Origin of the sequence: Pseudomonas sp. Larv2_ips (genome assembly GCF_963879675.1) — a bacterium.
GTDB lineage: Bacteria > Pseudomonadota > Gammaproteobacteria > Pseudomonadales > Pseudomonadaceae > Aquipseudomonas.
This window is the reverse complement of record NZ_CAWOAW010000014.1, coordinates 895,823-950,721: the sequence shown is the minus strand read 5'-3', so window position 1 is coordinate 950,721 and position 54,899 is coordinate 895,823. Positions and strand designations below refer to the sequence as shown.

At 60.8% G+C, this 54,899-nt stretch carries 59 protein-coding genes (1 of these 59 cut by a window edge); 31 read left to right on the top strand and 28 right to left on the bottom strand.

What is annotated here, in order from left to right; genetic code table 11:
- Both fliK and AACV02_RS10880 read left to right on the top strand, forming a co-directional pair.
- Nucleotides 1-225: the 3' end of a flagellar hook-length control protein FliK gene (gene fliK, locus AACV02_RS10885; RefSeq protein WP_106577282.1), read on the top strand. It extends 1,353 nt beyond the left edge of the window; the window shows 225 of its 1,578 coding nt (coding positions 1,354-1,578); its start codon lies beyond the left edge, outside the window; it ends in the stop codon at nt 223-225.
- A complete protein-coding gene (locus AACV02_RS10880) occupies nt 222-551 on the top strand; it encodes an EscU/YscU/HrcU family type III secretion system export apparatus switch protein (protein ID WP_053255183.1) in 330 nt (109 codons plus the stop codon). Before fliK ends, AACV02_RS10880 begins: the two co-directional genes overlap by 4 nt.
- Nucleotides 552-680: 129 nt before the next feature.
- Here AACV02_RS10880 and AACV02_RS10875 read toward each other — a convergent pair whose 3' ends face one another.
- Nucleotides 681-1,868 (bottom strand): molybdopterin molybdotransferase MoeA, encoded by a 1,188-nt coding sequence (locus tag AACV02_RS10875; protein WP_119740797.1) that lies wholly within the window; start codon nt 1,866-1,868, stop codon nt 681-683.
- Between the two features lie 22 nt (nt 1,869-1,890).
- Complete coding sequence (moaB, locus tag AACV02_RS10870; RefSeq protein WP_119739504.1) at nt 1,891-2,430, bottom strand: molybdenum cofactor biosynthesis protein B; 540 nt, start codon at nt 2,428-2,430, stop codon at nt 1,891-1,893.
- Nucleotides 2,431-2,506: 76 nt separating this feature from the next.
- Here moaB and mobA point away from each other — a divergent pair, with 76 nt between their 5' ends.
- Entirely contained in the window at nt 2,507-3,109 is a 603-nt protein-coding gene (gene mobA / locus AACV02_RS10865; protein WP_119739502.1) for a molybdenum cofactor guanylyltransferase MobA, read from the top strand.
- A gap of 79 nt (nt 3,110-3,188) precedes the next feature.
- The gene (locus AACV02_RS10860; protein WP_065901933.1) at nt 3,189-3,410 is read left to right on the top strand and encodes a YgdI/YgdR family lipoprotein; all 222 of its coding nucleotides are present in this window, start codon (nt 3,189-3,191) and stop codon (nt 3,408-3,410) included.
- A gap of 56 nt (nt 3,411-3,466) precedes the next feature.
- On the opposite strand, the gene AACV02_RS10855 is transcribed toward AACV02_RS10860, so the two are convergent.
- The 3 genes from AACV02_RS10855 to AACV02_RS10845 all read right to left on the bottom strand — a co-directional run bounded on the left by AACV02_RS10855 (nt 3,467) and on the right by AACV02_RS10845 (nt 5,076).
- Nucleotides 3,467-4,357: a pseudouridine synthase gene (locus tag AACV02_RS10855; RefSeq protein ID WP_119740795.1), complete on the bottom strand. Its 891-nt coding sequence runs from the start codon at nt 4,355-4,357 to the stop codon at nt 3,467-3,469.
- Nucleotides 4,358-4,429: 72 nt separating this feature from the next.
- Nucleotides 4,430-4,765, bottom strand: coding sequence for a hypothetical protein (locus AACV02_RS10850; protein ID WP_017529348.1), 336 nt, complete (start codon nt 4,763-4,765; stop codon nt 4,430-4,432).
- Between the two features lie 74 nt (nt 4,766-4,839).
- On the bottom strand, nt 4,840-5,076 hold the full coding sequence (locus tag AACV02_RS10845; protein WP_106576797.1) for a glutaredoxin family protein: 237 nt from the start codon (nt 5,074-5,076) through the stop codon (nt 4,840-4,842).
- Between the two features lie 326 nt (nt 5,077-5,402).
- Between AACV02_RS10845 and AACV02_RS10840 the strand changes: the two genes are divergently transcribed.
- Nucleotides 5,403-7,121: a cation:proton antiporter gene (locus tag AACV02_RS10840; protein ID WP_119739500.1), complete on the top strand. Its 1,719-nt coding sequence runs from the start codon at nt 5,403-5,405 to the stop codon at nt 7,119-7,121.
- Here AACV02_RS10840 and AACV02_RS10835 read toward each other — a convergent pair.
- Complete coding sequence (locus AACV02_RS10835; protein ID WP_119740793.1) at nt 7,108-8,316, bottom strand: ammonium transporter; 1,209 nt, start codon at nt 8,314-8,316, stop codon at nt 7,108-7,110. The two genes, AACV02_RS10840 and AACV02_RS10835, sit on opposite strands and share 14 nt — an antisense overlap.
- Before the next feature lie 361 nt (nt 8,317-8,677).
- Between AACV02_RS10835 and AACV02_RS10830 the strand changes: the two genes are divergently transcribed.
- The 8 genes from AACV02_RS10830 to AACV02_RS10795 all read left to right on the top strand — a co-directional run bounded on the left by AACV02_RS10830 (nt 8,678) and on the right by AACV02_RS10795 (nt 17,468).
- Complete coding sequence (locus AACV02_RS10830) at nt 8,678-8,992, top strand: DUF883 family protein (RefSeq protein WP_106576799.1); 315 nt, start codon at nt 8,678-8,680, stop codon at nt 8,990-8,992.
- A gap of 4 nt (nt 8,993-8,996) precedes the next feature.
- Entirely contained in the window at nt 8,997-9,383 is a 387-nt protein-coding gene (locus AACV02_RS10825; RefSeq protein ID WP_064451560.1) for a phage holin family protein, read from the top strand.
- Nucleotides 9,380-9,715, top strand: a complete 336-nt coding sequence (locus tag AACV02_RS10820) for a hypothetical protein (protein ID WP_106576800.1) — start codon at nt 9,380-9,382, stop codon at nt 9,713-9,715. The genes AACV02_RS10825 and AACV02_RS10820 overlap by 4 nt, the downstream gene beginning before the upstream one ends.
- A gap of 92 nt (nt 9,716-9,807) precedes the next feature.
- Nucleotides 9,808-10,971 carry an EAL domain-containing protein gene (locus AACV02_RS10815; RefSeq protein ID WP_119739498.1) on the top strand — a complete coding sequence of 388 codons (1,164 nt, stop codon included), beginning with the start codon at nt 9,808-9,810 and terminating at the stop codon, nt 10,969-10,971.
- Nucleotides 10,972-11,042: 71 nt separating this feature from the next.
- A complete protein-coding gene (locus AACV02_RS10810; RefSeq protein ID WP_106576802.1) occupies nt 11,043-12,374 on the top strand; it encodes a deoxyguanosinetriphosphate triphosphohydrolase in 1,332 nt (443 codons plus the stop codon).
- Nucleotides 12,375-12,546: 172 nt separating this feature from the next.
- Nucleotides 12,547-12,942 carry a response regulator gene (locus tag AACV02_RS10805; RefSeq protein WP_119739496.1) on the top strand — a complete coding sequence of 132 codons (396 nt, stop codon included), beginning with the start codon at nt 12,547-12,549 and terminating at the stop codon, nt 12,940-12,942.
- A gap of 255 nt (nt 12,943-13,197) precedes the next feature.
- Entirely contained in the window at nt 13,198-13,821 is a 624-nt protein-coding gene (locus AACV02_RS10800; protein WP_106576804.1) for a response regulator transcription factor, read from the top strand.
- An 8-nt stretch (nt 13,822-13,829) separates the two neighbouring features.
- Nucleotides 13,830-17,468, top strand: coding sequence for a transporter substrate-binding domain-containing protein (locus AACV02_RS10795; protein WP_119739493.1), 3,639 nt, complete (start codon nt 13,830-13,832; stop codon nt 17,466-17,468).
- 38 nt (nt 17,469-17,506) lie between these two features.
- Here AACV02_RS10795 and AACV02_RS10790 read toward each other — a convergent pair whose 3' ends face one another.
- A complete protein-coding gene (locus AACV02_RS10790) occupies nt 17,507-17,989 on the bottom strand; it encodes a GAF domain-containing protein (protein ID WP_106576806.1) in 483 nt (160 codons plus the stop codon).
- The gene (locus tag AACV02_RS10785; protein ID WP_106576807.1) at nt 17,986-18,876 is read right to left on the bottom strand and encodes an ATP-binding protein; all 891 of its coding nucleotides are present in this window, start codon (nt 18,874-18,876) and stop codon (nt 17,986-17,988) included. Before AACV02_RS10785 ends, AACV02_RS10790 begins: the two co-directional genes overlap by 4 nt.
- Nucleotides 18,877-19,048: 172 nt before the next feature.
- On the opposite strand from AACV02_RS10785, the gene AACV02_RS10780 reads away from it, so the two are divergent.
- Nucleotides 19,049-21,358 (top strand): hybrid sensor histidine kinase/response regulator, encoded by a 2,310-nt coding sequence (locus AACV02_RS10780; protein ID WP_106577286.1) that lies wholly within the window; start codon nt 19,049-19,051, stop codon nt 21,356-21,358.
- On the opposite strand, the gene AACV02_RS10775 is transcribed toward AACV02_RS10780, so the two are convergent.
- The 3 genes from AACV02_RS10775 to msrB form a co-directional block, all read right to left on the bottom strand.
- On the bottom strand, nt 21,312-21,803 hold the full coding sequence (locus AACV02_RS10775; RefSeq protein ID WP_119739491.1) for a MarR family winged helix-turn-helix transcriptional regulator: 492 nt from the start codon (nt 21,801-21,803) through the stop codon (nt 21,312-21,314). The two genes, AACV02_RS10780 and AACV02_RS10775, sit on opposite strands and share 47 nt — an antisense overlap.
- Nucleotides 21,800-22,285, bottom strand: coding sequence for a glutathione peroxidase (locus AACV02_RS10770; RefSeq protein ID WP_106576809.1), 486 nt, complete (start codon nt 22,283-22,285; stop codon nt 21,800-21,802). The genes AACV02_RS10775 and AACV02_RS10770 overlap by 4 nt, the downstream gene beginning before the upstream one ends.
- Nucleotides 22,286-22,520: 235 nt before the next feature.
- Nucleotides 22,521-22,913 carry a peptide-methionine (R)-S-oxide reductase MsrB gene (gene msrB / locus AACV02_RS10765; protein ID WP_106576810.1) on the bottom strand — a complete coding sequence of 131 codons (393 nt, stop codon included), beginning with the start codon at nt 22,911-22,913 and terminating at the stop codon, nt 22,521-22,523.
- A 202-nt stretch (nt 22,914-23,115) separates the two neighbouring features.
- Here msrB and AACV02_RS10760 point away from each other — a divergent pair, with 202 nt between their 5' ends.
- Complete coding sequence (locus AACV02_RS10760) at nt 23,116-24,327, top strand: pyridoxal phosphate-dependent aminotransferase (protein WP_017136168.1); 1,212 nt, start codon at nt 23,116-23,118, stop codon at nt 24,325-24,327.
- A 304-nt stretch (nt 24,328-24,631) separates the two neighbouring features.
- Nucleotides 24,632-25,519 (top strand): protease HtpX, encoded by an 888-nt coding sequence (gene htpX / locus AACV02_RS10755; RefSeq protein ID WP_106576811.1) that lies wholly within the window; start codon nt 24,632-24,634, stop codon nt 25,517-25,519.
- A gap of 762 nt (nt 25,520-26,281) precedes the next feature.
- On the opposite strand, the gene AACV02_RS10750 is transcribed toward htpX, so the two are convergent.
- Nucleotides 26,282-26,938: a thiopurine S-methyltransferase gene (locus AACV02_RS10750; protein WP_119739489.1), complete on the bottom strand. Its 657-nt coding sequence runs from the start codon at nt 26,936-26,938 to the stop codon at nt 26,282-26,284.
- A 104-nt stretch (nt 26,939-27,042) separates the two neighbouring features.
- Here AACV02_RS10750 and AACV02_RS10745 point away from each other — a divergent pair, with 104 nt between their 5' ends.
- A complete protein-coding gene (locus AACV02_RS10745; protein ID WP_119739487.1) occupies nt 27,043-27,810 on the top strand; it encodes a DODA-type extradiol aromatic ring-opening family dioxygenase in 768 nt (255 codons plus the stop codon).
- A 198-nt stretch (nt 27,811-28,008) separates the two neighbouring features.
- Here AACV02_RS10745 and AACV02_RS10740 read toward each other — a convergent pair whose 3' ends face one another.
- Complete coding sequence (locus tag AACV02_RS10740) at nt 28,009-29,682, bottom strand: DEAD/DEAH box helicase (RefSeq protein WP_017136163.1); 1,674 nt, start codon at nt 29,680-29,682, stop codon at nt 28,009-28,011.
- Between the two features lie 421 nt (nt 29,683-30,103).
- Here AACV02_RS10740 and AACV02_RS10735 point away from each other — a divergent pair, with 421 nt between their 5' ends.
- Nucleotides 30,104-30,895: a crotonase/enoyl-CoA hydratase family protein gene (locus AACV02_RS10735; RefSeq protein ID WP_106576814.1), complete on the top strand. Its 792-nt coding sequence runs from the start codon at nt 30,104-30,106 to the stop codon at nt 30,893-30,895.
- Between the two features lie 117 nt (nt 30,896-31,012).
- On the opposite strand, the gene AACV02_RS10730 is transcribed toward AACV02_RS10735, so the two are convergent.
- Entirely contained in the window at nt 31,013-31,768 is a 756-nt protein-coding gene (locus AACV02_RS10730) for a spermidine synthase (RefSeq protein ID WP_106576816.1), read from the bottom strand.
- Nucleotides 31,769-31,892: 124 nt separating this feature from the next.
- Here AACV02_RS10730 and AACV02_RS10725 point away from each other — a divergent pair, with 124 nt between their 5' ends.
- Nucleotides 31,893-33,239 carry a class II 3-deoxy-7-phosphoheptulonate synthase gene (locus AACV02_RS10725; protein WP_078047560.1) on the top strand — a complete coding sequence of 449 codons (1,347 nt, stop codon included), beginning with the start codon at nt 31,893-31,895 and terminating at the stop codon, nt 33,237-33,239.
- 189 nt (nt 33,240-33,428) lie between these two features.
- Here the strand turns inward: AACV02_RS10725 and AACV02_RS10720 are convergent, their stop codons facing one another.
- Nucleotides 33,429-34,646, bottom strand: coding sequence for a winged helix-turn-helix domain-containing protein (locus AACV02_RS10720; protein ID WP_106576817.1), 1,218 nt, complete (start codon nt 34,644-34,646; stop codon nt 33,429-33,431).
- Nucleotides 34,647-34,691: 45 nt separating this feature from the next.
- Nucleotides 34,692-34,898 (bottom strand): DUF1127 domain-containing protein, encoded by a 207-nt coding sequence (locus AACV02_RS10715; RefSeq protein WP_234452476.1) that lies wholly within the window; start codon nt 34,896-34,898, stop codon nt 34,692-34,694.
- 97 nt (nt 34,899-34,995) lie between these two features.
- Between AACV02_RS10715 and AACV02_RS10710 the strand changes: the two genes are divergently transcribed.
- Nucleotides 34,996-35,850: a LysR family transcriptional regulator gene (locus tag AACV02_RS10710; protein WP_106576819.1), complete on the top strand. Its 855-nt coding sequence runs from the start codon at nt 34,996-34,998 to the stop codon at nt 35,848-35,850.
- Here the strand turns inward: AACV02_RS10710 and AACV02_RS10705 are convergent.
- Nucleotides 35,840-36,589: a sulfite exporter TauE/SafE family protein gene (locus AACV02_RS10705; protein ID WP_106576820.1), complete on the bottom strand. Its 750-nt coding sequence runs from the start codon at nt 36,587-36,589 to the stop codon at nt 35,840-35,842. The two genes, AACV02_RS10710 and AACV02_RS10705, sit on opposite strands and share 11 nt — an antisense overlap.
- A 109-nt stretch (nt 36,590-36,698) precedes the next feature.
- On the opposite strand from AACV02_RS10705, the gene AACV02_RS10700 reads away from it, so the two are divergent.
- From AACV02_RS10700 to AACV02_RS10685, 4 genes are all read left to right on the top strand, one after another.
- On the top strand, nt 36,699-37,649 hold the full coding sequence (locus AACV02_RS10700) for a LysR family transcriptional regulator (protein ID WP_119740791.1): 951 nt from the start codon (nt 36,699-36,701) through the stop codon (nt 37,647-37,649).
- An 80-nt stretch (nt 37,650-37,729) separates the two neighbouring features.
- Nucleotides 37,730-38,182, top strand: coding sequence for a MarR family winged helix-turn-helix transcriptional regulator (locus tag AACV02_RS10695; RefSeq protein ID WP_119739485.1), 453 nt, complete (start codon nt 37,730-37,732; stop codon nt 38,180-38,182).
- Nucleotides 38,183-38,436: 254 nt separating this feature from the next.
- Nucleotides 38,437-38,856, top strand: coding sequence for an organic hydroperoxide resistance protein (locus AACV02_RS10690; protein WP_034126737.1), 420 nt, complete (start codon nt 38,437-38,439; stop codon nt 38,854-38,856).
- Nucleotides 38,857-38,883: 27 nt separating this feature from the next.
- On the top strand, nt 38,884-39,900 hold the full coding sequence (locus AACV02_RS10685) for an alpha/beta hydrolase (RefSeq protein WP_119739483.1): 1,017 nt from the start codon (nt 38,884-38,886) through the stop codon (nt 39,898-39,900).
- Between the two features lie 63 nt (nt 39,901-39,963).
- On the opposite strand, the gene AACV02_RS10680 is transcribed toward AACV02_RS10685, so the two are convergent.
- The gene (locus AACV02_RS10680) at nt 39,964-40,536 is read right to left on the bottom strand and encodes an elongation factor P (RefSeq protein WP_003218698.1); all 573 of its coding nucleotides are present in this window, start codon (nt 40,534-40,536) and stop codon (nt 39,964-39,966) included.
- A 49-nt stretch (nt 40,537-40,585) separates the two neighbouring features.
- Nucleotides 40,586-41,719, bottom strand: a complete 1,134-nt coding sequence (gene earP / locus AACV02_RS10675; protein ID WP_119739481.1) for an elongation factor P maturation arginine rhamnosyltransferase EarP — start codon at nt 41,717-41,719, stop codon at nt 40,586-40,588.
- 132 nt (nt 41,720-41,851) lie between these two features.
- On the opposite strand from earP, the gene AACV02_RS10670 reads away from it, so the two are divergent.
- Nucleotides 41,852-42,223 (top strand): hypothetical protein, encoded by a 372-nt coding sequence (locus tag AACV02_RS10670; RefSeq protein ID WP_119739479.1) that lies wholly within the window; start codon nt 41,852-41,854, stop codon nt 42,221-42,223.
- A gap of 5 nt (nt 42,224-42,228) precedes the next feature.
- A complete protein-coding gene (locus AACV02_RS10665) occupies nt 42,229-42,711 on the top strand; it encodes a GreA/GreB family elongation factor (RefSeq protein WP_119740788.1) in 483 nt (160 codons plus the stop codon).
- Nucleotides 42,712-42,716: 5 nt separating this feature from the next.
- On the opposite strand, the gene cysB is transcribed toward AACV02_RS10665, so the two are convergent.
- The 5 genes from cysB to AACV02_RS10640 all read right to left on the bottom strand — a co-directional run bounded on the left by cysB (nt 42,717) and on the right by AACV02_RS10640 (nt 46,640).
- Complete coding sequence (gene cysB / locus AACV02_RS10660; RefSeq protein ID WP_003189876.1) at nt 42,717-43,691, bottom strand: HTH-type transcriptional regulator CysB; 975 nt, start codon at nt 43,689-43,691, stop codon at nt 42,717-42,719.
- Between the two features lie 103 nt (nt 43,692-43,794).
- Nucleotides 43,795-44,295, bottom strand: a complete 501-nt coding sequence (locus AACV02_RS10655; RefSeq protein WP_106576826.1) for a universal stress protein — start codon at nt 44,293-44,295, stop codon at nt 43,795-43,797.
- Nucleotides 44,296-44,361: 66 nt separating this feature from the next.
- Nucleotides 44,362-45,279 carry a 5'-nucleotidase gene (locus AACV02_RS10650; RefSeq protein WP_106576827.1) on the bottom strand — a complete coding sequence of 306 codons (918 nt, stop codon included), beginning with the start codon at nt 45,277-45,279 and terminating at the stop codon, nt 44,362-44,364.
- A 15-nt stretch (nt 45,280-45,294) separates the two neighbouring features.
- A complete protein-coding gene (locus AACV02_RS10645; protein WP_106576828.1) occupies nt 45,295-46,257 on the bottom strand; it encodes a putative 2-dehydropantoate 2-reductase in 963 nt (320 codons plus the stop codon).
- On the bottom strand, nt 46,254-46,640 hold the full coding sequence (locus AACV02_RS10640; protein ID WP_119739477.1) for a thioredoxin: 387 nt from the start codon (nt 46,638-46,640) through the stop codon (nt 46,254-46,256). Before AACV02_RS10640 ends, AACV02_RS10645 begins: the two co-directional genes overlap by 4 nt.
- On the opposite strand from AACV02_RS10640, the gene AACV02_RS10635 reads away from it, so the two are divergent.
- Complete coding sequence (locus AACV02_RS10635; RefSeq protein ID WP_106576830.1) at nt 46,639-47,073, top strand: PilZ domain-containing protein; 435 nt, start codon at nt 46,639-46,641, stop codon at nt 47,071-47,073. The genes AACV02_RS10640 and AACV02_RS10635 overlap by 2 nt on opposite strands.
- Nucleotides 47,074-47,204: 131 nt before the next feature.
- Nucleotides 47,205-48,281 carry a 3-deoxy-7-phosphoheptulonate synthase gene (locus AACV02_RS10630; RefSeq protein WP_060753323.1) on the top strand — a complete coding sequence of 359 codons (1,077 nt, stop codon included), beginning with the start codon at nt 47,205-47,207 and terminating at the stop codon, nt 48,279-48,281.
- 66 nt (nt 48,282-48,347) lie between these two features.
- On the opposite strand, the gene AACV02_RS10625 is transcribed toward AACV02_RS10630, so the two are convergent.
- Nucleotides 48,348-48,629, bottom strand: coding sequence for a GNAT family N-acetyltransferase (locus tag AACV02_RS10625; protein WP_003189869.1), 282 nt, complete (start codon nt 48,627-48,629; stop codon nt 48,348-48,350).
- 612 nt (nt 48,630-49,241) lie between these two features.
- Between AACV02_RS10625 and oprI the strand changes: the two genes are divergently transcribed.
- Nucleotides 49,242-49,493, top strand: coding sequence for an outer membrane lipoprotei OprI (gene oprI, locus AACV02_RS10620; protein WP_003172710.1), 252 nt, complete (start codon nt 49,242-49,244; stop codon nt 49,491-49,493).
- 135 nt (nt 49,494-49,628) lie between these two features.
- Here the strand turns inward: oprI and AACV02_RS10615 are convergent, their stop codons facing one another.
- The 3 genes from AACV02_RS10615 to AACV02_RS10605 form a co-directional block, all read right to left on the bottom strand.
- Entirely contained in the window at nt 49,629-50,600 is a 972-nt protein-coding gene (locus tag AACV02_RS10615; RefSeq protein WP_106576831.1) for a L,D-transpeptidase family protein, read from the bottom strand.
- Between the two features lie 95 nt (nt 50,601-50,695).
- Nucleotides 50,696-50,989 carry a hypothetical protein gene (locus AACV02_RS10610; RefSeq protein WP_016972348.1) on the bottom strand — a complete coding sequence of 98 codons (294 nt, stop codon included), beginning with the start codon at nt 50,987-50,989 and terminating at the stop codon, nt 50,696-50,698.
- Between the two features lie 58 nt (nt 50,990-51,047).
- Nucleotides 51,048-51,653 (bottom strand): arylesterase, encoded by a 606-nt coding sequence (locus AACV02_RS10605; RefSeq protein WP_164487917.1) that lies wholly within the window; start codon nt 51,651-51,653, stop codon nt 51,048-51,050.
- Between the two features lie 10 nt (nt 51,654-51,663).
- On the opposite strand from AACV02_RS10605, the gene AACV02_RS10600 reads away from it, so the two are divergent.
- Nucleotides 51,664-52,347, top strand: coding sequence for an ABC transporter ATP-binding protein (locus AACV02_RS10600; protein ID WP_005786391.1), 684 nt, complete (start codon nt 51,664-51,666; stop codon nt 52,345-52,347).
- Entirely contained in the window at nt 52,347-54,857 is a 2,511-nt protein-coding gene (locus AACV02_RS10595) for an ABC transporter permease (protein WP_119739475.1), read from the top strand. The genes AACV02_RS10600 and AACV02_RS10595 overlap by 1 nt, the downstream gene beginning before the upstream one ends.
- Nucleotides 54,858-54,899 lie beyond the last annotated feature (42 nt).

Sequence of the window (54,899 nt, the reverse complement as noted above, 5' to 3'; positions counted from 1 at the left end):
GGGCCATTGCAGGTTCAGGCGCAACTGACCCAGGGCAAACTGTCCAGCCAGCTGTGGGCAACCCGGCCCTTTACCGCCAGTTTGATCGAAAGCCATTTGGGCCATTTGCGCGAGCGCCTGGTGACCTCGGGCCTCAACGTCGGCGACCTGGATTGCCACCTCGGCACCCCACCGCGCGGACCAAGAACCGGCCTGGAACAACGCTGGGTGGATGAAACCGCATGAAAAATCCAACCCCACCACGCCAGGCGATTGCCCTCAAGTACGACGGCCAGCAAGCGCCGACCCTGACGGCCAAGGGCGACGATGCATTGGCCGAAGCTATTTTGAAGCTGGCGCGGGAAAATGAAGTGCCGATCTATGAGAACGCCGAGCTGGTCAAGCTGCTGGCGCGCATGGAGCTGGGCGACAGCATCCCCGAAGAGTTGTACCGCACGGTGGCAGAAATTATCGCGTTTGCGTGGACGCTGAAGGGCAAGTTCCCGGTAGGCTACGACCCGAATGCCGAGCCGGTGGAGCGGGATGTGACTGAGCGTGGGGATGATTACTGAGCAACTCAGACATTCACGCATACACATGTGGGAGCTGGCTTGCCTGCGATAGCGATGTGTCAGCTTGCTTATCTGGAACAGGCAGACCGCTATCGCAGGCAAGCCAGCTCCCACAGTAATTCTCTATTGTCAGTTCAGGACTTCACTCAGGGGAATGAAATTGACGCGATCCCCAATAGCCAGCGTCGTCCCCTCCAACACCTCCACAAACCCTTCTGCCCACGCCGCGCTGCGCAGCACGCCGGAGCTCTGGTTGCGGTAGATGATCGCCCTGCCTTGCTCGATACGCCCGCGCAGGTACTCGCGGCGGTTGCCCGGCTTGGGCCAGGTGAAACCCACCGGCACTTCGAAACGCAATGGCTCGACATCTTGCACGCCTTGGCGGCGCAGCAGATAAGGCCGCGCCAGCAGCGCAAAGGTCACCAGGGTCGAGGCCGGGTTGCCGGGCAGGCCGATCACCGGCACACCGCGAAAATGCCCGAAGGTCAGCGGTTTGCCTGGTTTGATCGCCAGCTTCCACAGGGCCAACTCGCCCTCCTCACGCAGGGCGATGCCGAGAAAGTCAGCCTCGCCCACCGACACACCACCGGTCGACAGAATCAGGTCGACAGTGCCCAGGTCCGACAGGCGTTTGCGGGTTTTCTCCAGGTCATCCGGCAGAATCCCGGCGTCGATCACCTCGCAGCCCATGCGCGCCAGCCAGCTGCACAGCACGCGTCGGTTGCTGTTGTAGATCTGCCCCGGGCCGAGCGGCAAACCGGGCTCGATCAACTCGTCGCCGGTGGACAACACGGCCACGCGCACGCGGCGCACCACGTTCAAGCGGTCGTGCCCCAGTGAGGCGGCCAGGCCCAGCTCGATCGGGCCCAGGCGAGTGCCGGCGCTCAACACCAACTCGCCGACGGTGGTTTCCTGGCCTTGCGGGCGGATGTTCTGATGCGCGTGCAACGGCTCGGTAAAGCTCACGCGTTCGTCGGGGTGGACCACGGCGTTTTCCTGCATCTCTACGCAATCGGCGCCTTCGGGCACCGGCGCACCGGTAAAGATGCGCGCACAGGTGCCAGCCGCCAACGGCTGCGGCGCCTGACCGGCGAAGATGCGCTGGCTGACGGGCAACGGCTCGCCGTTCCAGTCCTCCAGGCGCAGGGCGTAACCGTCCATGGCGCTGTTGGGCCAGGGCGGTAAGTCGAGCGTAGAGATCAGGTCTTGCGCGAGCACGCGGCCGTCGCAGTCGGCCAGCGGCACCACGTGCGGATCACGGATCGGCGCGGCTTCGGCCATGTCCAGCAGTTGGCGCAGCGCGTCTTCCACTGGCATCAGGGCGCCGGTTTTGCCGGGCTTATCCACGGGATTCGCAGGGTTGGGCCTGCTTCAAGTGAGGAACGAAGTTGCACGGGCGATGACGGTTGTCCAGTTGCTCGGCGAGGATGCCGTCCCAGCCGGTACGCACCGCGTTGGTCGAACCCGGCAGGCAGCACACCAGCGTGCCATTGGCCAGGCCGGCCAGGGCGCGCGATTGCACGGTAGAGGTGCCGATATCGGCCACGGAGATCTGGCGGAACAGTTCGCCAAAGCCGTCGACGTGTTTGTCGAGCAGGCAGCTCACCGCTTCGGGCGTGCTGTCGCGGCCGGTGAAGCCGGTGCCGCCGGTGATCAGCACCACTTGCACCACGTCTTCGGCGATCCAGTGGGCGACTTTCGCGCGGATTTTGTAGAGGTCGTCCTTGAGCAGCACGCGCTCGGCCAGGGTGTGGCCGGCGGCGGTCAGCCGGTCGACGAAGACCTGGCCCGAGGTGTCGGTGTCCAGGGTGCGGGTGTCGCTGACAGTCAGTACAGCAATATTCAGGGGTACGAAGGGCGCATCAGCCTTGGCGTTCATGGCTCGGTCCGGTTGTCGAAGGAACAGCCCGATGTTATATCACAGGGCCCTATTTACCTGCCGCTGCGGAACCGCCATGTCTCTCGATTCTTCGCCCCTGCCCTGTTCGATTCTGCTATTGGCCGGTGGCCGTGGCCAACGCATGGGTGGTCAGGACAAGGGCCTGCTGGCGTGGCACGGCCAGCCGTTGATTGCCCACCTGCAACGCCTGACCCGGGCGCTGACGGATGACCTGATCATCTCGTGCAATCGCAACCATGACCTGTATGCGCCCTACGCCGACCAGTTGGTGAGCGACGACAGCCCGGACTTTCCCGGCCCGCTGGCAGGCATCCGCGCCGGGCTCGCCGCCGCGCGCCATGCGCATCTGCTGATACTGCCCTGCGATGTGCCAAACATCGACGCGGCGCTGCTTGCCGATCTGCGTGAAACTGCACGCCGCACGCCGCAGGTGCCGGTGATGGTGCGCCAGGGCGAATTCTGGGAACCCTTGATTTGCATCATCCCAACCCACCTTAAAACTGAGGTAGAACGGGCCTGGGACGCCGGTGAACGCAGCCCGCGCAAGATTCTGCTGCAACTGGGCGGCGTGGGCCTGGAGTGCCCGGCCAATGACCCGCGCCTGGCCAACCTGAATACACCTGAACTGTTGCACGCAGCCTGCGGCGTGTCAGAATGAACCTCGCACAAGGAACTTTGTCGACGCGCCGCGCGTCACAAGGTCAGCAATTTAAAAGCATTCTCTCGGAGACACACTCATGACTCAACGGACCATCGCCGCTCTCATGCTTGCACTGGGCCTCGCTACTCTCGCCGGTTGCGCCTCGCCTACAGTGATCACCCTGAATGACGGTCGCGAAATCCAGGCCGTCGACACCCCTAAATTCGATAAGGCTTCGGGCTTCTACGAGTTCGAACAACTTGACGGCAAGCAGACTCGCATCAACAAGGATCAGGTTCGTACCGTTAAAGACCTGTAAGTCTTAACGCTGGACCCACAAGGCCCGCCTCGCGCGGGCCTTGTCGTTTCCGGGATTTACCAGTCGAGGGTGATCAGGCTGCGGAAATCGCGTTGCTCACCGGTGACCGGGTCGATAAACCGCACGCCCTGGGCCAGCAGTTTGAGCGGGTTGGCGTAATCGTCCTCGGCGTCCTTGATGACGTCGGGGTAGAACGGGTCATTGCAGATACTCGCCCCCAGCGCGGTCATGTGTACGCGCAACTGGTGCTTCTTGCCGGTAACGGGGAACAGGCCGTAACGCCACAGGTCGGCGTTTTTCTCACGGACTTCTACCACCGTCTCGGTGTTGCTGACGCCGGGGCCTTCCTGCATGCGAAAGAACGGTTCGCCCTCCACCAGACGGCTTTTGTGAACCATGGGGAAGGTCAAATCAGGCAACGCGGGAGCGATGGCTTCGTAGAATTTGTCGATGCGCCGCGTTGGAAACAGCTGTTGATAGGCTGAACGGCTGTGCGGGTTGGCCGAAAACAGCACCAGCCCTGCGGTGTGCCGGTCGATGCGGTGCAAGGGCACCAGAGCAGGGTTATCCAGGCGCCGGATCAAGCGGCGCAACAGGGTCTGTTCAACGTACTCGCCCGCCGGGGTCACCGGGAGAAAATGCGGTTTGTCGGCGACCACCAGGTGCTCGTCGGCATACAGGATGGTTTCCTCAACCGGAATGACTTTCTCATTCGGCACTTCACGGAAGTAGTAAATGCACAGGCCTTCCTTGTAGGCCAAATCCATTTGGATCGGCGTGCCGTTGATGTCGAGTACACGGCCACGGGCGATGCGGTCCAGCCAGCGTTCACGGCCAATCGCAGGGAAATGCTCACACAGACACTCCAGCACCGTCGTCCACGGGCCAGGTGGCAAATACAACGTGCTGGCTTGGTGTTGCGACGCGGAAAAACCGGAAGATGACATGACAATGCTCGAGGCCTGGAAAATCAGGCGGGCATTATCCCGCATGGAGCGCGATGGAGCCTAGGGCGGATCTCAGGCCTTGGCCAATTGCGCGCGCAGGATCGGCGAAGCGCTGGCCGCTTCGGTGAACTCCTTGAGCCAACGCAGCACGTCCACCGCTTCCCAGCGACCGGGATCGTAAAGCGCGTACAACAACCCTTGGTAACCCACTACATCCAACTGTTTGTGATAACCGGCGCGCTGGAACAACGCTTCGATTTCGGCAAAGCAGGTATTGAAATGCACTTTGTTAAACGGCGTCTTGCCTTCCGTGACCAGGCCGTCGAGGCGCAGCTCGTTCACCGCGTCGCGCACGACGTCGGCGGACATGCGATTGACGCTGCTTTTCAATTGTTCAACATTCACCACGGGCGTTCCCTCTATTCAATCGCTGTACAAACATACAGTAACGTAATATTTGGAAACTCGCCATCGGAGAACGCCTAGGACAGGAAGGCAACCACCTGTGCTGTGTCGAATGGCCAGTCCAGCTCGGCCCCGGTATCCACCCGGCGAAGCACCGGAATCCGCAGGCTGTAGGCGTCTGTAAGGTCATCGGGGTCGGTGATATCCACCAGTTCCACCAGCAACCCGTGTTCGACGAGCGGCATGATTTCGACTTCGGCAATCTCACAAAGATGGCAACCCAGGGTGCCGAACAACTGGCATTCAGGAAGCATGGCGAATAGGCCTGATCAGGAAACGGGCAACCATTCTAAGCCTGCCAAATACCGGTGGCGAGCGGGCTTGATCTGCGTTGATTGGCGAAACGGCTCAGGCGGCTGGTGTGTTTGTTCTGGATGGACTCGTAGGCAGGCTTCAGGGGCGCTTCGCGCCCCAACGCGGGGCAAGCCCGCTCGCCACAGCAAGCCCGCTCACCACGACGGGCCCGCTGGCCACAACTAGCCCGCTTGGAATGGAAAGCCTGACCCAGATCACCATGGCCTATAACTGATTCAGCGATTCTCGCGCCTTTTTGTCCGCTCAACCTGCAAGGAAGCCGCCTGTGTTTGCCAATCTGCTGATCATTCTGGCCTCATCCCTGGTGGTGATAGCGCTGTTTCGCCGCCTGCAATTGCCGCCCGTGCTGGGTTACCTGTGCGTGGGCCTGGCGTTGGGGCCCACCGCTCTGGATTGGGTGAATGACAGCGAAGAGCTGCCCGACCTTGCCGAATTGGGGGTGGTGTTCCTGCTGTTTTCTTTGGGGTTGGAGTTTTCCCTGACCAAGATGCTTGCCCTGCGCAGCGTGGTGTTTGGCTTGGGCAGTTTGCAGGTGCTGGGGTGTGCAGCCTTGCTGGGAGGGCTGTTAATGGGCTTCGGTCTGTCGCCAAGCGTCGCGCTGATGCTCGGCGCGGGGCTGGCATTGTCCTCCACCGCGATTGTCAGCAAGGAGCTGAGCAGCCTGGGGGAAATCTTCAGCAGCCACGGCCAGAACGCAATTGGCGTATTGCTGTTCCAGGATGTGGTGGCGGTGTTGCTGCTCACGTTGGTGCCGGTGTTTGCCGGCGGCAGCGAACACGCCTGGTATTGGGCACTGCCGCTGACGCTGGGCAAAACCGTGCTGTTGTTCGTCGGATTGCTGTTCGCCAGTCGTTGGTTGCTGCCCCGCCTGTTCCACGAAGTTGCCGCGTCCCATTCGGCTGAACTGTTTGTGCTGTTGGCGCTGGTGATCGTCTTGCTCACCGCCTGGCTCACGCATTTGCTCGGCCTCTCCCCTGCCCTCGGGGCTTTTCTGGCGGGCATGCTGTTGGGGGAAAGCCATTACCGGCATCAGATTGAAGCGGACATACGGCCATTTCGCGACATTCTGCTTGGGCTGTTTTTCGTCAGCATCGGCATGCTTATCGACCTGCAGCTGTTCGTCAGCCACAGCCTGCTGATCCTCGGCCTGACCCTCGCGCTGATGCTGATCAAGGGCTGTGTGGTGGCAGCCCTGGTCAAGCTGCGCGGCAGCGACGGTGAAACCGCATGGCGCAGCGGCCTTGCCCTGGCGCAAGGCGGCGAATTCTGCTTCGCGTTGATGGCGCAGATGCAGCAGAGCCGGCTGATTCCGGACGAATTCAACGGTTTGCTGCTGGCCGCCACCTTTTGCTCGATGCTGCTGACCCCGCTGTTGCTGCGCGCCGCACCGGGCATCGCCCTGCGCCTGCACCGCAAGCCCAACCAGCAGGTGCAACTGGAGGAAATCACCGCGCTCAATGCCGACTTACATGGCCACGCGGTGATTTGCGGGTATGGCCGCGTCGGGCAATCCATCGGGCGCTTTTTGCGCCGGGAACATCAGGCGTTCATCGCCCTGGATGACGACCCCGAGCGCGTGAAAGAGGCCGCTACCGAAGACAGCAGCGTGCATTACGGCGACTGCCGCCGTGGGGCCTTGCTCAGTGCGGTCGGCCTGGAGCGCGCGCGGCTGGTGGTGATTGCCGTGGATAACAGCGATGTGGCCCTGACCGTCCTGAAAGAAGCCAGGAGGATCAACCCGCACGTCCCCGTGCTGGTGCGCACGCGCGATGACAGCCAACTGGCCGAGTTGAAAGCTGCGGGCGCCAGCGAAGTGGTGCCCGAGTTACTGGAATCGAGCCTGATGCTCGCCTCCCACGCCTTGATCCTGCTGGGCCTGCCGGACCACCAGGTGCAGGCGCGGGTGGATGAGGTGCGCCATGACCGTTATCGCCTATTGCACGGCTTTGATGCGCAGACCGAAAAACCGCTCAATCCTGACTGACCGCCCCAATCTTGTGGATCGACAGGTCCGCGCCGTAGTACTCCTGCTCCTGGCTCAGGCGCAGCCCGTGCACGCGCTTGATCACGCCGTACACCAACAGCCCGCCGACCAGCGCCACCGCCACGCCCAATGCCGTGCCGATCAACTGGCTGATCAGGCTCACACCGCCCAGGCCGCCAAGGGCCGTCTGGCCAAAGATGCCGCATGCTATGCCGCCCCACACGCCGCACAAGCCATGCAGCGGCCATACACCCAGCACATCGTCGATCTTCCAGCGATCCTGGGCCGCGATAAAGAACCACACAAACAATCCACCGGCCACCGCACCGGTGACCAGCGCGCCCACCGGGTGCATCAGGTCGGAACCGGCGCAGATCGCCACCAGCCCGGCCAACGGACCGTTATGCAGGAAGCCTGGGTCATTGCGGCCAATCACCAACGCGGCAACGGTGCCGCCGACCATGGCCATCAACGAGTTCACGGCGACCAGGCCGCTGACGCCATTAAGAGTCTGCGCGCTCATCACGTTAAAGCCGAACCAGCCGACAATCAGGATCCACGAGCCCAGCGCCAGGAACGGAATGCTCGACGGCGCAAAGGCCACCAAGCGCCCTTCCCGGTATCGACCATTGCGCGGTCCCAGCAGCAGCACCGCCGCCAGCGCCAGCCAGCCGCCCATGGCATGCACCACCACGGAACCGGCAAAATCGTGAAAGCTGGCACCAAAGGTTGCCAGCAGCCAGGCTTGCAGGCCGAAGTTGCCGTTCCACACCATGCCTTCGAAAAACGGATAGATAAACGCCACGATCAGCGCGGTGGCACACAGCTGCGGAGCGAACCTGGCGCGCTCGGCAATACCCCCGGAAATAATCGCCGGAATCGCCGCTGCAAACGTCAGCAGGAAGAAAAACTTCACCAGGCCGTAGCCATGATCGGCGCTGATCACCGCCGCCGGTTGCATGAAGGTCACGCCGTAGGAGATCCAATAGCCTATAAAGAAATAGGCCAGGGTAGAGATAGCGAAATCGCTGAGGATCTTCGACAGGGCATTCACCTGGTTTTTCTGGCGCACGGTACCGACTTCCAGGAACGCGAAGCCGGCATGCATGGCCAAAACCATGACCGCACCGATCAGGATGAACAGGGTGTTGGAGCTGTGAACAAGCGTGTCCACCGCACTTTGCATATTTTCCATGGAGGTTGGCAGGCCTGCATTAAAGGCAAAAAGCACCAAAGCGGTTCAAGCCGGGGTGTCGCGCACTAAATTGGCACCACCGATCCCACCTCTGTGCAGAAGGTGTGAACCGCTTTAGCGCAGCGATCAACACAACAGGCCGTTGCCGACAGGGTTTTTCCGCGGGTTTTATTGATTTAGGGTAAGGTTTTTCAAGGCATTAGCCTCGGGTCGCCCGGATTCAGCGCATACCCTGGGGCAGGCGCACCAAGGCAAAGCAAAAGCTGTACCAGACAATTGCAGTGAACCTTCACCGTTACCGGTGACTCGAAAACAAACGTAACGCACCAGACGCACAGATCAGCCAATCACGGAGATAACCATGGCCCGAAGAACTGCAAAGACTGCTCAAGAAATACTGATGGCGGATTTTCAAACCTTGGTCAGTGACACTGAAAGGTTGCTGGACGACACCGCGGTATTGGCCGGCGACCAGGCCGACGAGCTGCGCACAAAAATCCACGACAGCCTGCTCAAGGCCCGCGAAACCCTGCAACTGACCGAAGATTCCCTGCGTGAACGCGGCCAGGCGGCTGTCACCGCCACCGAAGATTACGTGCAAGCCAACCCTTGGCAGTCAGTCGGCATTGCCGCCGGCGTTGGCTTTCTGATCGGTCTGCTGGCTACAAGGCGCTAATACCATGTCTATCGGCGAATCCGGCTCGTCCACGAGCTCAAGCTCCACTTCCCGACGCCTGGGCGCGGCCGTTCTGGGCTTGCTGCACAGCCACGTCGAATTGTTTGGCATCGAGTTGCAGGAGCAGAAATCCCGCACGGTCAGCTTGCTGCTGTTTGCAGGCCTGGCGCTGGTGTTTGCCCTATTGTTGCTGGTGGGGTTATCGGCGCTGGTGATGATTCTGGTCTGGGACACTTACCGTCTCACCGGGATTATCAGCCTTTGCGTGTTCTACAGCCTGGCCGCAGCGTTTTGCGGAGTGCGCTTGAAAGCGGCGATATTCGATGAATCCACGCCCTTCCACGCCACCCTCGAAGAGCTGGCCAATGATCGGGAGCGCCTGCTGCCATGAGCATGACTGAAATCCCGCAAAACACCTCCCGCCGGGAAATGCGCAAGGCGTTGATCCGCCTGCGCATGGAAATGCACCGTCAGGAAATCCGCCATGAGTCTCAGCAACTGATGGTCCCGCTGAACAAAGTGCGTGACCTGCGCCATAACTGGCAGGACAGCCTGGGCATCAAGCATGCGCCGCTGTGGGGCGTGGCTGCAGTGACGCTGATGGGCTTTTTTACCGGCAAGGGCGCCAAGGCCGGCAGTATCAGCAGCGTGACGCGCCTGGTGCGGCTGGGCGCCGGTTTGATCCCGTTGATCAAATTGGCCATGGCAGGGCGCAAGGGTTAATCGCGACTGGCTGCATTCTTGCAAACAGAATCGGCCCGGCCCTCGTTACTGAGGGCCGGGCCTTTTTTCGCCAGCTCTCTTAAGGAGGCCCCGTGATCGACGGGCAACCGCTCGCCTGTTTCCAGCCATTCATCGACACTGCCACCGGGCGCATCGCCGGCGTCGAGGCACTCGGCCGTCTGCGCCAGGCTGATGGCCGCTTGCTGTCAGTCGGCCCGCTGTTTGCCGACCCGCGCACGCCAGGCGTGGCCTTGCGCCGCCTCGACCGGCAGATCCGCGACAATGCCTTGAGCCGCCTGCATGAAGCGCCTGCAGACTGGTTTCTGAGCCTGAACATCTCGCCCCGCTGGATCAACCGTCTGCGCGCCGGCCAAGCCTTGCCCAGCCTGAAGCAGGTGCATGCGCATGGCGTCGATCCGCAGCGCATTGTGTTCGAGATCACCGAACTGGGCGGTGACATCCAGCGTCTGGCCGAGGTGGTGGCGCGCTATCGTGAGGCCGGTGCACGCATTGCCATCGATGACTTCGGTGCCGGCTACTCCCAGCTTGACCGGGTGCTCGCGCTGCAGCCGGATATCCTCAAGCTGGACATGCGCCTGTTCCAGGAAGCCGCCAAGGGCGGACCAAGCAGTGAGGTCGTGCGCGCGCTGGCGCAAATGGCCGAAAAGACGGGCTGCTGGATCATCGCCGAGGGCGTGGAAACCGAGGCGCAGCTGAGCTTCGCCCTGGAATGCGGCGCGCGGTACGTACAGGGTTACCTGTTTGCCCAAGCGCAACTCGACTGGTTTGCCACCGATGCCTTCGTGCCGCAGTTTGCCCGGCTGCGCACGGTTTACGTGCAGCAAAAACTGGCTGAACGCGGCCGCATCATGCAGTTGCGCCTGCAACTGGCCCAGCTGATGCTGATCCTGCAGAACTGGGCACAGGGCCAGGCACCGCTGGAACAGTTACCTCAATTGCCGGATTTCCCCTGGCTGCTGCGCTTTTATCAGTGCGACCGGCATGGCACCCAGCTGACGCCCAACTTCGAATGGCGCCAGGACGCCTGGCAGGCCGACAGCCGCTACCTGGGGCATAACTGGTCGTGGCGCCCCTACTTCTATCACCTGCTGGCCGAAGGCTGGGAGGAGCGACGCCTGACCCTCTCCCAGACTTACCGCGACGCCACCACCAATCAGTATTGCCTGACCGCCGGACAATTCTTCGATAACGGTCAGCGTTTGCTGTTAATCGATATAGACGCGGCCGGCTTGTAGATTTTCGCTTGCCCCGGTGCAGCTGAACCGGGAAGCTGGGAGGGTCATTCACCGCACGGAGAGTACCCGCCTTGGATTGGCCCACCCTGCTTACCCGCGAACGTCTTGGAAAGCCTCTGCACAGCCCGGAAGAACTCGGCCGCAGCCCGTTTCACAAAGACCATGACCGTATTATTTTCTCCGGCGCCTTCCGCCGCCTGGGCCGCAAGACCCAAGTGCACCCGGTGTCCAGCAACGATCATATTCATACGCGCCTGACCCACTCCCTGGAAGTCAGCTGCGTCGGCCGTTCCCTCGGCATGCGCGTGGGCGAAACCCTGCGCAGCGCCCTGCCCGACTGGTGCGACCCCAGCGATCTGGGCATGGTCGTGCAATCGGCTTGCCTGGCCCATGACATCGGCAACCCGCCATTCGGGCATTCCGGCGAAGATGCCATCCGCCACTGGTTCCAACAGGCGGCCGGCCGCGGCTGGCTGGACGACATGAGCAGCGCCGAGCGCAATGACTTTCTCAATTTCGAAGGCAACGCCCAGGGTTTTCGGGTGCTTACCCAGCTTGAGTACCACCAGTTCGACGGCGGCACTCGCCTGACCTATGCCACCCTGGGCACCTACCTGAAATACCCCTGGACCGCCCGCCACGCGGACTCGCTGGGCTACAAGAAGCATAAGTTCGGCTGTTACCAGAGCGAGCTGCCGATTCTTGAGCAGATCGCCCACAGGCTGGGCCTGCCGCAGCTGGAAGAACAACGCTGGGCCCGTCATCCACTGGTGTACCTGATGGAGGCGGCAGACGATATCTGCTACGCCTTGATCGATCTCGAAGACGGCCTGGAAATGGAGTTGCTCGAATACGCCGAGGTCGAGTCGTTGTTGCTCGACCTGGTCGGTGACGACCTGCCCCAGACTTATCGACAACTGGGCGCGCAAGACTCGCGCCGGCGCAAGCTAGCGATTTTGCGCGGCAAGGCCATCGAGCACCTGACCAATGCCGCTGCCCGGGCTTTCGTGGAACAGCAGGATGCGTTGCTGGCCGGCACACTGCCGGGCGATCTGGTGGAGCACATGCATGGCCCCGCCAAGCGTTGCGTGCTGGATGCCAAGGACATGGCCCGCAAGAAAATCTTCCAGGACAAGCGCAAGACCCTGCATGAAATCGGTGCCTACACCACCCTCGAAATCCTCTTGAATGCGTTTTGCGGTGCCGCGCTGGAGCAACACGGCGGGCGCACGCCGTCGTTCAAGAACCGGCGCATCCTCGACCTGCTCGGCAACAGCGCACCGGACCCGGCGTGGCCGTTGCACGCCTCGTTCATGCGCATGATCGACTTTATTGCCGGCATGACCGACAGCTACGCCACCGAGATGGCACGGGAGATGACCGGGCGTTCGAGCCCACAATGACGCTTTCGATCACGCCGCCTGTTCCCCGAACAGAATCTGCCTACGAAGGGAACAGAGCTGCCTGATCGAATTCGTACACTCATTCAAGGAATAATCACGCCCGCTTCTGGCGGACCTGGCGAGCAATTCCTACGCGCCACCCCATCGACGCTTGACTGACCCGTGTGCCCCTATGCCCAGACACCCTCTTCGAATCCTATTGGTGGAGGATCACCCCTTTCAGCTTCTGGCCACCCAGTGCCTGCTTAACACCTTCGGCTTCGACCACCTGACTCTGGCAGAAAATGCCGAACAGGCGATCCGCGCGATGTCTGAGTCCAAAAGGCCATTTGACCTGATGCTGTGCGACCAGTGCCTGCCTGATTTACTCGGCCTGGAGCTGGTGGAAATCGCCAGTCGCCAACACTTTATAACCGGCGCCATTCTGCTGAGCGGGCTGCCTTCCTCGGAACTGTTCAACCTGACCACCCAAGCCCTGCAGCGTGGTTTGCCGCTGCTTGGTTATTTATCCAAACCGCTGAATAAAGACGAATTCGAAAAGTTGATTGCCCCTCTGGTCCGATTATAAATGTAGGACTTTAAACTCTGCCCCCCTACGAAAACATACCTGAACCAAGCGCTGAATCGCTGGCACTGCCAATGACCGCACTGATTTAAAACCTGCTTACATCCAGCGTCACAAAGCCTTAACAACTGGTAGGCAACTACCTTTTTTCATGTAGGAATTCTCCTGTTTTATACCTGTTCCCACCATGGTTCATGCTCCTCCCTCTTCTTCTGAGCTAATGTGCCCGCTTTATTTGCACTTGCATGGAATGTGATTATGAACACGGTTTTTATCATTGATGACCACCCCGTTATCAGGCTGGCGATCCGCATGTTGCTGGAACATGAGGGTTATAAAGTCGTCGGTGAAACGGACAACGGTTGTGATGCGATACAAATGGTTCGCGAATGCCTGCCGGACTTGATCATTCTGGATATCAGCATTCCCAAACTTGACGGCCTCGAAGTGCTGTGCCGATTCAACGCCATGAACACATCGATGAAAACCCTGATTCTGACCGCCCAGAGCCCGACGCTGTTTGCCACGCGCTGCATGCGCTCGGGCGCGGATGGCTATGTGTGCAAGGAAGGCGACCTGAGCGAACTGCTGAGTGCGATCCGCGCCGTATTGTCGGGCTACAACTATTTTCCCAGCCAGGCGCTCAATGGTAATGCAGACGGCACAGACACGCTGGAACTTGAACTGTTTAAAACAGTGAACGATCGGGAACTGATGGTCTTACAACTTTTCGCACAAGGCCGTACCAATAAGGAAATCGCCAAAGGCATGTTTTTAAGTAACAAAACAGTAAGCACTTACAAAAAAAGGCTGATGCAAAAACTTAAAGCCAAGTCCTTGGTAGAACTTATCGAGATGGCAAAACGAAACGCGCTAGTGTGAGAAAGCGGATGCCCAGCCGTATAAAGGACTATTTGATTATATTAATCGCCGGTGTGTGTTTCAGCACGACGGTGCCTGCGGACCCCGCTCCCGGCCCGGAACACTTCACGCTGTTGAGCCGTGCAAGTGCGGTACAACTGGATGTTCAACTGGACAAGGCCCAGCGCCAGTGGTTACAGAACAAACGCGAGTTGGTGCTCGGCACTTCGGCTCCGGACTACCCGCCCTTCGACCTGACCTCCAGCGGCCGCGACTACGAGGGCCTGACCGCCGATTACGCAGGGCTGTTGGCCCAAGCCCTGGCATTGCCCGTGAAGGTGGTGCGCTACCCCACCCGAGAAGCCTCGATCCACGCGCTTGAAACGGGCGAAATTGACTTGTTGGGCTCCTCCAACGGCTTTGAAGCCGCCAACCCGAATCTCATCCTGTCGCAGCCATACGCGGTGGACCAACCCGTGCTGGTGACCCGTGAGGGTGAAACCTACAACCTGGGCAATGGGCTGGCCGGACTGCGCTTGAGCCTGGTCTACCACTACCTGCCGTTGAGCGAAGTGCAGAAGCTGTATCCAAAGGCCAACATCCGCGCCTACCCCTCGTACCAAAACGCGTTGAATGCGGTGGCGTTCGATCAGGCCGACGTGTTTTTGGGCGACACCATTTCCACCCATTACATGATCAACAAGGGCTACCTGAAAAACATCCGCATGGCCAACTTCGGCAAGCATGAAGCCTACGGCTTCAGCTTTGCGCTGCGCCAGGATCAGCGCACTTTGCTGAGCATCGTCGATTCGGTGCTGGCCGCCATCCCCATCAATGAACGCGACAGTATTGCCAAGCGCTGGAGCGCCGGCAGCGATATCTTGCTGACCGACAAGAAACTACAGCTGACCCAGCGCGAAGAGCGTTGGCTCAAAGACCATCCGGTGGTGACAGTCGTCGTCAATGAGACCTTCGCACCGCTGACGTTTTTCGACGCCGAAGGCAATTTTCGCGGCATCACCGCAGACTTGCTGGAACTGATACGCCTGCGCACCGGGTTACGTTTCAAGATCCTGCGCAGTCGCGAAGTCAACGCGATGATCGAGCAGGTCACCACCGGTAAAGCCGATATCATCGGGGCCATTGTCCCCAGCGTTGAAAGGGAGGCTTCGCTGAGCTTCAGTCGCCCTTACCTGGAAAACTCCTACGTCCTGCTGACCCGCAAAGAGCCCGGCGCGCCCTCGAACCTGGAGCAGATGGCAGGCAAGCGCCTGGCGATCACCGTGGGCAACCCCTTGGAAAAAATCCTCACGCAGGACTTCCCGCAGATTCGCCTGGTGGAGGTCAGCGACACCTTCAAGGCATCCGAAATGCTGGCCCAAGGCAATGTGGAAGGTGCCGTCAACTCGCTGGTGATCGCCAACTACTTCCTGTCCTCCCAGGTTTTCCAGGACAAACTGCAGATCAGCACCAGTATCGGCACCCTACCCGCCACGTTCGCCCTGGCAACACCTCGCCGCGCCGTCGAATTGAGTTCAATCCTGGACAAGGCCCTGCTGAGCATTGCTCCAGACGAAATGGGCGTGATCAACAGTCGCTGGCGAGGCTATACCGCCGCCCCCGACAGTTACTGGCGCAATTACCACCAGTTGATCGCGCAAATCATCGTCGGCACCGGGCTGTTGCTGCTGATTTCACTGACCTGGAACGCCCACATGCGCCGCCAGATCAAACATCGAAAAATGGCCGAGCGCGCCCTTAACGATCAGTTTGAGTTCATGCGCGCATTGGTCAACGAAACCCCGCACCCGATCTATGTGCGTGATCGAAACGGCCTGTTGCAAACCTGTAATGACAGTTACTTGCAGGTCTTCGACGTCAAGCGTGAAGACGTGATCGGCAAGAGCGTGATCCAGATGGACATGGCCCGGGAATCGGAAGCCGCGCAATACCACGCGGACTACCAGCAAGTCGTGGCGCAAGGCAACCCACTGATTCTCGACCGCACCCTGCACCTGCACGGAAAAAAACTGACGATCTATCACTGGATTCTTCCTTACCGTGACTCCGTCGGTGAAGTCCAGGGCATCATCGGGGGCTGGATCGACATCAGTGAGCGGCGCCAGCTGTTCGACGAGTTGCGCGCCGCCAAGGAACGCGCCGATGAAGCGAACCGGGCCAAAAGCACCTTCCTTGCCACCATGAGCCATGAAATCCGCACGCCGATGAATGCCGTGATCGGCATGCTGGAGTTGACCCTCAAGCGGGCTGACCAGGGCCATCTCGACCGCCCGGCGATCGAAGTGGCCTACAACTCGGCCAAAGACCTGCTGGAATTGATCGGCGATATTCTGGACATCGCGCGCATCGAGTCCGGCCGTTTGAGCCTGGCGCCGGAACGCGTGAACCTGCGGGAAGTCATCGAATCGGTGGTGCGCGTGTTCGACGGCCTGGCACGGCAGAAAACCCTCAGCCTGCTGCTGGAGTTCAAGCCCGAGCAGGATGACACCGAGGTGCTGATCGACCCGTTACGCTTTAAACAGGTGCTGTCCAACCTGGTGAGCAATGCGATCAAGTTCACCGAGCGCGGGCGGGTGCACATCAAGGTGGACGTGCAACCCACCGATCAACCGCAGCAGGTCGAAATGAAACTGGTGGTCGAGGACACCGGCATCGGTATCAGTCGCGACGACCAACTGCGCCTGTTCGAGCCGTTTGCCCAGGCCGACAACTCCGGGCACCTGGCCAGAAGCGGCGCCGGCCTGGGGCTGGTGATCTGCCGAAGCCTGTGCGCGATGATGGGCGGGCAACTGAGCCTGAGCAGTGTGCCGATGGTGGGCACCCAAGTGCATGTCAACTTGACAATGCCGCGCCTGCAGCCGGTCCAGCCCGTGGGTGAACTCAAACCCGCGCCCCCGGCGCTTGCGCCGGTGCTCAACGTGTTGGTGGTGGATGACCATCCCGCGAACCGCCTGCTGATGTGCCAACAACTGGGTTACCTGGGACATCAGTTCACCGCAGCCCAGCACGGTGCCGCCGGCTTCAAGGCATGGCGTCAGGAACGCTTCGACCTGGTCATCGCCGACTGCAACATGCCGATCATGAACGGCTACGAATTGACCCGCTCGATCCGTGAGTATGAACAGCGCGAACAGCTGCCGGCCTGCGTCGTGCTGGGCTTCACCGCCAATGCTCAGCCGGAAGAGAAACTGCGCTGCGCGCAAGCGGGCATGAACGACTGCCTGTTCAAACCAATCAGCCTGACAGTGCTGGAGCGGCAACTGGCGCAGATCGGCCAGCAACCCGGCGGTGTGAGGCTCGACCTCAGCAGCCTGGAGGCGCTGACGGGCGGCGACCCACAGCTGAGTCGCCGCCTGCTCGAGGAATTGCTTAACAGCAGCCGGCATGACCGTCAGGAACTGACCGCCATGTTGGCGCAACAGGCATCGCCCCAGGCCATCATTGACCAGGCCCACAAGATCAAGGGAGCTGCGCGCATCGTGCAGGCCGCTGCGCTGGCCGGCGAATGTGAAGCGCTGGAGCACGCCTGCGCGCAAGGTGAAGATCGGCCGAGGATCGAAACCGGCATCAAGACCCTGGAAAAATGCATGCTTGAATTGGAGAGGATGCTGCAGATGCGCCTTAATGAACTGGACGCCTTGCAATAGGCAGGGCGAGTGTTTTGCACTCTCCCTGCCGCCACCGGTCAGCAGTCGGTCAGACGCAGGAAAATCGCTGCCAGCTGTTCGATGCCCGCCTGGTCCTGCGCGGTAAAACGCGAGAGCGACGGGCTGTCCAGATCAAGGACGCCAATCAGTTGGCCGTCCTTGACCAGGGGCACCACCAGTTCGCTGTTGGAAGCGCTGTCACAGGCGATATGCCCAGGGAACGCGTGAACGTCCTCCACCCGCTGGGTTTGCCGCGAAGCCGCCGCCGCGCCGCACACCCCACGACCGAACGGAATGCGCACGCAGGCAATCTGGCCCTGGAACGGGCCAAGCACCAGCTCTTCGTTGCGGTTGAGGTAGAAGCCGGCCCAGTTCAGGTCATCCAGCTGGTTGAACAGAAACGCAGAGAACTGCGCGCTGTTGGCGATGAAGTCGCGTTCATCGGCCAACAGCGACTCCAGTTGCGCACACAGCATTGCATAGCCATCCAGGCCCGTGCCGGCCTGTTGCAAATCGATCATGGTTGACGCTCCAACAACTTGAGACCCACCCAGTAACGGGCGAATTGATACGCGCACCGGCCATTGCGGTTGCCGCGCCCGGTGGCCCAACGTACGGCCAAAATATCCAGCGCTTCATCGCGCTGCCATTGCAAACCGGCCTTGCTGGCCAGTTCGCCAATCCAGTGCTCGACCACGTTCAGGAAATGTTCCTGAGAGAACGGGTAGAAAGACAACCACAGGCCGAACCGGTCGGACAGGGCGATTTTGTCTTCAACGGCCTCGCTGGGGTGCAACTCGCCGTCCACGCGTTTCCAGTTGTCATTGTCGCTCTGATTTTCCGGCACCAGGTGACGACGGTTGGACGTGGCATACAACAGCACGTTTTCCGGCGCCTGCTCCAGCGAGCCATCCAGCACACTCTTGAGCACGCGGTAGTCGCCCTCGCCGGCCTCGAACGACAAGTCGTCGCAGAACAGGATGAACCGCTGCGGCAGCTTGAGCAGTTGCTCGACCACGCGCGGCAAGTCGGCCAGGTGATCGCGCTCGATTTCAATCAGGCGCAAGCCTGCCTTGGCGTGCTGGGCGAGCAAGGCGCGCACCATTGACGATTTACCCGTGCCGCGCGAACCCCACAGCAGCGCGTGGTTGGCGGGCAGGCCTTCGAGAAACTGCTGGGTGTTGCGAGCCAGTTGTTCGCGTTGCTTGTCCACACCGATCAGGTCGCTAAGGCGCATGTCCAGGCTGACTTCCAGGGGCAGCAAAAAGCCGCTGCGGCCTTCGCGCTGCCAACGGGCGGCGAGGCACTGGTCCCAGTCGATGGCTTGACGGGGCGCCGGCAACAACGGTTCCAGGCGTGCAAGTACCGCATCGGCACGCTCAAGAAAGGCATTCAATCGATTATCCACGACTATTCCTCTGGCAAGTTCTTGCAAAAGATGGCGTATTGGCAACCCTGCGGCACACCGCGACAGGGCTGCACCTGTAAAAAAATCAACGATTATGCCGAGCAAGCCAAAGCCGGTGGATGTTCAGCTATGCTTGCCGGGCGAAGGGAAACGTGAAGTGGTTCAACACCCGATGGATATCAAGTTCGCCCACCGCTTGTCTTATAAACAAGCTCGATTGACTGTGCTGGTCGGTTTCGTCTTGGGAACCTTGCTCAGTCTGATCCAAATCGGCATTGATTATGCCAGCGAAGACGCATCCATCAACCGTGAAATACGCTCGCTGATCGAAATCAGCCATAACCCCGCCTCCCGTATCGCCTACAACATCGACGCCGAACTCGCCCAGGAACTGACGCTGGGCCTGCTGCACTCCCCGGCGATCACCCGTGCGCAATTGGTCGACAACAATGGCGTGGTACTGGCCGACGTCGATCGCCCGCGCAAGGAAAGCACCTACCGGCCCATCAGCGATTTTCTGTTTGGCGCCAACCGCCAGTTTGAGGACCGGTTGTTCCTGAGCCACATGCCTAATGATTCCTTGGGCGTGTTGCGCCTGGACGTCGACACTTACGCCTTCGGCAGCCGCTTCCTGCACCGCGCCGAGATCACACTGCTTAACGGTTTTGCCCGCAGCCTGCTGCTGACCGGCATCCTGTTGGGCCTGTTTTACGTGATGCTGACCCAACCGCTGGTGCGCATTATTCGCGCGCTGAGCACCAGCAAACAGGCACACCTGGATTGCCCGCCAGGGCACGAAAACGACGAAATCGGCGTGCTGGTCAGTGTCGCCAACCAGCAATTCGAAAACATGGAGACCGAAATCCAGCAGCGCCGCCACGCCGAGGACCGACTCACCGAGTACCTGGGCCAGCTGGAAGATATCGTCTCCGCACGCACACTGGAGCTCAAGGCCAGCAACCAACGCCTGAGCCAGTCCAATGATGAGTTGGAGGCTGCGAAGATGACGGCGCTGGGCATGGCCCAGGCACGGGCGGCGTTCCTGGCCAACATGAGCCACGAGATTCGCACGCCGCTCAACGGCCTGCTGGGCATGATCGCCCTCTCGCTGGACAGCCCGTTGAATGCCGAGCAGCGTCAGCAACTGTCGATTGCCCATGACTCCGGCAAAGTGCTGGTGGAGTTGCTCAACGATATCCTCGACCTGTCCAAGTTTGATGCCGGCCAGCTGGAGCTGGAGCGTATCCCGTTCGATCTCAGCTCGCTGGTGGAAGACACCGCCAACCTGCTGTCGCAGAACGCAGCACCGAGCGTTGAACTGACGTGCTTGATCGACCCGCTGTTTCCCGCCCAAGTGATTGGCGACCCGACACGCGTGCGGCAAATCGTCAGCAACTTGCTCTCCAACGCCTTGAAGTTCACGCGCTTTGGCCGCGTCGACGTGCGCCTGAGCGCCAGTGAGGGCCGGGTGAAGATTGAAGTGTGCGATACCGGTATCGGCATCGCTCAGGATGCGCAGGTGAAGATATTCCAGCCGTTTACCCAGGCCGGCGCAGGCATCACCCGCCAGTTTGGTGGCACGGGGCTGGGGCTGGCGTTGACGCATAATCTGTGTGAAGCGATGAAGGGCCGGCTGAGCATCAGCTCGGAAGTCGGGTTTGGCAGCCAGTTCTGCGCCGACCTGCCACTGCCCACGCATTTGCCCGCCACTCGTTACGCGCCACTGGCAGGCGAAGTCATCGCCATCACCAGCGCGGGTAGCGGCCTGACAGAATTGCTCAGCACCCTGTTGCCTCACTGGGGGCTGGCACCGCGCGTTTATTCTCAAGACGACGACCTGAGCGGGCAACACCCTGACCTGTTGATCACCGATTGCCCGGAGTGCCTGTTCCGCCTGCGCCCAGCCATCAAGGCGCCCATTTTGCTGGTCACCGCCTACGGCAACTTTATGCCCAGTGAGGAAGTGGCAGCCCTGGCGCCGCTGCAGCAACAGGCGCGCCCTTTGAGCCGCAACGCGCTGTATCAGATCCTGCAACGCAATTTGCGCAGCGACGCGCCACTGATCCTCGACCCGATCCAGATGGAAGCCGCGCCGTTTACGCACCGGGCGCGCATCCTGCTGGTGGAGGACAACCCGGTCAATCAACTGGTGGCCAAAGGCATGCTCAGCAAGCTCGGCTGCGAAGTGGTGGTGGCCGCGCACGGTGGCGAAGCGCTCAAGTTCCTTGAAGAGCAGCGCTTTGACATGGTGCTGATGGACTGCAACATGCCGGTAATGAATGGCTACGAAGCCAGCCGGCAGATTCGCCGCAGCGGGCGCTGGCCCGATTTGCCGATTGTCGCCTTGACGGCCAACGCCCTCTCGGAAGAGCGCGAGCGTTGCCGGGCCGCGGGCATGGATGACTACCTGGCCAAACCGTTCCGCCGCGAAGAACTCAAGGCTCTGTTGGACCTGTGGGTGCCGCAGACGACAAGCCTTTGATCTGCGCCAGCAACTGGTCCAGGCCTTCGCGCAAAGCGTCGGCCTGGTTCAAGTCAATGCCGCTGTCACACAGTAAGCGGGTTTTCAGGCGGTGAGTCTGGTCGCGTAACTGCACACCGGTATGAGTCAGACCCAGGTGCACTTCCCGCTCATCCCGTGCGCTGCGTTGGCGGCTCACCAGATCGAGCTGCTCAAGACGCTTGAGCAGCGGCGTCAATGTGCCCGAATCGAGCATCAGCCGCTCGCCCAACGCCTTGACGGTCGGCTGCGGCGCAGTTGCCTCGTGCCATTCCCACAGCACCAGCATGACCACGTACTGCGGATAGGTCAGGCCCAACTGGTCAAGCATCGGTTTATAGGCACGCGTCACCGCCCGTGAGGCAGCGTAGAGCTTGAAACACAGTTGGTCGTCCAGTGCCAGGGACACGGCGGATACATCGATCATTTGAGCAGGGCTTCAATCTCTTGGGTCAGGTCCTGGGGCTTGGTGGTCGGGGCAAAACGCTTGACCACCTGACCGTCACGACCGATCAGGAATTTGGTGAAATTCCACTTGATGCCCTTGGACCCCAGCAAGCCCGGCGCTTGTTTTTTAAGCTGCACGAACAGCGGGTGGGCCTCGCTGCCGTTGACGTCGATCTTCTTGAACAGCGGGAAACTGACACCGAAATTCAATTCGCAGAACTCGGAAATCGCGCCTTCGTTGCCGGGCTCCTGCTTGCCGAATTGGTTGCAGGGGAACCCCAGCACCACCAGCCCCTGGTCCTTGTACTGCTGCCAGAGTTGCTCGAGGCCTTTGTACTGCGGGGTGAAACCACATTTGCTGGCGGTGTTGACCACCAAAATGGCCTTGCCGGCGAAGTCGGCCAAGGTCTTTTGCTCACCTTTGATGGTGGTGCACGGGATGCTCAGCAGGTTGGTGCTCATGGCAGTGCCTCAAACAGGGGGAAGACCTGGAAAGATAGTAGGCAATTCAATTGTGTGCAATTTAATTGACCGCATTGATGAGGCCCTATTTGCTCACATCAATCCCTTCATTCACGCTCGATACAACAGTGGGAGCGGCTTGCTTGCGAATGCGGTGTGTCAGCCAGCTCATTGGTCACTGACACACTGCATTCGCGAGCAAGCCCGCTCCCACATGTGGAGGGTGCTGCCTGCCCTAGCGCGGGACGAGGTCCAGGCACACCGAGTTGATGCAGTACCGCAAACCCGTCGGCGGCGGGCCATCCGGGAACACATGCCCCAGGTGCGCATCGCACTTGGCGCAGGTGACTTCGGTGCGGACCATGCCGTGGCTGACGTCGCGGATCTCGATCATCGCGCTGTCGGCAATCGGCGCGTAGAAGCTCGGCCAGCCGCAACCGGAATCAAACTTGGTGCTGGAATCGAACAGCGGCTCATTGCAACAGATGCAGTGATACACACCGTCGGTCTTGGTTTCGTTGTATTTGCCGCTGAAAGGGCGCTCGGTGCCCTTGAGACGACACACCTGATACTGCGCGGGGTCGAGCATGTCCCGCCACTCATCCAGGGTTTTCTGCAACTTATCCATCAATCCACCTCGGCAACTGAAAAAGCCTGATCTGTATCTTTTCCACGGAACAGGCGGCACGTATGATTGCGCCTCTTCAAAACGCCAGTCTGGCACCCGCGCTACCGGCATTCAAACGTATTTATGGGTGCAGGCCTCGCAGGATTCGCAGTACGGTAGTGTCCACGCCGTCTGGATCGTTCATTTTCAGGATCACATCGCCATGCAGGTCAGCAAATCGAACAAGCTCGCCAACGTCTGCTACGACATTCGCGGCCCAGTGCTCAAGCACGCCAAACGCCTGGAAGAGGAAGGCCATCGCATCCTCAAGCTGAACATTGGCAACCCGGCGCCGTTTGGTTTCGAAGCGCCGGACGAAATCCTCCAGGACGTGATCCGCAACCTGCCGACCGCCCAGGGCTACAGCGATTCGAAAGGCTTGTTCAGCGCGCGTAAAGCCGTGATGCAGTACTACCAGCAGAAGCAGGTGGAAGGTGTCGGCATCGAAGACATCTACCTGGGCAACGGCGTGTCCGAGCTGATCGTGATGTCCATGCAGGCCTTGCTCAACAACGGCGACGAAGTGTTGGTGCCGGCGCCCGACTACCCGCTGTGGACCGCTGCCGTGACCCTGGCTGGCGGCCACCCGGTGCACTACCTGTGCGATGAAGGCGCCGACTGGTTCCCGGACCTGGCCGACATCAAGGCCAAGATCACGCCGAACACCAAGGCCCTGGTGATCATCAACCCGAACAACCCGACCGGCGCCGTGTACTCCAAGGAAGTGTTGCTGGGCATGCTCGAGCTGGCACGCCAGCACAACCTGGTGGTGTTCTCCGACGAGATCTACGACAAGATCCTCTACGATGACGCCGTGCACATCTGCACCGGCTCCCTGGCGCCGGACCTGCTGTGCCTGACCTTCAATGGCCTGTCCAAATCCTACCGCGTGGCGGGTTTCCGCTCCGGCTGGATCGCCATCTCCGGGCCCAAGCACAACGCCCAGAGCTACATCGAAGGCATCGACATGCTGGCCAATATGCGCCTGTGTGCCAACGTGCCGAGCCAGCATGCGATACAGACCGCCCTCGGCGGCTACCAGAGCATCAACGACCTGGTGCTGCCCCAGGGCCGCCTGCTGGAGCAGCGCAACCGCACCTGGGAACTGCTCAACGCGATCCCCGGCGTCAGCTGCGTGAAACCCATGGGCGCGCTGTATGCGTTCCCGCGGATCGACCCGAAAGTCTGCCCGATCCTCAACGACGAGAAATTCGTGCTCGACCTGCTGCTGTCGGAAAAGCTGCTGGTGGTCCAGGGAACGGCGTTCAACTGGCCGTGGCCGGATCACTTCCGCGTGGTGACATTGCCGCGAGTGGATGACCTGGACATGGCCATTGGTCGCATCGGCAACTTCCTCAAGTCTTATCGCCAATAACGCACATGCCGCCGTACGACCGACATTCGGTCGTACGGTGAGTATCTGGCAACACTTCTCTACGCTGCGCGCCCTCCTCCCAGCCGCTGCACGCCACGGACCGGTCAGCCTCCTATAATTACGGGGTGCGAAGGCTTGAATGGGGTGATCGCGGTGGGCTTTTCGGCTCGGAAAATCCTTTCAAGGCTCTACATTCAGGCTGTAGGACACAGTTTGAAATAGTCGCTCGGTTGAATCGCCCCAGGCCGCACCTTATATACCCCGCAGTACGCGACATATTAAGCATGAGGAGAATTCTACAACCATGATGCGCATCCTGCTGTTCTTGGCCACTAACCTGGCGGTCGTGCTGATTGCCAGCATCACCCTGAGCCTATTCGGCTTCAACGGGTTCATGGCGGCCAACGGGGTTGATCTGAACCTCAATCAGCTGCTGGTCTTCTGTGCAGTCTTTGGTTTTGCCGGCTCGATCTTCTCGCTGTTCATCTCCAAATGGATGGCGAAGATGAGCACCAGCACCCAGGTCATCACCCAGCCACGCACCCGCCATGAGCAATGGTTGCTGCAGACCGTTGAGCAGTTGTCCCGCGAGGCTGGCATCAAGATGCCTGAAGTCGGGATCTTCCCGGCGTATGAGGCCAACGCCTTTGCCACCGGCTGGAACAAGAACGACGCCCTTGTTGCGGTGAGCCAGGGCATGCTCGAACGCTTCTCCTACGACGAAGTGAAGGCGGTACTGGCTCACGAGATCGGCCACGTGGCCAACGGCGACATGGTTACCCTGGCGCTGGTACAAGGCGTGGTGAACACCTTCGTGATGTTCTTCGCGCGAATCATCGGCAACTTCGTCGACAAGGTGATCTTCAAGAACGAAGAAGGCCGCGGCATTGCCTACTTCGTGGCGACCATCTTTGCCGAGGTGGTGCTGGGCTTCCTGGCCAGCGCGATCACCATGTGGTTCTCGCGCAAACGCGAGTTCCGCGCGGACGAAGCCGGTGCCCGCCTGGCCGGTACCGGCGCGATGATTGCAGCACTGCAACACTTGCGCTCCGAACAAGGCCTGCCAGTGCACATGCCGGACAGCCTGACGGCGTTTGGTATCAACGGTGGCATCAAGCAAGGTTTTGCTCGCATGTTCATGAGCCACCCGCCGCTGGAAGAGCGGATCGACGCACTGCGTCGCCGGGGCTGATAGCTAAGCAGTAACGCAAAAAGAGGGGCGATCTGATCGCCCCTTTTTTTGTGGGTGCGTGCTGGGTACAGAGGAGATGGGCGCCGCTCTTACAGCGGGTCACTTCGCAAAAGCACCAAAGAAGCTCAACTCAACCCAATGTGGGAGCTGGCTTGCCTGCGATGGCATCGACGGGTTATGCCTGACACACCGAGTTGCATGCATCGCAGGCAAGCCAGCTCCCACAGAAAAGCCAAGCCGTGCGGTGCTGGGAGCTGTACTCGGTCAACGTGTGGGAGCGGGCTTGCTCGCGAAGGCGGTGGGTCAGTCAGCTCATGTGTCACTGGCACACCGCCTTCGCGAGCAAGCCCGCTCCCACATTGGGTTCTCAGTGCATCAGGTAGAAGTGCGTTGCTGTGCTGTTGATCTGCTTTTGCTTCTACCACTCAGGTCGGCTACCACGCCGCCGTGCTCTGCTTTTGACTTTGAGCTGACAGGCCCCGTCAACCACGCTGGCCGAACGCAGGCTTGAAACCGTGGCTAACCCGCCAGGACGCCGGGTTAGCCGTGTTGGGCCAGGGATGGCCCATCACGGCGGCCCACGGATTCAAACGGAGCGAGGCACCAAGTGGTGGGGCGAAGACCTTTTGGTTACTTTTGGCTGGGCCGGCATTCCGGGCGTTTGCCAAAAGTGACCCGCCGTAAGAGCGCAACCGCCAGCCGCCGTGACCGCACCAACGGATATGCACTCAATCACCCGAAAGAAACCAGCCAGCGCAACAATCAACCCTTTGTAACCCGATAAACCCGCTCTTCCAGCCGCGTGACCCCGTCCTGCACAAACTTCCAACTCTCGCCCAGGATGTCCTGCTCTTCCAATACCTGCACAGACCAATGCCCCCCCAGCAACAGCTTCACCTCTTCATCAGCGACGGCAAACGGCGGCCCGGCCTTTTGTGTCTGATCGTAGTCGAGGGTGATCAGCAAACCCTGACAGCCCGGACGCAACAAGGCGTTCAGATGCTCGGCGTACTGCGCCCGCATCAACGGCGGCAACGCGATCAGTGCCGCGCGATCGTAAAGCGCGGAGCAATCGGCCAGCGCTTCGGCGTCCAAGGCAAAGAAATCGCCGCACCACACCTCGATCAAGTCTGCCCGGTACACCTTGAACACGCCACGCTGGCTGATCCTGGGCATCAGCCCTTGCTCACTGAAAAACGCCTCCACCGCCTGCTCGGACAGCTCCACACCCAACACGCGATACCCCAAGCTTGCCAGCCACATCAGATCCAGGCTTTTGCCGCACAGCGGCACCAACACCTTTGCCCCTTCAGCCAAGGCCAGTTTTGGCCAGTGGCGTTGCAGGCAGGGGTTGACCTCGGGCAGATGAAAACCAATCTGGTTGCGTGCCCAACGCTCTTGCCAAAACTTAGGCTCCATGGAATCACCCTGAAAATTCGATCAAAAGGCGCTAAAACTTATATTAGATTTAGATCAATGATCTGATTGAAGATGGTCCCATATTAACGCTCAGGACCCCTTTTATGTTCCCCAGCCTGTTTATCTCCCACGGTTCGCCCATGCTCGCCCTGCAACCCGGTGCCAGCGGCCCGGCACTCAAGCGCCTGGCGGCCGAACTGCCACGGCCAACAGCCATTGTGGTGGTCTCGGCGCACTGGGAAAGCCAGGGCCTGCTCGTTACTGGCAGCGCCGCGCCCGAGACTTGGCACGATTTCGGCGGCTTCCCACGGGAATTGTTCGCCGTGCAGTACCCTGCACCCGGTGACCCGCAGTTGGCAGCCCAGATAATCGAACTGCTCAAGGCTGATGGCCTGGAGGCGCGCATCGATGATCAGCGCCCGTTCGACCATGGCACCTGGGTGCCCCTGTCACTGATGTACCCGGCAGCCGATATCCCGGTGGTGCAGGTGTCGCTGCCCAGCCGCATGGGCCCTGCCCTGCAGACCCGAGTCGGGCATGCGCTGGCCGGCCTGCGCGAACAAGGTGTGCTATTGATCGGCTCTGGCAGCATCACCCATAACCTGGGCGAGCTGAACTGGCAGGCCGGGCCTGAGAGCATTGAGCCTTGGGCGCGCGATTTCCGCGACTGGGTAGTGGACAAACTCGCTGCCAACGACGAGGCGGCCTTGCACGACTATCGCCGCCAGGCGCCGCAAGCCGTGCGCAGCCATCCGAGTGAAGAGCACCTGTTGCCGCTGTATTTTGCGCGGGGCGCGGGTGGCGCATTCAGCGTGGCGCACCAGGGGTTCACCATGGGTGCGCTCGGGATGGACATCTACCGCTTCGGCTAACACAGATCTAAAGGTGGGAGCGTGCTTGCTCGCGAATGCAGGGTGTCAGTCACCGGGAATATTGACTGATCCAGCGCATTCGCGAGCAAGCCCGTTTGTGACTTGATCGAGTACTGATCCAGACCTCAAATTCAGGCAAAAAAAAATCCCCGAACCAGTCGGGGATTTTTTTGTGCGATCAATCAGCCCAAAGGCGGATCAATCTTCGCGGTAGCGACGCAGCTTCAGCTGCTTACCGGCAACGCGTGTGTCTTTGAGCTTGGCCAGCAGTTTTTCCAGACCGTCTTCCGGCAGCTCCACCAGGGAGAAGCTGTCACGCACCTGGATACGACCGATCGCTTCACGTGCCAGGCCACCCTCGTTGAGGATAGCGCCCAGCAGGTTCTTGGCCGCGATGCCATCACGCGCGCCCAGCGCGGTACGGCAGCGAGCACGGCCTTCAGCCAATGGAACCGGAGCACGACGCTCACGATCACCACGGTCTGGACGGTCGCCGGTACGCTCTGGACGATCACCGCGCGGAGCGTTGTTCGGCACCAGTGGACGTTCTTTCTCGATCGCAGCCAGGGTCAGGGCCTGACCGTTGGTAGCCTTGCGCAGCAGGGCTGCAGCCAGGGCACGCGGGGTGCAACCGATATCGGCAGTCAGGCGGTCCAGCAGATCGCCGTGGGTCGATTCAGCGTCAGCCACCAGCGGCGACAGGCTGTTGGTCAGTTTCTTGATGCGAGCATCGAGAACGGCCTGGGCATCCGGCAGGCGGACTTCGGCAACTTTCTGACCGGTTACACGCTCGATCACTTGCAGCATGCGGCGCTCACGCGGAGTCACCAGCAGCAGTGCACGACCTTCGCGACCGGCACGGCCGGTACGGCCGATACGGTGGACGTAGGACTCTGGGTCGTACGGCATGTCAACGTTGAACACGTGGGTGATACGTGGAACGTCGAGGCCACGGGCAGCAACGTCGGTCGCCACAACGATGTCCAGACGGCCATCCTTGAGGGAGTCGATCACGCGCTCACGCTGGTTCTGGGCGATGTCACCGTTCAGCGCAGCGGCTTTGTAGCCTTTGGCTTCCAGGGCACTGGCCAGGTCCAGGGTCGCTTGCTTGGTGCGCACGAACATGATCAGGGCGTCGAAGTCTTCGACTTCCAGCAGGCTCAATACAGCCGAGGTCTTCTGGTCAGCGTGAACCAACAGGTGAGCCTGTTCGATCGCGGTAACGGTCTGAGTCTTGGTCTGGATCTTCACGTGTTGCGGATCGCGCAAGTGGCGTTCGGCAATGGCACGGATCGACTGTGGCAGGGTGGCCGAGAACAATACGGTCTGACGGGTGGGTGGCAGCGCCTTGAAGATGACTTCCAGGTCATCCATGAAGCCCAGCTTCAACATTTCGTCAGCTTCGTCCAGAACCAGGTGGTTCACGGTCGACAGCACTTTTTCGTCACGACGCAGGTGGTCGCACAGACGGCCCGGAGTGGCGACAACGATCTGTGCGCCGTTACGGATTGCTTTAAGTTGTGGGCCCATAGGCGCGCCGCCGTAAACGGCCACAACGGTTACGCCTGGCATTTGCTTGGCGTAGGTTTCAAAAGCGGTTGCTACTTGCAGCGCCAACTCACGGGTTGGCGCCAGGATCAGGGCTTGCGGCTCGCGCTTGGCAGGATCGATGCAGTGCAGGATTGGCAAGGCGAACGCGGCGGTTTTACCGGTACCGGTTTGCGCTTGGCCAATCATGTCTTGGCCGGCCATGATGATCGGGATCGATTGCTGCTGAATAGCCGAAGGTTCTTCGTAGCCAGTCGCGATGACGGCAGCAAGAATGTTCGGGTTAAGATTAAAAGCGGCGAAGCCGCCGGTTTCCTGGGTCATGGGTCTGCCTCTAAGTGCATCCGCAAAGACCCATGCTCCAAAGCTGCGCATGCCGTGTTGAGACTCAAGAGTCGCCCTGGCTGCTTTGTCGGCGGGGATTTGCGAAAACGAATGAATGAAAAAGATTCGTCAAGGAAGAGTCCGCTGTGCGGACGTGCAGCCGAAGCTGACTTCGGGGAATTGCGCTACCTAAACGCGGCCCGGTTAAAGGCCGGCGCGCACTATACCGGAAATAGCTGAAAAAGGGAGCTTTTTTTATCGCAAAGCGCCGATAAACCGCGCTGCATCAAAGCCTTTGCGGATCGCCGCGCCAGGGTCTATTTTTCAAAGGCCCGGCCCTGTTGGTCATAACGCTTAAACGGTTCACCTGCCCATCAAGACCTTTGGTCTGAAACCCACCCGAGCCCTGAGGGCACACCCGATGAATCAAGCCAGCAGCAGTCGCGTCAGCCGTGAGTTACAGGGCCATGTCCTGCTGTTGGGTCTGGACCGAGTGGCCAAGCGCAATGCCTTTGATCTGGATCTGCTCAATGAGCTGAGCCTGGCTTATGGTGAATTTGATCGAAACGACGAGGCGCGAGTGGCCGTGGTGTTTGCCCACGGCGACCACTTCACCGCCGGGCTGGACCTGGCCAATGTCAGCGGCGTGATGTCCGGAGGCTGGCAACCGCCACTGGGTGGCTGCGATCCATGGGGTGTGTTCGCCGGGCCGCGGGTCAGCAAACCGGTGATCGTCGCGGCCCAGGGCTATTGCCTGACCATCGGCATCGAGTTGATGCTGGCAGCCGATATCAATATTTGCGCGAGCAACACGCGCTTTGCGCAAATGGAAGTCCAGCGTGGAATCTTTCCGTTTGGCGGCGCGACCCTACGTTTTCATCAGGTGGCCGGCTGGGGCAACGCCATGCGCTGGCTGCTCACCGGCGATGAATTTGATGCACACGAGGCGCTCAGGCTGGGCTTGGTGCAGGAAGTGATGGCCAGCGAAGACTTGCTGCCCCGCGCCATCGAACTTGCCAACCGCATCGCGCGCCAGGCGCCACTGGGCGTGCAGGCGACGCTGACGTCGGCCCGCCAGGCGCGCATGCAAGGTGAAGCGGTCGCGGCGGCAGGGTTGCAGCCGTTGGTGGAAAAGCTGCTCAACAGTGAAGATGCCAAAGAGGGCGTGCGGGCGATGGTTGAGAAGCGCCCGGGGGTGTTCAAGGGGATTTGAGTGGACAGTGTCGGCCTCATCGCGGGCAAGCCCGTTCCCACAGTTGTACGCGTACATCCTTTGGAATGCGGTCGAATGTGGGAGCGGGCTTGCTCGCGAATAGGCCAGAACAGGCAACTACGTTGCCGGCCGAATAGCCTTGATCAACGCCTGCAACGAGTACCCCAACCGCGGCGCCAAAGCGTCGGCACGCGCCGTCAGCGCACCCAGGTCCAGTGCCTGATCCAGCTCCGAAGGCACCAGCAGAATCACATTGCCCTCCTTCACCGGCAGCTCCCAGTAATGCCGGTGATACAACCCGCGCAACAACGCCGCACCCAGTGGCTTGCCATCATCGGTTGCCCACTGGTTGATGACCAGCCAGCCGCCGGGGTTGAGTTTCTTCTGGCAGTTTTCCAGGAAGGTCCAGGCCAGGTGCCCCACGCCCGGGCCGACATCGGTGTAGAGGTCGACGAAAATCAGGTCGGCCGATTCGGCGCTATCGAGCAACTGCAGCGCGTCGCCAATGCGGATGTACAGGCGCGGATCGTCATCCAGCCCCAGGTACTCAATGGCCAGGCGCGGCACGTCCGGACGCAGCTCAATGGCCTCGACGTCTTCCAGCGGCAGGAACTTGAGGCACGCCTGGGTCAGCGTGCCGGCGCCCAGCCCGAGGAACAGCGCACTCTCCGGTTGCTCGTGGCACAACGCGCCAATCAGCATCGCGCGGGTGTAGTCGTACTCCAGCCAACTCGGGTCGGCGGTGAATACGCAGCTTTGCTCGATGGCGTCGCCAAACTCGAGAAAGCGGTAATCGGCCACTTCAAGCACGCGGATCATGCCGAAGTCATCATGGACTTCGGCCAGCAGGCGCTCGACACGCTCCTCGGTCATCACTACTCCTAAAGGGTTTACCGCACGGCAAAGGCGCGATTGTCGGCCAACCGGCGGCAACAGGTCACGCACTAATTGCTGATAACATTGGCGCCCCACCGTCAATCAACCAATCGAGTTCACGATGAGCCAACCCTGGAGCCCCGACAGCTGGCGCGCCCTGCCGATCCAGCAACAACCCCAGTACCCGGACGCTGCGCACTTGCTGCAAGTGGAGCAGAACCTGGCCAGCTACCCGCCGCTGGTGTTTGCCGGGGAAGCCCGCGAGTTGCGCCGTCAGTTTGCCGAAGTGACCCAGGGCCGCGCGTTCCTGCTGCAGGGCGGTGACTGCGCCGAAAGCTTTGCCGAGTTCTCTGCGGCAAAGATCCGCGACACCTTCAAGGTGCTGCTGCAGATGGCAATCGTGATGACCTTCGCCGCCGGCTGCCCGGTGGTGAAAGTCGGGCGCATGGCCGGTCAGTTCGCCAAGCCGCGCTCGGCCAACGATGAAACCATCGACGGCGTCACCCTGCCCGCCTACCGTGGCGACATCGTCAATGGCATCGGCTTTGACGAAAAAAGCCGCGTGCCGGACCCGGACCGTCTGCTGCAGTCTTACCACCAGTCCACCGCCACGCTGAATTTGCTGCGCGCGTTTGCCCAAGGCGGATTTGCCGACCTGCATCAAGTGCACAAGTGGAACCTGGACTTCATTGCCAATTCCGCACTGGCCGAAAAATACAGCCAGCTGGCCGACCGTATCGACGAAACCCTGGCCTTCATGCGCGCCTGCGGCATGGACAGCTCGCCGCAACTGCGCGAAACCAGCTTCTTCACCGCCCACGAAGCGCTGCTGCTCAACTACGAGCAAGCCTTCGTGCGCCGCGACAGCCTGACCAACGACTACTACGACTGCTCGGCGCACATGCTCTGGATCGGCGACCGCACCCGCCAGCTGGACGGCGCCCACGTCGAATTCCTGCGCGGGGTGAACAACCCGATTGGCGTGAAGGTCGGCCCGAGCATGAACCCCGACGACTTGATCCGCCTGATCGACATTCTTAACCCGGACAACGACCCCGGCCGCCTCAACCTGATCGCGCGCATGGGTGCCGGCAAGGTGGGCGACCACCTGCCCAACCTGATCCGCGCCGTGCAGCGCGAGGGCAAGCAGGTGCTGTGGAGCTCGGACCCGATGCATGGCAACACCATCAAGGCCAGCAGTGGCTACAAGACCCGCGACTTTGCGCAGATTCTGGGCGAGGTGAAAGAGTTCTTCCAGGTGCATCAAGCCGAAGGCTCGTATGCCGGCGGGATTCACATCGAAATGACCGGGCAGAACGTCACCGAATGCATCGGCGGCGCGCGGCCGATCACCGAAGATGGCTTGTCGGACCGCTATCACACCCACTGCGACCCACGGATGAATGCCGATCAGTCGCTGGAATTGGCGTTTTTGATTGCCGAGACTTTGAAACAGGTCAAACGCTGAGACTTGGGCGAGCGGGCCTGTTGTGGCGAGCGGGCTTGCCCCGCGTTGGGCTGCGAAGCAGCCCCAAAACCAGCCACCCCACCCGCCCAGGCATACCGCAGCGGCCGTACTGGGGCGGCTTCGCCACCCAACGCGGGGCAAGCCCGCTCGCCACAGGCAGCCCGATTCAGCTCAAAAGCCTTCCACCCCTCAGGTTTGCAACATTGCCACTCTTAAGCGGGCGGCACTTGGCCGCTGGCAGTTGAGCTGGACCTGTTCCAGCCCCAGCCAATCAGCCATCTGCCGCAGGTTCAAGGCCAACGCCTGCATCCCCTCCTCGTCCAGCCCCGGCTCTTCTTCGTGCACTGCATGCACGGCGAGCCGCCCATGGGCGCGTTCGGCGCGCAGGTCGACACGCGCGGCGATCCGCTCATTGTGCAAAAACGGCAGCACGTAGTAGCCGTACACCCGCTTGTCTTGCGGGGTATAGATCTCCAGACGGTAGCGAAAATCAAACAATCGCTCGGTGCGGCTGCGTTCCCAGATCAGCGAGTCGAACGGCGACAACAAGGCGCTGGCCGGTACCTTGCGCGGCACCTTCGGTTCCGGCAGGCAGTACGCCGGTTGCTTCCAGCCCTGCACCTCACACATCCGCAATAGCCCATCCTCGACCAGCTCGGCCAACCGGCCACGGCTGTCGGCAGGGTCCAGGCGGAAATAATCGCGCAGATCTTTTTCGGTACCGACGCCCAAGGCAGTCGCGCTGTGCAACAGCAAACCGCGCTGGGCCTCGGCCTCGCTCACCGTGGCCAGAAGGATGTCGGCAGGGATGACGCGCTCGGGCAAGTCATAGAGCCGCTCAAACCCACGCCGCCCCGCCACCGTGACCAACCCCGCGGCAAACAACCATTCCAGTGCGTGCTTTTCATCACTCCAATCCCACCACGGGCCGGCGCGCTCCTCACGGGTGGACAAGCTGCCAGCACCCACCGCGCCCTGTTGCTCGACGGTCTGCAGCACGCGCTGGACAGTGGCCTGCTGCTCGCGCCCGAACCGCGCCATTTGCGCATAAATCCCCTGGCCCTGCCTGGCCCGCTCCATGCGCCAGCGCATCAACGGGTACAGCGCCATGGGCAGCAACGAGGCCTCATGGCCCCAATACTCGAAGAGCGAGCGCCGCCGCCCCTGGCTCCAGGCAGCTTGTTCGAGGATCAGCGGGGAGTACTGGCCAAGGCGGGAAAACAGCGGCAGGTAATGCGAGCGCACCACGGCATTGACCGAATCGATCTGCAGCACACCCAAGCGCTCGATCAAACGATTGAGGTGCGTGGCCTTGATCAGTGCCGGCGCCTGGCGCCCGGAAAAACCCTGGGCCGCCAGCGCCATGCGTCGAGCGTGCTTGAGTGAAAAAGACAGGTCGGCGGGCATGAGTCTCTCCGTGTGGGCTCGCCGACTACCCTACTGCATTGCAGATTACTTTCGCAGCGGGTCTTGCCAGAAATGCAGGTGACTGTCCTGCTCCACATCGCCCCGATTAAGCCCGATGTCCTTGAGCGCATCGTCGCTCAAACTCGCCAGCGCCTGACGCTCATGGTGCAGTGCCTGCCAACGGGCAACCCGCTGAAAAAATCCGGAAAACGGACGTTTCGTCATCAACACAAAACCTTTCTGACCTTTCATCTTCTCGCCCTCCAATGGGGATGACGAGAGTGTGTGCCTGGCACTATGATCAATCCAACGAATGTTTCTTATGTAATACATCTCGGAGATTGATCAATTGTCCGGCTACCCAAGCATCGATACCGAAGTGCTGCGCACCTTCGTCGCCATCGCCGATCAGGGCGGCTTTACCCGCGCCGGTGAACTGGTCAACCGCACACAGTCGGCGGTGAGCATGCAAATGAAGCGCCTCGAAGAAGACGTGCTGCAGCGCAAGCTGTTCGAGCGTGACGGTCGTCAGGTACGGCTGACGGCGGAAGGCCAGGTGTTGCTGGGTTATGCACGGCGCATCCTGAAGCTGCACAGTGAGGTGTTCAACACCCTGCGTGAACCTCACATGGTCGGGCTGGTGCGCATCGGCACACCGGACGATTACGTGATGCGTTTCCTGCCGGGGATTCTCAAACGGTTTTCCAAAGCCTACCCGCTGATCCAGATCGAAATGCACTGCGAGTCGTCAGCGGTGTTGATGCAGCGGCGCGACCTGGCGCTGACCGTGATCAGCCGCGAGCCCGGCAATGAAATCGGCGAATTGCTGCGCAGTGAGCGCATGGTCTGGGTGGCGGCGCCGTGCTTCTGCGTGGATGAGCACGAGACCCTGCCCCTGGCTATTTCCGGCGTCGACAGCTTTTGCACCCAATGGACCCGCGCCGCGCTGGATGCTGCCGGCATCGACTATCGCCTGGCGTACCACAGCTCCAACGTCGCGGCGATTCAAGCCGTGGTCGGCTCGGGACTGGCGGTGATGGTCAGCATGGAAGGCCTGGTGACCGACGACTTACGGATCCTGGGCAGCGATGAAGGCTTTCCGCCTCTGCCGTCGATGAGCCTGCGCCTGCTGCGCAACCCGGCGATGGCCTCGCCCATCACCGAATGCCTGGCCGAGTACATCCTCGAAGGCTTCAGACTTTAAACGTCAGCATCACCGCGCACACCGCCAGAAAGCCGCAGAACAGGCCGCGCAATACCCGTTCGGGCAGCGCGTGGGCGACTTTTACCCCCCAACTGATACTGAGCAGGCCACCGACAGCCAACGGCACGCCGATCATCCAATCCACCTCCTGATGCCAGGCGTAGGTGACCAGGGTCACGCTGGTGCTGGGCAGCGCCAACGCCAGCGACAGGCCTTGAGCGACCACTTGGGTGGTGCCAAAAAGGCTGGTCAGCACCGGCGTCGCCACCACCGCGCCACCCACGCCAAACAAGCCGCCCATGGAACCCGAGGCGGCGCCGAGCACGCCGAGCCAAGGCCAGGAATAACGCATCTGCGCAGTCGGCGGCGCATTGCGAGTGAACATGCGCAGCAGGTTGTAAGCGGAGAGCGTCAGCAGAAATGCAATAAAACCGATGCGCATCGCGCCGGCGTCCAGACCCACCGCCCAGATCGAACCCAGCCAGGCAAAGCAGAAACCCATGACGCCCAACGGCAACGCGTGGCGCAATTCGATACGGTTACGCTGGTGATAACGCCAAAGCGCCAGCATCACATTCGGCACCACCATCACCAGCGCAGTGCCTTGGGCAAGCTGTTGATCCAGCCCAAACAACACGCCCAACACCGGGATGGCAATCAGCCCGCCACCGATGCCGAACAGCCCGCCGACCGTGCCCAGGGCTGCGCCCAATACCAGGTACATCGCTAAATCCAACACCGCGCATCACTCCAAAAGCCCCAGGCGACGCATGCTACGCAGTCGCCTGTGGCGTGGAAACGCACAGCAACGCACAATGGCTGTGCCGAACTCGCATAAGCGCCTATTCATGAACCCCAGTACCTTGACCGATCAACTGAGCCTGTTTCTTGATGTACTGGAAACCGGCAGTTTTTCCGCCGCCGCTCGCCGCCATCCGCTGACCCCTTCAGCAGTGGCTCGGCGCATTGACAGCCTGGAAAGCTCGGTCGGCAGCCGCTTGTTTCAGCGCAGCACCCATGCCGTGGTGCCAACACCGGCAGGCCTGGCGTTTGCCGAACGGGCGCGACGGATTGTCAGCGAGTTGCAGCTGGCCCGTGCCGAGGCGGTGTCGTTGAGCCACGCGCCGGAGGGCCTGATTCGCGTGGACGCGCCGGCAGCCTTCGGTCGACGGCACTTGGCGCCGGTAATTGCCGACTTTCTGAACGTGTATCCGGGGCTGGATGTGCACCTGCATTTGATCGACAGCTTTGTCGACATGCAGGGCGCGCACTTGGGCAAGGTCGACCTGGTGCTGCGCGCCGGGCACATCGTCGACACCCGCTTGATCGCCACGCCATTGGCCAGCATCGTGCGCATCGCCTGCGCCAGCCCGGCTTACCTCAAAAGACGTGGCACGCCGACTCATCCTCGGGAGCTGAGCGAGCACGATGGCCTCGACTGGGACGGCCTGGCGCCGATGTTCGCCTGGCGCTTCGAGCTGGACGGGCGCCGCGCCACCTATCGCCCGCAACGCATCCGCCTGAGTGCCAATAATGCCGAAGCCCTGCTGTGCGGCGCGCTCGCCGGGCTGGGCATCGCGCACTTGCCGACGTGGCTGGCCAGTGAATACCTGGTGCGTGGTGAGTTGTTACCGCTGTTTTGCGAAAACGGCCTGCCCAGCCCGGAAACCACCGGCATTTACGCGCTGCGTCTGGAACAGCAGGCCAATGCACGCAGCCGCCTGCTGCTGGAATACCTCAAGTCCCGCTTCAGCCCAGTACCGCCCTGGGATCTGGCATTACAAAGCGGCCTGGTCTGACCCCACAGGCAGAATTATCTGGCGCATTAAAGGTTTGATCGCTAGATTCCAGCCCATATACGCTTTTTCGAGGCACTGTCATGCGCAAAAATCCCGCCCCCTGCGAATCCCTCATGCTGGATAACCAGCTGTGTTTCGCCCTGCACTCCACTTCATTGCTGATGACCAAGGTCTACAAGCCGCTGCTGCAAGCCCTCGGCCTGACCTATCCGCAGTACCTGGCGATGATGGTGCTGTGGGAAGAAGATGGTTTGACCGTCGGCGAAATCAGCACTCGCCTGCTGACCGATCCGGGTTCGCTGACGCCGCTGCTCAAGCGGCTGGAAGCCGAAGGCCTGCTCAGCCGGACCCGCAGCCGCGAAGATGAACGTGTGGTGGTGGTGGAATTGACCCCGGCAGGCCGCGCGTTGCAGGAAAAAGCCATGGGCATCCCGCAGTGCATCCTCGGCGCCAGCGGGTTACAGCTGGAGCAGTTGCGCAAGTTGCAAAGTGATTTGATTGCCTTGCGGGGCAATCTGCAAGACGCAATTTAAAGGCATTCACGCAGTAAAAAGGTGGGAGCGGGCTTGCCTGCGAACGCGGTACATCAGTCATGAATACAGTGGCTGACACTGCGCAATCGCAGGCAAACCAGCTCCCACATTTGTTTGGGGTTGCCCCAGAAAATAATGTCCGGGAAATATTTTTGTAAATTTATCTTGCGCGCTAAACATTAGCGCTATACATTCGCCTCACCAACTACTTAGCGCACAAACATTTAGCGCTAAAAACTCAAGAGGACGACACCATGCAAACTCTCTATACCGCAGTAGCCACCGCCACCGGCGGCCGTGATGGTCGTGCTGTTTCCAGCGACAACATCCTCGACGTCAAACTCTCCACGCCCAAAGAGCTGGGCGGCGCTGGCGGCCAAGCCACCAACCCTGAACAGCTGTTCGCGGCCGGCTACTCGGCCTGCTTCATCGGCGCACTGAAGTTCGTCGCCAGTCAGACCAAACGCAAAATTCCGGATGACGCTTCGATTACGGCCCACGTCGGCATCGGTCAAATCCCCGGCGGTTTCGGCCTGGACATCGACCTGCACGTGAGCCTGCCGGGCCTGGCGCAGGATGACGCGCAAAGCCTGGTCGACGCGGCTCACCAAGTCTGCCCGTACTCCAACGCCACCCGCGGCAATGTCGATGTACGCCTGCACGTGACTGTCTGACGCCCTTTGTCGCCACTGGAGAAGCACATGAACACAATGGGTAAAGCCCTCACCGGTACCCTGCTCGCGCTGTCGATCAACACCGCGTTCGCCGCCCCCGGCGACGTTGAGCACACCACCCAGGCCTTCCTGGATGTGCTCAACGCAGGCACCGGTCAGCCAATGGAACAGTTGACGCCCAAAGACGCGCGGGCCGTGCTGACCGGCGCCCAGGCAGGTGTGAAGTTGACGCTGCCCAGCGCCGATGTGAGTCAGAAAACCATTCAGGTTGATGGCAAGCCGCTGGACCTGACCATCGTGCGGCCAGCCGGGGTCAAAGGCGCATTGCCAGTGTTTATGTTCTTCCACGGTGGCGGCTGGGTGCTGGGCGATTACCCAACCCACGAGCGACTGGTGCGCGATCTGGTGGTGGGTTCCGGCGCGGTGGCGGTGTTCGTCAACTACACGCCTTCGCCGGAAGCGCATTACCCGGTGGCGATCAACCAGGCCTACGGCGCGACCCAATGGGTGGCCGAGCACGGCAAGGAGATCAATGTCGACGGCAAGCGCCTGGCGGTCGCAGGCAACAGCGTCGGCGGCAATATGGCGGCAGTCGTCAGCCTGATGGCCAAGGACAAAGGCACGCCGGCAATCAAGTTCCAACTGTTGCTGTGGCCGGTGACCGACGCCAACTTCGACACCGGTTCCTACAACCAATTTGCCGAGGGGCACTTCCTCACCCGAAACATGATGAAGTGGTTCTGGGACAACTACACCACCGATGCCAATCAGCGCGCGCAGATCTACGCGTCGCCGCTGCGGGCCACCACGGATCAACTCAAGGGCTTGCCGCCTGCGCTGATCCAGACCGCTGGCGCCGATGTGCTGCGTGACGAAGGTGAAGCCTACGCACGCAAGCTGGACCAGGCCGGTGTACCGGTGACCGCCGTGCGCTACAACGGCATGATCCACGACTACGGTTTACTCAACGTGGTCAGCCAGGTGCCGGAAGTCCGTTCAGCCTTGCTGCAGGCCTCGCAAGAGCTCAAGCAACACCTGAAGTAAACAGGCGCCCATGAAAAAGCCCGACTCAAGGTCGGGCTTTTTTTCGTATCGGTGGGGCCAGAATTACTTCTTGGCGCGACCTTTGTACGAACCACCTTCACGGGTGTCGATCTCGATCAGGTCGTCGATTTCGATGAAATCAGCCACTTGCAGCTCGGTACCGTTAGCCAGTTTGGCAGGCTTCATGACCTTGCCCGACGTGTCGCCGCGAGCGGAACCTTCGGTGTAGGCAACTTTACGCACGATAGTGGTCGGCAGCTCTACGGAAACCAGGCGGTCTTCGAAGAAGATCGCTTCGCAAACGTCTTCCATGCCTTCTTCCACGAACGGCAGAACAGCTTCGATATCTTCAGCGTTCAGCTCGTACATGGTGTAGTCGGTGGTGTCCATGAACGTGTAGGTGTCGCCGCTGATGAAGGACAGGGTCGCTTCTTTGCGGTCGAGGATCACGTCGTCCAGTTTGTCGTCGGCGCTGTAAACGATCTCGGTCTTGTAACCGGTCAGCAGGTTCTTCAGCTTGGTCTTCATGATTGCGCTGTTACGACCAGACTTGGTGAACTCAGCTTTCTGAACCAGCCAAGGGTCGTTTTCGAGACGGATCACTGTACCGGGTTTCAGTTCTTTACCAGTTTTCATTGCGTATATCCGAAATTTGGATGGGATTTACAAAAATCAAGGTCGCGTATCATATCCAACTTTCATAAAACTGTACCAGCGCCGTCGCAAGATCAGCCTGCAAGCCTTGTTCCAGACACCACGCCTGGGCGTTCTGACTCACCTCTGGCCAGTGCTCCAGCAGCATTTTCCACGGTTGTGCCATATCGCCATCAGCGTTCCAGGCTTGCCAAAGGGCAACCACCGCTGCCTTGGCGGCGGGCGACAAGGCCCCGGTGTACAGCTGCAGGAAGGCATCAAGCTTGTCCAGATGGATGTCTTCGTCCTGGCGATAGATGTGCCACAGCATCGGCCGCCCGGCCCATTGGGCGCGTACGAACGAGTCTTCGCCGCGCACGGCGTTGAAGTCGCAGCACCACAGCAGACGGTCATATTGCTCCTGGCGTACGAACGGCAATACCTGCACCGTCAGGGCATCGCGCTGATGCACCGCCCCCACCGCAAGGCCTTCCACGCCGAGCCAGCGCTGCACATCGCCAAGGATGCGCCCTTCGGGTACCAACAGATGAGTGGCACGCCCGTCCGTCGCCAGCACGTCCAGCCAACGGGCGAGCCCGGCGTTTTCGTAGGCGAACAGCGACATCAAACGCGCGCCATCTGCCGGAAATACGCCCAGCGCTTGCAGGAATTGCCGCTGCGCGGCGCGATCTTCTTGAAAAGCCTGACGCTGCTCCAGCAAGCCGCCTTCGCGTAAGAGCCCGCCAGTGCCCGGCCGAAAGCCAGGAAAGAAGAAATACTTCTGCACGCCCTTGAACTTCACCGACGGCAGGCGATGGCACCCCACCACCCAGTCTTCAGCGCTGAGGTAGTCCAGGTTCATCCACAACGGCGTGCGGTCGCGCGCGGCCATGGCTTCCATGTACTCAGGGGGCAACTGGCAGGCAAAGGCTGCGATCACTACATCGGCGCAAGGCGTGTCGCGCCATTGTGCCGGCCAATGGCACACCTCTACGCCTTCCTGCCATTGCGGGTTCAGTTGCACATCAATCTCTGGGCACATGCGTTCAAAAGCACGCAAGTCATCGACCCACAAGCGCACGTCGCAGGCGTGCTCCACCACCAGTTGCCGGGCCAGGCGCCAGGTCACGCCAATGTCGCCGTAGTTGTCGACGACGCTGCAAAAAATATCCCAGCGGGCTTTCATTCCGGGCTCCAACACTCAAAGGCTCGATTGTCCGCATAAATGCGTCGATGCAGAAGGCTTGATCGCGATTATTCTGCACAGTGGCTGTGCGACAATCGCCGCCACGCCGCAAATGCCCGCCAGGAGGCCACTATGTCTGATCGCTCGTTGTCGCTGTTCAAGCTCAGTATCGCAGTGGCGTTCGGCCTGTGGCTGGGCTTTATTGCCATTGTGCTGACCACCTGGCTGGCGTCGCGCTACGTGTTCCCGCAAAGCCTGGCGCCGGTGGCTCAGGCCGTTCAGCAACTGGGCAAGCCCGCCACCGTTGTTGCGCCAGAACCGCCGAACCGTATGTTCGAGCAGTACCAGGAAAACCTTCGCAAGCAGGAACAACAGCAAACCCTGGACCAGGCGCGCAACAACGCGCGCAACCTGTCCAACCCCAAATGCCAGTTCTGGCTGCAACAGGACCAGAACGCGCCCAATGAAAAGAGCAAGGCGAATGTCCTGCAATTCTGCGATTGATGCCCATGAATAAGCACGCCGTCCTCCAGTTGATCCTGGAAAAACTCACCGTCGACCTCGACATTGCCCAGCGCGCCGCGCAGACCGCCTACGAGACCGCGACCCACGAAGAGAACATCGCCGAGAACAAGTACGACACGCTGGGGCTGGAAGCGTCTTACCTCGCGGCCGGGCAAGCCAAGCGCGTCGAAGAAATCAAGCAATCGCTCGCGCTGTGCCAGAACCTGCAGTTGCGTGCTTACGATGATCAACGCGGCATAGAAGTCGGTGCGCTGCTGGGTTTGGAAGACGAGAACGGTCGCCAGCAGTGGCTGTTCCTGGCGCCGGATGCGGCGGGCTTGAAGGTCGACGTGGTGGGCCAACCGGTGACCGTCATCACCCCACGCTCGCCGCTGGGCAACAGCCTGCTGGGCAAGTTCGAAGGGGATGAGGTGGAGATTCTGGTGGCGGGCGCCCGGCAACACTTCACGGTTACCGAGGCCCGATAAGCCACTCAGTGGACGGGCAGTTCTACGCCGTCAAACAGCTCTTCCAGTTCTTGCTTGTTGTGGCACTGGATCGCCTTGGCCATGACTTCGCGGGTCAGGTGCGGCGCGAATTTCTCGATGAAATCGCACATGAAGCCACGCAGGAACGTGCCACGACGGAAACCGATCTTGGTCACGCTGGACTCGAACAGCTCACTGGCGTCGAGCACCACCAGGTCTTTGTCGAGGTTGGTATCGACCGCCATCTTGGCCACGATACCCACGCCCAGGCCCAGTCGGACGTAAGTCTTGATCACGTCGGCGTCGGCTGCGGTAAACACTACTTTCGGCGTAAGGCCGCGATGGCTGAAGGCTTCGTCGAGCTTGGAGCGGCCGGTGAAACCGAACACGTACGTCACGATCGGGTATTCGGCCAGGGCTTCGAGGGTCAACTTCGGCAGCTTGGCCAATGGGTGACCCTGGGGCACGACCACGCAACGGTTCCAGCGGTAGCACGGCATCATCACCAGGTCGCCGAACAGCTCGAGGGCTTCGGTGGCGATGGCGAAATCGACGGTGCCGTCAGCGGCCATCTCGGCGATCTGCATCGGCGAACCCTGGTGCATGTGCAGGGCGACGTCCGGGTATTGCTTGATGAAATCGCGGATCACCGGCGGCAAGGCATAACGCGCCTGGGTGTGCGTGGTGGCGATCGACAGGGTGCCTTTTTTCTCGTTGGAGAATTCCTGGGCGATCTGCTTGATGCTTTCGACTTTACGCAGGATCTCGCCGGCGGTGGTGATGATGCGCTCGCCGGCCGGGGTGACGCGGGTCAAGTGCTTGCCGCTGCGCGCGAACACTTCGACGCCCAGCTCGTCTTCGAGCAGGCGGATCTGCTTGCTGATACCGGGTTGCGAGGTGTAAAGGCTTTGAGCGGTAGCGGAAACGTTGAGGTCGTGGTGCGCCACTTCCCAGATGTAGCGCAGTTGTTGAAGCTTCATATGTGTCCCTCAAAGCAGATAGACGCCACGGGTATCAGCGACGGTATATAACTATATTAAAGGTTAGATGCATAAATCTAGAACTTTTTATCGTTTTTACCGATCAGGCATCGTCACTGCGTCGGCGCTGCAGCGACGGCACCATATAAACCGGCACTGTCGCCAACTGCAGCACCCTGGCGGCCGTGCGCCCAAGCGGCGTGGCAGCGGCCGTTGCGTGGCTGTGACTTCCTACGATCAACAAGTCGACGGAAAGTTTTTGCAGCTGGTCGAGAATGACCTCGCACGGGTCCCCCTGGATCACGCGCACCGAGCGAATCAATTTCAGGTCCTGCTCCCCTTCCCCGAGCTCCTCGCGAAAACTGTCCAGCACCCGCTGCTCGATGGTTGCCATCACCGTGGTCAGCCCCTGGCTCTGCCATTCGCTCAGGGCTTTCTCATCCAGGTAGCTTTGCAGCACCGATTCGGCGAACAGCCCGATCGGCTCGACCACATGAATCACATACAAATCCGCCTTGAACGTTCGGGCCAGTGCCAGCGCATGCTGCATGACATAGGGCGCATACAGACCGAGGTCCGTGGCGTACAGCATCGAACGAATCATAGAACCTCCTGGACGGCCAGGATGGCGGGGATTGAATGAGCTTAGCAGCGCCTGCGGGACTGGGGCTCAGCTCTCGGTGTGGATTTTCAACTCATTGCTGATGCCATGGGGCACATGCCCGGTGGCCACCACTTCCCTGGCCTTCTCGCAATGACCGGCCTGGTCATCGAAAAACACATCGGCGGCGAACGCCTCCAGAAACGCGGATTTCTCCAGACCACCGAGGAACAACGACTCGTCCAGGCGGATATCCCATTCGCGCAGGGTGCGAATCACCCGCTCGTGGGACGGCGCCGAACGCGCGGTGACCAACGCTGTGCGAATCGGGCACGCCTCGTCTGCGAACTCGCTCTGCAACACGTTAAGCGCCGCCAGGAACCCCTTGAACGGACCACCGTGCAACGGCTGGCGCGCCGACTCGCGCTCGCTGGCCAGAAATGCCTCCAGCCCGCCTGACTGATAGACACGCTCGGACTCATCGGAAAACAGCACCGCATCACCGTCGAACGCAATCCGCAATTCTTCACTTGAGGCCCGATGCGGGCCGCCCGACAGAATTGTCGCCGCGGCAAAGCCGGCATCCAGTGCACTGCGCACATCGTCGGGATGGGTCGACAGAAACAGGTGGCAACCAAATGCGGCCAGGTAAGGATAGGGACTGCGCCCGCCGACGAACGCGGCGCGGGAAATATCCAGGCCGTAATGCTGGATCGAATTGAACACGCGCAAGCCGGTGTCGGCACTGTTGCGCGACACCAGCACCACTTCGACGCGGGCACGGCCCAGGCTGGCGTTGAGGCTCAAGAGCTTCTTGACCAAAGGGAAGGCGTCGCCGGGCTCGAGGGTTTCTTCCTCGTGCTCGATCTGGTACTTGCGATAAGCCTCTACCCCTTCGGCCAGGTAGACCTTGTGACTGTCACTCAGGTCGAACAGTGCGCGCGACGAAATCGCCAGCACCAGTTTGTCGCCCAATCCCTTCGCCATGGTGTTTCCCCCGAATCAGCGGTTGTGCCGATCAATAAAACTCAAGGCCTGGTATAGCGCCTGCATGCGTGGCAATTCGCAGCCCGCCGCTTTTGCCGCGGCCAATGGCCGGGCGTAGATCGCCGCCAATTCCAGCGGACGTTTGTGCACATGGTCGTGATACATGCTGGGCAGGTAGTCGTCCATGGTTTCGGTCATGGCGAACATCTGCTCGGCGTAACTGGCAGGGATTTCATGGCCGCAGGCGTGCGCGCCTTTGACCACTTCAGCCATCAATGCCTGGATCAACTCGCGGCTCGATTCATCGGCCATCAGCGCGGTGGTGCCAGTGCCCAGCAACACGGAGAGGCCGTTATACGGCACATTCCACACCAGCTTGTGCCAGCGGGCCTGGTGCACATTGGCCATGGCCTGGGATTCGATACCGGCCTGGTGAAACAGCGCGGCGCCCTCTTCGACAATCGCCCGCTGGCGCGATTCATCGTTGGCCGCGGTGCCGCTGTGGTAACCAAGATTGACCCGGCCCAAGGCCTGATGCTCGACTACGCCCGGCGCAGAGCGGTGCACGCCGATGTAGCACAGGCCACCCAGCAAGTGCAGCGACGGCGGCAGGTGTTCGCGCAGGCTGTCCTCGACGTCGAGGCCATTTTGCAACAGCACCACCCTGGCGTCCGGGGCAGCGACCTGGGCGATGGTCGGCGCGAGGTCCACATTGCCGGTGGATTTGGTGCCCACCAGCAGCCAGTCGCACGCCGGCATATCCGCAGCGCGGGCGTAGGCCTGCACCGGGTGCAGGTGCAACTTGCCATGCAGCGTACTGTTGAGGTGCAGGCCGTGCTCGCTGACCGCCGCGTATTCGCTGCGCAACAGGAAGTGCACGTCGAACCCGGCACGCGCCAGCATCACGCCGTAGAACCCACCGATAGCACCGGTGCCGATAATGCCAATGCGTGGTGACGGGGATGCAACTGCGGTCATGGCAAATCCTCTGGTGTGCGGGTGAGTGCTTGATTCACTGCCTCGGTAAGGTCGGCAAGTGCAAGACGGGTGTGTAACTGCCCAAGGAATTGACCCTCGCACACGAGGAACAAGGCAGGTAAATGAAAGATCTGATAGCGCTCGACCGCACCGCCGTTGTGCCCGGCATCCACCCAGCACACGCGGTCGACCGGCAAACGCCAGCCCGGCAGCTGCTGACGTGCCCAGCGGCAACTGGAACAACCGACACTGGTAAATACCACCAGCGAAATACCTGGCAATCCCAGCAGTTGCTGGTCAATATCCAGGTCGGTCAATTCCAGTTCCTTCACTATACTGCTGCCACCGCCGTCAACTGGACGGTGCTCGGAGTCCGTGTACATGGGTCGTTTTTTACCTCACCCTGATGATGTCGCTGTCGAGTTAATCCAACGCCCCGCTCCCGCCATTCCCCGCCAACGCCTGCACACTATCGGCCTGGGCGGCGTCGCCTGCAATTGCCCGCGTGCCTGGCGCCAGGGCACGGCGGTTGATCTGCGCATCCCTTCCCTGGGCGCCAGCGCCCGTTATCCGGGCTATGTAGCCTGGTGCCGCAAGCTCGAAAAAGGCTATCGCATCGGCATCTCTTTTACCGATGAGCACGCATTGTTCGGTGCGCGAATGGGCGAGCAAGTGTGCCAGATCGAACGCTACTGCCGCTTGCATGAAGACGCCGAGCCGACACCTGCGCAACTCGAAGCCATGGCTCGCGAGTGGGTCTCGCGTCATGCCGGTGAGTTCTCCCGCGAGACTTTTGTGGCGCCGGCGCTGGATTAAAGCCGGTTTTGCCCATTGTCGCGGGCCCGTGTTACGCGCTAAGGTTCCTCCCCCCTGCATTCAAATCATGCTGTGCTCCGCCGCACGGGGATGGCTGGCGGCCGGCACCCGTGACCCTGACGAGTAACACGATGGCTGATTTACCGATCAACGACCTTAACGTCGAATCCAACGAGACCCTGATCACGCCCGATCAGCTCAAGCGCGAAATCCCTCTGAGCGACGCTGCCCTGCAGACCGTCACCAAGGGCCGCGAAGTCATCCGTGACATTCTCGACGGCACCGACCACCGCCTCTTTGTGGTGATCGGCCCTTGCTCGATCCACGACCTCAAGGCTGCCCACGAATACGCCGAGCGCCTCAAAGTGCTGGCGGCTGAAGTGTCCGACACCTTGTACCTGGTGATGCGCGTCTACTTCGAAAAACCGCGCACTACCGTCGGCTGGAAAGGTTTGATCAACGACCCGTACCTGGATGACTCGTTCAAGATTCAGGACGGCTTGCACATTGGTCGTCAATTGCTGCTGGACCTGGCTGAAATGGGCCTGCCCACCGCCACCGAAGCCCTCGACCCGATCTCCCCGCAGTACCTGCAGGACCTGATCAGCTGGTCGGCCATCGGCGCGCGCACCACCGAATCCCAGACTCACCGCGAAATGGCGTCCGGGCTGTCTTCGGCCGTCGGTTTCAAAAACGGCACCGATGGCGGCCTGACCGTCGCGATCAATGCGCTGCAATCGGTGTCCAGCCCGCACCGCTTCCTGGGGATCAACCAGGAAGGTGGCGTGTCCATCGTCACCACCAAGGGCAATGCCTACGGGCACGTGGTCCTGCGCGGCGGCAACGGCAAGCCCAACTATGATTCGGTCAGCGTTGCGCTGTGCGAGCAGGCGCTGAACAAGGCCAAGATCAAGCCGAACATCATGGTCGACTGCAGCCACGCCAACTCCAACAAGGACCCGGCCCTGCAGCCGCTGGTAATGGAAAACGTCGCCAACCAGATCCTCGAAGGCAACCAGTCGATTATCGGCCTGATGGTCGAGAGCCATCTGAACTGGGGTTGCCAGGCCATTCCAAAAGACCTGGCCGACTTGCAGTACGGCGTGTCGATCACCGATGCCTGCATCGACTGGTCCGCCACCGAAACCACCCTGCGCAGCATGCACGCCAAGCTCAAGGACGTATTGCCGAAACGCAAACGCACTTGAAACGCTGAATTGCGCACACAAAAACGCCGGGCTTAGCCCGGCGTTTTTCGTGGTGCGGTCGCTCAGTTACAGCTTCGCGGCATGGCGCTGGTGGCGCTCCATGTATCGCTCTACATAAGAGCACGAGGGGATCACCGTGTAGCCGGCCTCTTCGGCGAACTTCAACGCTTCTTCGGTCAACGCCGCAGCAATGCCACGGCCCCGCAACGCGTTGGGCACGAAGGTGCGATAGATATCCAGGGTCTGTTTACCGAGGTCCATATAGGTCAGATAGGCACGATGACCGTCCACATTGGTCTCGAACTGATGACCTGCCTGGTCATGGTGGATGGACAACGCCTCGCTCATCACTACTCCTCGCGGGTCTTGGATTTTGACCCCTACCTTACCGATGTTTTTCCGGCGAAGGAACATCTACGCCACCCCGTGCCGGTTTCGACAACGAGAAAACCTATAGCGCTCACAACCAGCACGTAGGGAATAGTAGTCACCAATGCTGCAATAGCTCAAGGCGCACTCGTCATCCCTTGCCGCTGGCGGTTACAGAAAGGGCCTCGATCAATGAGTGATCGATAGCCTGAACATTGCCGGCAGTTGAATCTTGAGACGAACTGCCGCTCTTAAAGTCACCTCTACATACGCAAAAGATGCACGAGGCGGTAACGGCCAACTGAAAAAAAGTGTCAACGTCGATATATAAATCTTTGCCTGTTTACCGGACCCGGCACATGCGGGCCGGACCTCTCAGCCTGGATCGAGTTCCCAGGGAAATGAAAAAATCTGGAGGCTTTTTATACAATCCTCCCAAAGATTAGCCAAAACAGATTCGGCGCAAGAATTTTTTTTGCTTCTTGCGCTACGTCAGTTTACTTACTACAAGTAATGAGTAGTATGTACGCCGGCTATCCGCTCACTCTGAGAAAGTAGCCATTTAATAGAAAGTCCTTGAAGGGGAACACGATGAACAACGTTCTGAAATTCTCTGCTCTGGCTCTGGCCGCAGTTCTGGCTACCGGTTGCAGCAGCGTCTCCAAAGAAACCGAAGCTCGTCTGACTGCAACTGAAGACGCAGCAGCTCGCTCCCAGGCTCGTGCAGACGAAGCCTACCGTAAAGCTGATGAAGCTCTGGCTGCTGCTCAAAAAGCACAACAGACTGCTGACGAAGCTAACGAGCGCGCTCTGCGCATGCTTGAAAAAGCAAGCCGCAAGTAATAATCCTTCGGGGTTGTTATCAAGCCGATCCATTCTTGGGTCGGCTTTTTATTGCCTGGGATTCGGCCCCGAAAACCCACGCAATAAAAAGCCCGCCGCAGCGCAAGGCTGAGGCGGGCCTGGGGTCGAGCAGGCTTACTGCTGCAGATCGACCGGCGTACTGGACGCCACTGGCGCATTGGCGCCCGGTACACCAATCTCCGTTGGCAGACCGTCTTCGGCCGCCACCACATCGCGCACCTGATCCCAGTTCACCCGCAGGTTATTGGCCAGGTCTTCGCGCTTGAGCAGGGCATTGATGACCGCCGTGTGCTTGTCGACCACGGACGGCGTGCCGTCATCGTTCAGCGGTGTATGCGCCTCAAGGTAGACCTTGCCGCCGCTGCTGCCGAACTTGTAGGCATCATTGATGATGCGCACCGATGTGCCGACCGGCACCATGTCGGCCATTTCCAGCACATTGTTGTTGAACATGCGGAAGCAGCCGTGGCTTGTACGCGTGCCGATACCAAATTTCATGTTGGAACCGTGAATCAAGTAACCCGGCGTGCCCAAGGTGAACTTGAACGGGCCCAGTGGGTTGTCCGGACCGGCAGGCACCACGTTAGGCAGCGGGTCACCATTGGCAGCGTGCTCGGCCTTGATCGACGCGGGCGGCGTCCAGGTCGGGTTGGGGATCTTGCCGGTGATGGTGGTGTGCGCGACCGGCGACCCCCAGCCTTCACGGCCGATGCCCAAGGGGAACGTGTAAACCACATTCTGGCCCTTGGGGTAATAGTAAAGCCGGTATTCCGCCAGGTTGATCACAATGCCTTCACGAGGACCCGGCGGCAGGATGAAACGCGTCGGCAGCACGATCTCCGTGCCCGCCCCCGGCAACCAGGCGTCGACGCCAGGGTTGGCCGCGACCATTTCCGAATAACCCAGGTCGTAGGTGGTGCCCAGGTCGGCAAAGGTGTCTTCGTACTTGGCCTTGATCACCTGAACCTGACCGACAATGTCTTCACCTGGCGGCGGCAAGGGCAACTGCAGCGCTGATGCCGAGCCGACTGCACAGAGCGCAGCGAGGGACAGGCAGCAGGAAACGACGGAAAGGCGCGACAACATCCGGAAAATCCTTCGCAGAACGACGGGTAGGAAAAAACTGATTGTACACGGGTGTCAGAGGGTAAGGCAGAGGGCCTGCGACCGTGCGCAAGCCTTTACAGCTCGAAACGCAGCTCCGGCCAGATCGGCGGTGTGCCACGCTTCTGCGATTCGAGGATGGCTCGGCACAGGGGGCACAGTCGCTGGTCTTGAAAGATCGAGCGGTCGACCGAGGACCAACGCGGTTGTGCGGGCAATAAAGTCCCGCAAAGCGTGCGATCGATCGAGCCGCCCAACTCCAATTGACGTGCGACCAGATGCACCCGAACTTCCTGGCAGGCGAACAGGTCCAGCTGCTCGTCAGGCTCGATCAGTTGGTAATTGAACAGGGACCAGGCAGGGCGCGACATCGGGGGCTCCAGATCGGGGGGGCGCCACCTTAGCCGAAAGCCTGCCGGTATAAAAGCGTCATAGCAGCGGTTTTAGCGTTGGCCAGACATTTTCCAGCAACTTGCCCTGGGCACCGACCGCCGGGTGCAGCTGATCGGCCTGCATCAACTCTGGATGACCACCCACACCTTCAAGGAAAAACGGCACCAGCGGGATACTTTTTTCCTTGGCCAAGGCGCCATACACTTCGGCAAACGCCGTGGTGTATTTGGGACCGTAGTTGGGCGGCAGCTGCATGCCCAGCAGCAGCACCTTGGCGCCGCCGGCCTTGGACTGGTCAATCATCGACGCAAGATTTTGTTTCAATTGCGCTGGCGGCTGGCCGCGCAGGCCATCGTTACCGCCCAGCTCGAGGATCACCAGGTCCGGCTTATGCTCTGCAAGCGCCGCCGGCAGCCGCGCGAGACCACCTGCGCTGGTGTCGCCGCTGATGGACGCATTGACCACTTTGTCGTCAAAACCTTCCTGCTTGAGCCGCTGCTCCAGCAAGGCCACCCACCCTTTGCTGGTATCCAGGCCGAAACCGGCACTGATACTATCGCCAACGATCAGGACTGTACCCGCCGCTGCGTTCTGGGCCATGCACATCAAGGCCAGGCCAGCACTCAAAAACCACATTCGCATCGGATTCTCCATGGGCGCAAGCATTCTCACCGCGCGGAACCTTAGCAAAGTGGTTCCCAGCGCGGAAGGTGAACTGACTATCCTGCACGAACTTAGCCTGGAACTGAACAAGGGCGATAGCCTGGCTATCGTCGGCAGCTCCGGCTCCGGCAAATCCACCCTCCTGGGCCTGTTGGCCGGCCTCGACTTGCCCAGCAGTGGCGAAGTCACACTGGCAGGCCAAGCCTTGAGCACCCTGGATGAAGACCAGCGCGCGCGCATCCGCGCCGAGCACGTGGGCTTCGTGTTCCAGTCATTCCAGCTGCTCGACAGTCTCAATGCCCTGGAAAACGTCATGCTGCCGCTGGAACTCGACGGCCGCAAGGACGCCCGCGAGCGCGCCAGACACCTGCTCGAGCGCGTCGGATTGGGCCAACGGTTGACCCACTCGCCACGCCAGCTTTCCGGTGGCGAGCAACAACGGGTTGCCATCGCCCGAGCCTTCGCCGCCGAACCGGATGTGCTGTTTGCCGACGAACCCACCGGCAACCTCGACAGCCACACCGGCGAACGTATCAGCGACCTGCTGTTCGAGCTTAATAAAGAAAGCGGCACGACCCTGGTACTCGTCACCCACGACGAGCGCCTGGCCCACCGTTGCCGACGCCTGATCCGCCTTGAAGCCGGCCTGATGGTCGCGCCCCTGGAGCCTTGATGGCACGTTTGCCGCTGTTGCGCCTGTTCAGCCTTGCCATGCGTCAATTGCTGCGCGATGCCCGCGCCGGCGAGTTGCGCGTATTGTTCTTTGCGCTGGTGGTGGCCGTGGCGGCCAGCACCGCCATCGGCTACTTCGGTGCACGCCTCAATGGCGCCATGCTGTTGCGTGCCACCGAGTTCCTCGGCGCCGACCTGGTGCTCGAAGGCAGCTCGCCAGCCCGTCCCGAGCAAATCAAATCCGGGACCGAACTGGGCCTGGATCATGCTCGCATCGTTGAGTTCTCCAGCGTCATCGCCACGGATAATGGCATTCAGCTTTCCAGCATCAAGGCGGTCAACGAGCAGTACCCGCTGCGTGGCGAGCTCAAAAGTGCGGCTGAACCGTTCGGCACTGAAACCCCAGGCGGCGGGCCCAAGCCCGGTGAAGCCTGGGTGGAAGCAAGGCTGCTGACGGCGCTGGACCTGAAAGTCGGCGACAGCATCGATGTCGGCATGAAGACCCTGCGGCTGACGCGCATACTGACTTACGAGCCAGACCGCGCTGGTAACTTCTACAGCCTTACACCCCGCGTCATGATCAACCTTGCCGACCTCGATGCCACCGGCGTGGTGCAGCCCGGCAGCCGCGTGAGTTACCGTGAACTGTGGCGCGCGCCTCAAGGCAGCACGGCGCTGCAAACCTATCGCGACCTGGTCAAGCCAGGCCTCGCCGCCAACCAGCGCCTGCAGGATTCGCGAGACGGCAACCAGCAAATCGGCGGCGCGTTGGGCAAGGCCGAGCGCTACCTGAACATGGCCAGCCTGGTGGCGGTCTTGCTGGCTGGCGTGGCGGTGGCGTTGTCGGCCAATCGCTTCGCCAGCCGACGCTTCGATGCCAGTGCACTGTTGCGCTGCCTTGGGCTGTCGCGCCGCGAGGCGATGTTGCTGTTCACCCTGCAACTGAGCGTGCTGGGCGTGGCGGCAAGCCTGGCCGGCGCCCTGCTGGGCTGGCTGGCGCAGTTTGGTCTGTTCTATTTCCTGCACGACTTGCTGCCGGCGGACGTGCCGCCCGGCGGGCTGCTGCCGGCGGTCGCGGGCATCGGCACCGGGCTGGTCGCCCTCGCCGGCTTCGCCTTGCCGCCCCTGGCGGCGCTGGGGCGTGTGCCACCGCTGCGGGTTTTGCGCCGTGACCTGCTGCCGATCCCGTCCAGTACCTGGATGGTGTATGGCGCGGCGCTATTCGCGCTCGGCCTGATTATGTGGCGCCTCAGCCTCGACCTGGTGCTGACCTTCGCCTTGCTGGGCGGCGGCGTGGTGGCTGCGCTGATCCTCGGCGGCTTGCTGCTGTTATTGCTGCAAAGCCTGCGGCGCTTGTTGGCCCGCGCCACGCTGCCCTGGCGTCTGGGCCTGGGGCAGTTGCTGCGTCATCCGTTGGCGGCGGCCGGGCAGTCGCTGGCGTTTGGTCTGATCCTGCTGTCCATGGGCTTGATCGCCCTGCTGCGTGGCGAGTTGCTGGACACCTGGCAAAACCAGTTGCCCAAGGATGCGCCCAACTATTTCGCCCTGAACATCCTGCCGGCCGACAAGGACGCCTTCAGCGCCCGACTCCTGGATGTGCAAGCGCAATCGGCGCCGTTGTACCCCGTGGTGCCGGGCCGGCTGATCAGCATCAATGGCGAACCGGTACAGGAAATTGTCAGCAAAGACTCGAGCGGAGACCGAGCGGTGCAGCGTGACTTGAGCCTGACATGGGCGGCCGACTTGCCACCGGGCAATGTGCTGACAGCCGGCTCCTGGTGGTCACAGCAACCGGGCGATGAGGTCCCCGGGGTTTCGGTGGAAGCCAAGGTGGCTGAAAGCCTGAAGCTCAAACTCAACGATCATCTGATCTTTACCGTCGGCGGAGAAAATCGTGAAGCGCGGGTCACCAGCCTGCGGACCATCAACTGGGATAACTTCCAGCCCAATTTCTTCATGATCTTCCAGCCGGGCACCTTGAAGGACCTGCCCGCAACATACTTGACCAGCTTCTACCTGGCGCCAGGCCATGATCAGCAGATCGTTGACCTGTCACGGGCGTTCCCGGCCGTCACCATCCTGCAGGTCGAGGCCTTGCTGGAGCAGTTGCGCAGCATCCTCGCCCAAGTGACCCTGGCAGTGGAATACGTATTGTTGTTTGTTCTGGCGGCCGGCATGGCGGTGCTGTTTTCGGGTTTGCAAGCCACCCTGGATGAGCGCATTCGCCAGGGGGCATTGCTGCGCGCACTGGGCGCAGAGCGCAAGTTGCTGGTCCAGGCACGCCGCATCGAGTTCGGCTTGCTCGGCGCAGTCAGCGGCCTGCTGGCAGCGCTGGGTACGGAGTTGGTGACAGGGGTGTTGTACCGCTACGCGTTCGACCTGGCCTGGCACCCTCACCCGTGGCTGTTACTGCTGCCGGTGATCGGTGCCGTACTGATCGGCGGTGCCGGCGTATTCGGCACGCGTCGTGCGTTGAATGCCAGCCCACTGACGGTATTGCGCGAAGGTTGAAACCTTGATGGCCCGTACGCTATTCGGAATACGGGCCAGCAG

What these genes read in the sequence shown, in the direction of transcription:
- AACV02_RS10720 (WP_106576817.1), bottom strand. Translation starts at nt 34,646, where the DNA reads ATGCCCGCCGACCTGTCTTTTTCACTCAAGCACGCTCGACGCATGGCG.
- AACV02_RS10680 (WP_003218698.1), bottom strand. Translation starts at nt 40,536, where the DNA reads ATGAAAACTGGTAAAGAACTGAAACCCGGTACAGTGATCCGTCTCGAA.
- AACV02_RS10730 (WP_106576816.1), bottom strand. Translation starts at nt 31,768, where the DNA reads ATGACCGAGGAGCGTGTCGAGCGCCTGCTGGCCGAAGTCCATGATGAC.
- AACV02_RS10795 (WP_119739493.1), top strand. Translation starts at nt 13,830, where the DNA reads ATGCCCAGCCGTATAAAGGACTATTTGATTATATTAATCGCCGGTGTG.
- AACV02_RS10595 (WP_119739475.1), top strand. Translation starts at nt 52,347, where the DNA reads ATGGCACGTTTGCCGCTGTTGCGCCTGTTCAGCCTTGCCATGCGTCAA.
- AACV02_RS10760 (WP_017136168.1), top strand. Translation starts at nt 23,116, where the DNA reads ATGCAGGTCAGCAAATCGAACAAGCTCGCCAACGTCTGCTACGACATT.
- AACV02_RS10615 (WP_106576831.1), bottom strand. Translation starts at nt 50,600, where the DNA reads ATGTTGTCGCGCCTTTCCGTCGTTTCCTGCTGCCTGTCCCTCGCTGCG.
- AACV02_RS10700 (WP_119740791.1), top strand. Translation starts at nt 36,699, where the DNA reads ATGAACCCCAGTACCTTGACCGATCAACTGAGCCTGTTTCTTGATGTA.
- AACV02_RS10845 (WP_106576797.1), bottom strand. Translation starts at nt 5,076, where the DNA reads ATGCTTCCTGAATGCCAGTTGTTCGGCACCCTGGGTTGCCATCTTTGT.
- AACV02_RS10655 (WP_106576826.1), bottom strand. Translation starts at nt 44,295, where the DNA reads ATGATTCGTTCGATGCTGTACGCCACGGACCTCGGTCTGTATGCGCCC.
- AACV02_RS10790 (WP_106576806.1), bottom strand. Translation starts at nt 17,989, where the DNA reads ATGATCGATTTGCAACAGGCCGGCACGGGCCTGGATGGCTATGCAATG.
- AACV02_RS10750 (WP_119739489.1), bottom strand. Translation starts at nt 26,938, where the DNA reads ATGGAGCCTAAGTTTTGGCAAGAGCGTTGGGCACGCAACCAGATTGGT.
- AACV02_RS10880 (WP_053255183.1), top strand. Translation starts at nt 222, where the DNA reads ATGAAAAATCCAACCCCACCACGCCAGGCGATTGCCCTCAAGTACGAC.
- AACV02_RS10735 (WP_106576814.1), top strand. Translation starts at nt 30,104, where the DNA reads ATGAATCAAGCCAGCAGCAGTCGCGTCAGCCGTGAGTTACAGGGCCAT.
- AACV02_RS10800 (WP_106576804.1), top strand. Translation starts at nt 13,198, where the DNA reads ATGAACACGGTTTTTATCATTGATGACCACCCCGTTATCAGGCTGGCG.
- mobA (WP_119739502.1), top strand. Translation starts at nt 2,507, where the DNA reads ATGTCTCTCGATTCTTCGCCCCTGCCCTGTTCGATTCTGCTATTGGCC.
- msrB (WP_106576810.1), bottom strand. Translation starts at nt 22,913, where the DNA reads ATGGATAAGTTGCAGAAAACCCTGGATGAGTGGCGGGACATGCTCGAC.
- AACV02_RS10740 (WP_017136163.1), bottom strand. Translation starts at nt 29,682, where the DNA reads ATGACCCAGGAAACCGGCGGCTTCGCCGCTTTTAATCTTAACCCGAAC.
- AACV02_RS10605 (WP_164487917.1), bottom strand. Translation starts at nt 51,653, where the DNA reads ATGCGAATGTGGTTTTTGAGTGCTGGCCTGGCCTTGATGTGCATGGCC.
- AACV02_RS10695 (WP_119739485.1), top strand. Translation starts at nt 37,730, where the DNA reads ATGCGCAAAAATCCCGCCCCCTGCGAATCCCTCATGCTGGATAACCAG.
- AACV02_RS10805 (WP_119739496.1), top strand. Translation starts at nt 12,547, where the DNA reads ATGCCCAGACACCCTCTTCGAATCCTATTGGTGGAGGATCACCCCTTT.
- AACV02_RS10630 (WP_060753323.1), top strand. Translation starts at nt 47,205, where the DNA reads ATGGCTGATTTACCGATCAACGACCTTAACGTCGAATCCAACGAGACC.
- AACV02_RS10610 (WP_016972348.1), bottom strand. Translation starts at nt 50,989, where the DNA reads ATGTCGCGCCCTGCCTGGTCCCTGTTCAATTACCAACTGATCGAGCCT.
- AACV02_RS10770 (WP_106576809.1), bottom strand. Translation starts at nt 22,285, where the DNA reads ATGAGCACCAACCTGCTGAGCATCCCGTGCACCACCATCAAAGGTGAG.
- AACV02_RS10715 (WP_234452476.1), bottom strand. Translation starts at nt 34,898, where the DNA reads ATGAAAGGTCAGAAAGGTTTTGTGTTGATGACGAAACGTCCGTTTTCC.
- earP (WP_119739481.1), bottom strand. Translation starts at nt 41,719, where the DNA reads ATGAAAGCCCGCTGGGATATTTTTTGCAGCGTCGTCGACAACTACGGC.
- AACV02_RS10745 (WP_119739487.1), top strand. Translation starts at nt 27,043, where the DNA reads ATGTTCCCCAGCCTGTTTATCTCCCACGGTTCGCCCATGCTCGCCCTG.
- AACV02_RS10635 (WP_106576830.1), top strand. Translation starts at nt 46,639, where the DNA reads ATGGGTCGTTTTTTACCTCACCCTGATGATGTCGCTGTCGAGTTAATC.
- AACV02_RS10775 (WP_119739491.1), bottom strand. Translation starts at nt 21,803, where the DNA reads ATGATCGATGTATCCGCCGTGTCCCTGGCACTGGACGACCAACTGTGT.
- AACV02_RS10600 (WP_005786391.1), top strand. Translation starts at nt 51,664, where the DNA reads ATGGGCGCAAGCATTCTCACCGCGCGGAACCTTAGCAAAGTGGTTCCC.
- AACV02_RS10690 (WP_034126737.1), top strand. Translation starts at nt 38,437, where the DNA reads ATGCAAACTCTCTATACCGCAGTAGCCACCGCCACCGGCGGCCGTGAT.
- AACV02_RS10830 (WP_106576799.1), top strand. Translation starts at nt 8,678, where the DNA reads ATGGCCCGAAGAACTGCAAAGACTGCTCAAGAAATACTGATGGCGGAT.
- AACV02_RS10685 (WP_119739483.1), top strand. Translation starts at nt 38,884, where the DNA reads ATGAACACAATGGGTAAAGCCCTCACCGGTACCCTGCTCGCGCTGTCG.
- AACV02_RS10835 (WP_119740793.1), bottom strand. Translation starts at nt 8,316, where the DNA reads ATGGAAAATATGCAAAGTGCGGTGGACACGCTTGTTCACAGCTCCAAC.
- AACV02_RS10820 (WP_106576800.1), top strand. Translation starts at nt 9,380, where the DNA reads ATGAGCATGACTGAAATCCCGCAAAACACCTCCCGCCGGGAAATGCGC.
- AACV02_RS10855 (WP_119740795.1), bottom strand. Translation starts at nt 4,357, where the DNA reads ATGTCATCTTCCGGTTTTTCCGCGTCGCAACACCAAGCCAGCACGTTG.
- AACV02_RS10860 (WP_065901933.1), top strand. Translation starts at nt 3,189, where the DNA reads ATGACTCAACGGACCATCGCCGCTCTCATGCTTGCACTGGGCCTCGCT.
- htpX (WP_106576811.1), top strand. Translation starts at nt 24,632, where the DNA reads ATGATGCGCATCCTGCTGTTCTTGGCCACTAACCTGGCGGTCGTGCTG.
- AACV02_RS10780 (WP_106577286.1), top strand. Translation starts at nt 19,049, where the DNA reads ATGGATATCAAGTTCGCCCACCGCTTGTCTTATAAACAAGCTCGATTG.
- AACV02_RS10825 (WP_064451560.1), top strand. Translation starts at nt 8,997, where the DNA reads ATGTCTATCGGCGAATCCGGCTCGTCCACGAGCTCAAGCTCCACTTCC.
- AACV02_RS10650 (WP_106576827.1), bottom strand. Translation starts at nt 45,279, where the DNA reads ATGGCGAAGGGATTGGGCGACAAACTGGTGCTGGCGATTTCGTCGCGC.
- cysB (WP_003189876.1), bottom strand. Translation starts at nt 43,691, where the DNA reads ATGAAGCTTCAACAACTGCGCTACATCTGGGAAGTGGCGCACCACGAC.
- AACV02_RS10640 (WP_119739477.1), bottom strand. Translation starts at nt 46,640, where the DNA reads ATGTACACGGACTCCGAGCACCGTCCAGTTGACGGCGGTGGCAGCAGT.
- AACV02_RS10645 (WP_106576828.1), bottom strand. Translation starts at nt 46,257, where the DNA reads ATGACCGCAGTTGCATCCCCGTCACCACGCATTGGCATTATCGGCACC.
- AACV02_RS10725 (WP_078047560.1), top strand. Translation starts at nt 31,893, where the DNA reads ATGAGCCAACCCTGGAGCCCCGACAGCTGGCGCGCCCTGCCGATCCAG.
- AACV02_RS10665 (WP_119740788.1), top strand. Translation starts at nt 42,229, where the DNA reads ATGAATAAGCACGCCGTCCTCCAGTTGATCCTGGAAAAACTCACCGTC.
- AACV02_RS10670 (WP_119739479.1), top strand. Translation starts at nt 41,852, where the DNA reads ATGTCTGATCGCTCGTTGTCGCTGTTCAAGCTCAGTATCGCAGTGGCG.
- oprI (WP_003172710.1), top strand. Translation starts at nt 49,242, where the DNA reads ATGAACAACGTTCTGAAATTCTCTGCTCTGGCTCTGGCCGCAGTTCTG.
- AACV02_RS10625 (WP_003189869.1), bottom strand. Translation starts at nt 48,629, where the DNA reads ATGAGCGAGGCGTTGTCCATCCACCATGACCAGGCAGGTCATCAGTTC.
- AACV02_RS10875 (WP_119740797.1), bottom strand. Translation starts at nt 1,868, where the DNA reads ATGCCAGTGGAAGACGCGCTGCGCCAACTGCTGGACATGGCCGAAGCC.
- moaB (WP_119739504.1), bottom strand. Translation starts at nt 2,430, where the DNA reads ATGAACGCCAAGGCTGATGCGCCCTTCGTACCCCTGAATATTGCTGTA.